This is a genomic window from Dysgonomonas gadei ATCC BAA-286, from assembly GCF_000213555.1.
GTDB classification, from domain to species: domain Bacteria; phylum Bacteroidota; class Bacteroidia; order Bacteroidales; family Dysgonomonadaceae; genus Dysgonomonas; species Dysgonomonas gadei.
The window spans coordinates 216,970-274,640 of record NZ_GL891987.1; the positions used below are offsets into that span (position 1 = coordinate 216,970).

The following is a 57,671-nucleotide window of genomic DNA, read 5'->3' on the forward strand; positions in this document are numbered from 1 at the left end:
GAGAGAGAGAGAGAGAATAAGTAATCAAGTCTTACCTAAAAATATACAACTCGAATTATTATTATTCGGGTTTTTCAGCATGTATATATATGATAAAAAATATCTTATTTTCTGTACTCCATTCAGAAGGTAGAAGGTCTTGTTGCGTGTCATTATATTTAGGGCAGATACTGATTTTACATTTTACAAATTTAGAAACGATTCATCCGGTAATTTCTTCTTTATTATTAATGAGTAACCTCAAATTTTTTTATTATGAATGTTTACTTAAAAGAAAACAGAATTAGCAAGAGTATATTTAAAGTACTGCTATTGTGCGGTATTTTATTATGCTCTCATGTCTTTGCTCAGGCTCAAACAGTAAGAGGTGTCGTTAAAGACACAAATAATGAGCCTATTATTGGAGCAAGTGTCACCCTGAAAGGAACGACTAATGGTACCTTGACGGACGTAGATGGGAAGTATACTATATCGGCAGGTACAAATTCGGTATTGATCTTTTCCTTTGTTGGTTATAAGTCACAGGAAGTAACTGTAACTTCATCAGTAATTGATGTGGCCCTTCAGGAGGATGCCCTTCAATTGGATGAAGTTGTAGTGACAGCTTTGGGTATTAGAAAAGAATCGAAAGCGCTGGGTTATTCGGTTAGTACAATAAGTGCAGGTGATTTAACGAAAGCGGCAGCGCCGACTTTAGGCTCCGCTCTTTACGGAAAAGCATCAGGTGTGCGTATTCAGACAGCTCCGGGTGGCATCGCAGGTGCCATTTCTATCAATATACGCGGTCTGAATTCTCTAAACCTGACCAATATGCCTTTGGTCGTAGTGGATGGTGTACCTATCCATAATGGCGACGCTAACTTGAGCGGTTACTGGGATAATCAGCGTATATCGTCTAACGGCTTGGCGGATATTAATCCGGAGGATATTGAAAGCCTGTCTATTCTGAAAGGCGCTGCGGCTTCTGCCTTGTATGGTTCGGAGGCGACTAACGGCGTTGTGATGATTACGACCAAAACAGGTAAAGGTTCTACCGGTTTGGGTGTAGACTTCAATGCCAGCCTGACATGGGATCCGGTAGCTTATATGCCTAAATACCAGACTAAATACGGTCCGGGAGCTAATGGATATCAACGTACTGCGGCAAACGGGCTCGACGAAGAAGGATGGAGGATCAATGGATGGGATGACAGAAATGGAGTAAACCACAGAAGAGCGTCTTCAACGACAAGGTATTGGGGGCCGAAATACGATGGTAAAGATGTAATCTATTATGACGGAACAGTACGCAAGTACTCTCCGATAAACGATAATCCATGGTCGGAAATATTCCGAACAGGCGTCACTCAACAATATAACCTTGCTGTTACAAACGCTGGTGAAAAAGGCAATCTTCGCTTTTCTTATACCTATATAGATAATAAACCTACGCAGTATAACTCTACGTTTCAAAAGCATAACTTTAACCTGACAGGCAATTATAACGTAACAAAAAATATTTCGGTCGGTTACGGTGTTAATTATATACTGCAGGACCAAAAAAATCCACCTTATCGCCTCAGCCGTACATTGACTAACTTTAGCGGTATGGCAGGGCCTTTCGATGACGTTAAATACTTGCGCGAACATACAAGAACAAGTCTGGGATATTTGAACCGGATTTATACTGATGCTAATCAACTTACTCCGGATGAAGGATTCGAATGGACTCCGGCTCCTTATGCATTGGTGGAAGAATATTTTTGGAATATCCTGAGTAAAGAATATCTGAATAATACGAACCGCTTGTTGGCAAATGTTACTCCAAGCTGGCAAATCATAAAGGGTCTTACCCTGAAAGGGCGTATAGCAACGGATTATACTGCCGAAAAGATCGAGCAAAAAGAACAGGCAAACAACTCTCCCATGATCAACAAAAACGTAGGATACTATATGGCGCGTAACAATCGCTACGAGATTTTCTATGGCGACGTTATGTTGAATTATGATACCAACCTGACTGATAAGTTGGGTATGAACGCTATGGTCGGCTGGCAGGGACGTACGGAAAAGGAATTCAATACCTGGGCGAATACTAACGGCGGCCTCTCGGTAGAAAACTGGTTTCACCTGAATGCCAGCAACGAACCGAAGTCCTCTGAAATGCGTAAATTGAGTCTGTTGAAGACCGCGTATTTCGGAACATTGAACCTGTCGTACGATAGCTGGGCTTATCTGGAAGGAACACTCCGTCAGGAAAAAGTCTCCACGTTGGCACCCAACAAGAATGTATTCTATTTTCCATCTGTGAGTGGAAGTATCATTTATACCGAATTATTTAAAGATAAAATGCCTTCGTGGTACGATTATGGAAAGATCCGTGCGTCTTACGGCGTTGTAGGTAATCCTCCGCCGGCATATTACGCTACTCAGGCTTATACGCAGAAGTCAGTAGCCGGATGGATATATAATAGTGTCGACCCTAAAGTGGGCAATTACAACCTCCGCAACGAAAAGAAATTTGAATGGGAATTCGGACTGGAAAGTAAATTCTTCAACAACCGCTTAGGTTTCGAGCTTTCTTATTATACCAATAAAATACAGGATATGATTTTGGAGGCTACTATGCCTGCATCTTCCGGTGGTACAAGTATCACGATGAATATCGGCGACATGAAGAACAGAGGCGTTGAGCTTTCCCTGTACGGTACACCGGTTCTGACACGTGACCTGAGATGGGATGTGCGCGCCAATTTTGCATGGAACAAAAATACCGTGGTCAAGTTGGCGGAAGGTATCGATCAGATAACACATACAAACTGGGATAACGGGTCCGCATATCTTTATTCAAAATTAGGAGAACCGGCCGGAGATATATATGCTTTGGCACCTAAACAAGATGATAAAGGCAATTATATTATCCGCGAAGACGGTTTCTATCAACTGACCGATAAACCGGTTAAAGTGGGAAATGCCATGCCGAAGATGGTCGGAGGTTTCGCTACTACTTTCTCGTATAAGAATTTCGTACTCGATGCTTCGTTCGATTATCGCATAGGCGGCGCGGTAATGAATATGCCTTATCAGTATATGATGGGACAGGGAGCGATTAAAGAAAGCCTGGATTATCATGATGGAGAAGGTAAAGGACTGACCTATTACTTTGATGCTAATCGCAACGTAGTTCCTTTCACAGGTTCTGCAGGCCCTAACGGAGAGCGGATTTATGATAACGGCGTGATATTGCAAGGTGTTAAAGCGGATGGAAGCGCTAATACGACAATGATTCCGGGTGACCAGTTGGCATATTGGACTTACAACTGGGGCGGTTATGATCCTACGGATGTAACTTATTATTCTCATGGCATATTTGATAATACATATGTTAAATGTCGCGAACTGTCAATAGGATACAATCTTCCGAAATCTATACTTTCCAAAGTCAAGTGTAAGAGTTTGATGGTTTCCGTATTCGGACGTAACCTGTTCTATGTTTACAAGAACATGCCAATGCTGGATGCTGAAGCAGCAGACGGTACATCTTGGATAACGCAGGCCAGCCTGGGCGGTTCTACTACGACAACACGCTCGGTAGGTATTTCGTTACGTGCCAGCTTCTAATTCTTTAATCAATCAAAAAAGAACAATATGAAAAAGATATATTTATTTCTCATTATATTGGTTGTGGCGCTTACATTCTATTCCTGCGCCGACAGCGAGTATTCGGATAAATACCTTGATCCGTCAAAAACTACCAAGGCATACTGCGACAAACTGATGACGGGGGTGTTTTATACAGGACGCGTATATACGTTCAATTCTTATTGGCGGATGTACACATGGGATAATACCGTTACGGGAAAATATGCCCAGACACTCGGATTTATGAACTCGCAAGGTTCCCTTTATTCGGCTAACGACAGCTATGCTAACGACCGTTGGGTACATTTCTATAATACACTGACCCAGTTTCGTGTACTTCAGAATGTCTATGAAGGGTTAAGCGACAGCGAAAAAAATACATATAGAATATTTAAGAATTTGTCCGAAGTATTTGTTTACGATCATTTATCGCAGATAGTGGATACTTTCGGCGACGCGCCGTTCAAAGAGGCCGGCTTTCTTGCCATTACCGGTGATGTGGCCGGCAGTTATCCGGCATATGATAAGGCTACGGACATATATACTATGATGCTCGACCGTCTGGGTGAACTTTATGCAGATATACATAGTATAAAAGGCAGCCTGGACAAACAGGCGTCTGCATCTTTGCCTAAGCAGGATTTCGTCAATTACGGCGATCTGGATAAATGGGAAAGGTATTGTAATTCGCTTCGCCTGCGCCTTGCTGTACGAGTAGCTTCACAAGGAGATTTATCTGCCAAAGGAAAGCAAGTGATAGCTGAAATTCTGGGGGGTGGATATCCTCTCGTATCCAGTCTGGACGAAACTATTAAACTGGATTCCAATGATAAAGATACCGGAGCCTTTTTCAATCCGGATGATCTTCGTACAGGTTACATTAGCCAGAGCCGTGCATCGCAAGCCATGTTAGATGCATTGACTCGGACCGTTTCGGGAGAAAATGATCCGCGCCTGCCTATTATGTATTCTAAAAATGCGGCAGGAGAATATAAAGGGCTATCTACTCACGAAACGTATGCCGAACAAGAGGTAAACATCGCGAAGCCGGAATCAGAGCGCATATATTCGCGTATCGACTCTACTACAGTGATGTACAATACACAGTTTATAAGTCCGATTTTTACAGCGGCCGAAGTCGACTTCCTGAAAGCGGAAGCATATCAGAAAGGATGGGCTAGCGGCGATGCAAAAGCGGCTTTTGTTGACGGGATTCTACACTCTTCACAGTTCTATTTCGAAGAGAATGCGATTAGTCCGAGCAAAGATGGGACAAAGATGGACATGCCGGCAGAGTCGGTTATTAGGGCTTATGCAGAAAAGGCATGGAATGCCGCCTCTAACAAAGAAGAGGCTATCATTACTCAGAAATGGCTGAATTTCGGTTATATGCAGCCGTTCCAGGCTTGGAATGAAGTGCGTCGTACAGGATACCCTCAATTATATTATCCGGAGGATCAGTCGGCTCAATTATTGAAAACATTACCTTCCCGGGTTCGTTATCCGGATTCCGAGAGAAGTAATAACGCAAAAAATTATGATGCACAGATACAGGCTATGGGTGGAACAGATAATGCCTACATAAAATTGTTTTGGGCCAAATAATACGATAGATTACAAATGCTTTGAAATTTAGAAATAATCTTAAGTTATATAGTGGGTTCACACAAATATTAAATTTAAGACACTGAAAAATCCCAGACCTAATAAAGGTCTGGGATTTTTATTCTTTTCACACAGTCAATAATCATATAAATATCAGGTATTTAAGGGAAATTTGGAGTTGGCGGGTAACAGTAGTCAGTTAATAACTGATATCGTATCAGATTTTATATAAAAAGAATAAGATAGGGAACTTTTCTTTTTTCTTAAAAAAAAATCTGTTCTTTTGTAACACTTCTTTTTTTCTTGCGTACATATAAATAAAGAAAGGTGTTTATGTCATATTTCGCACGATTGACTGTCTCGGTTATTCTCTCAGGAAGTCAATAAACAAGTAATATGAGTCCTAAATAGAAAAGGTAACAGGATTAGTAGATGATAAGTTTCGACTCAGGTATAATCGAACAGTGCAGGAAAGGCGAACGCAGGGCGCAGATGCAGATGTATACGACCTTTTACAAAAGGGTTTACAACACATGCTTTCGTGTACTACGCGACTCTGCCGAAGCTGAAGATACGATGCAGGATGCTTTTCTCAAAGCCTTTTCAGGGTTGGATAGTTACAGCGATTCTGTCCCTTTCGAGGCATGGCTGGTGCGGATAGCTATTAACGCATCCATTGACAAACTGAGAAGAAGAAACATGGAGATGACAGAACTGCATGAAAATATGAATTATGATATTGCCGATACGGATGACAATGCCGATTGGGAGCAAATAATGGAAAAGGTAGGTCAGGTGAGATCAGCAATAGATAAATTGCCGGAATCGAGCCGTCTGATTATAAATTTATATCTGATAGAAGGTTATGACCATGAAGAGATAGCTGAAATACTAAGCATAGCGCCGGGTACAGCCCGCATACAATATATGAGAGCAAAACAAAGATTAATCGAACTTATCTGAAAGGAGGGCGAGAGATGAAAGATAGAAAAGAATACATAGAAAAGAACAGAGAACTGTTTGACGATAAAGAACCATCGGCAGGTCATATGGAGCGATTCGAAGCATTGCTTAACAAGCAGGCGGATATTCAGGAGCCTGAAAAGAGACCGGCTAAAAGGGTAAAACTGATAAGCTTTATCTCTGTTGCCGCGTCTATTGCGATACTGATAGGAGTAGCCGTCAAATTCTATGCTCCGCAAAGCATAGAAGTGACACCACCGACTGAGAGCTCCATAGCAACTGATGAATTTAAGGCGACAAACGATTATTACAACCAGCAAATGGAGGATCAGATCGCAGATATCATGTGCAAACTGGCCTATACTGACACTGAAAACCAGGCACAGCTGACTCGCGATATAGAGAAGATAATGAGCAGCAATACTGCTTTTGTGGATGAGATGTCAAAAAACGAAAATCAGGAAATGGCTATACGCTATCTGGTGAAACACTATAAAACAAACATTCAGAAACTGGAAAGTATAAATGAAAAATTAGGTAAATACACAAAATGCTAAAAATGTACACACGATGAAGAAGAATATATTATTAATGACTTTATGCTGCCTGACACTCTTTCAAGCATTTGCTGTTGAAAGTGCGGGCAATCAGCCACAGGATTCCGCCAGAGTATTCAAAAAGAAATTGAATCTCAATCTGGATAAAGTATTGGATGGAATAGACATAGATTCGAGCCAGTTTATGGAATTGAATGGGCTCAACCTTAATTTTAATATGGATTCTATCACGGCATTGAGTGACTTCAACATCAATATTAACACTGATTCTATCACTGCACTGGCAATGAATGCAGCAAAAGAAGGTATTAAGACAGCAAAGTCGAGCCTTAGAAATCTCAACATTGACGGAAAAGATTATACTGCATACGCTTTTAGCTATGATAGCAAAGGTACTAAGCAGCGTGCAGAGGGGACTCCTGACCGGATAGAAAAAAAGAGTTTTTCGAATATATCAGAAATAGAATTCTTTCATAAATACGGAAATATAATTGTGAAGGAATCAAATTCCAGCCAGATAGATCTTGAGATACAATATTTCGATAAGAGAAATCAATTCGGTTCATGTAACATAACAACAAGCAACAGGCTTCTTTCCATCACCACTAATAATACAGGTAGAAGCAGTTCGAAACCTCAGATCAATTATATAATAACTGTTCCTAAAAATATATCCCTGAATATTAACCTTGATTATGGAGATGTGAAAGTGGACAGGCTTAATAACAGCTTAAATGCGAATCTTTCTTATAGTGATTTTTCGGCACAATCACTGACTAAGGCTGCATCAGTAAAAGCAAGATATAGTGATGTGAAAATAGGGGATGCGCAGGATATTATTTTGTCAGGATCCTACTCTGATTTCAAAATAGAGAAAGCCGGGAAGATTGAGTCATCAGGTAACTATAACGATTGCCGGTTCAGTAACGTACAAACCCTTGTGATACCAAAATCCTCGTCATATGGCGATATGAGGATAGGGACTATCGGTAGCATGACAGGGCAGCTGATGTATGCAGATATAATCATAGATAATCTGCTGTCTGATATCGACATTCGCAGTTCTTATGGCGATGTCACGATAAGGGGAATGTCGCCTAAAGTGAAAACGATAAATATAAAAGGCAGTTATTGTGATGTTGCGATAGGACTCCCGCTGAACATGTCCGCAACATTTGATGCAAGCCTTATATATGGAGATCTCAATGTTTCGAAAAAATATACTGTGAAATATACCGAATCTATTGAAAAAGGTAATAAGGTAACTAAGAAAGGCCAGATAGGAAATGGCAAACCTACTGCAACTATAATAGTATCTAATAACTATGCCGATATTGATATAAGGTAATTGAAATAGAGTTTTTAACGCAATGTCATTAAACCATGACTAACTGTCGCGGTTTTAGATACGAAAGCAATAATTAATTAATGACGCGAAGAAGAGTCAAATAGGTCTGCGACCTTAAAAATAGAAAGAACTATGAAAGTAAAAAGTATTATCCTGTTAGTAGTATGTTGTGTGATATCTTTAGGCATATCGGCACAAGTGGTAAAAGAGAAGAAACCGGTAAGCTCATTTAACAAGATTGCCGTAAGTGGAGGTATAGATATTTATTTTACCCAAAGCAACTCGCACTCATTGGAGATAGAGACTGATGCGGAGAACATGCCGAAAATTGAAATAACAGTAAGTAATGGCAATCTCGAACTGAGACGGAAAGACGGCGAGCGCTTTAAAAGAAACTCCAGGATATACGCCTATGTTTCTGCCCCTGCATTAGATGCGATAGCCATATCGGGAGGTTCGGATTTCAATGCAAAAGAATTGAATAATAAAGGAGCATTGTCCATAGCAGCCTCAGGAGGTGCCGATATAGAAATAGACCGGTTGAATGTAAATGAGGCAAATTTTGCTTTCTCCGGAGGTTCCGATTGCGATATCAAGGACTTAAGGGCTAAGAAACTCAAGATAGCAGCATCAGGCGGGAGCGATTCAAATATAAACATCGGCAGTGCAGATGAAGTAAGCCTTTCTGTTAGTGGCGGAGCCGACGCAGAGTTATCTGGAAAGGTGAAGGTTATCTCTGTCAGTTGCAGTGGCGGAGCCGATGTTGATATCAAGAAACTGACATACGAAACTATCAATGCCCACAAGTCGGGTGGAGGTAGTATAAGTAAGTAATAGATTTGTGATAAGAGTAGAGGTGTACCCGAAAGTACACCTCTACTTTCTTTTACTTCAAACGAAACCGCTTCTTAATTCGTCTTGAACTTATACTGAACTTTGGCTAAATCTTCATTAGCCTTTTCAATTTTGCTCTTCAAGGTTTCTTTATAAGCGATCAGTTTCTTATGCAAGTTTTCATCTCCCGTAGCTATCATCTGCAGGGCAAGGATAGCCGCATTTTGGGAACCGTTGATGCCCACTGTGGCAACAGGTATTCCTGGAGGCATTTGTACGATAGCAAGCAATGCGTCCATTCCGTCGAGCGAAGCGTCGATAGGCACTCCGATAACCGGAATAGATGTCATGGAAGCTATAACACCCGGAAGATGGGCCGCCATACCGGCTGCCGCTATAATTACTTTGATTCCGCGGTCGTGTGCTCCTTTAGTAAAAGCCTCTACACGTTCGGGCGTACGGTGTGCCGACAAAGCGTTTATTTCGAATGGAATCTCCATTTCATCGAAGAACTTTGCAGCTTTTTCCATTACGGGAAGATCGGATGTACTTCCCATAATTATACTTACGATAGGTTTCATTTAATTATTTACCAATTAGTTTTTTGTAATCTGCTGCCGAAAGCAAGCTGTCCAACTGGGCGGCATCGCTTACAGCAATTTTAATAATCCAGCCTTTTCCGTATGGATCTTCGTTAATCAATTCAGGCTTGTCTTCCAGATCGGCATTTACTTCAAGCACTTCTCCGGATACAGGCATCAACAAGTCGGAAACTGTCTTTACAGCTTCTACGCTGCCGAATACTCCGTCTTTGTCGATTGTTTCCCCTTCGGTAGTAACATCTACATAAACGATTTCACCCAGTTCGCTTTGAGCAAATTCTGTAATACCAACTACTGCTTTATCGCCTTCAACTTTGATCCACTCGTGATCTTTTGAATACTTCAGATTTTCAGGAAAATTCATAATCTATTTATTTTATATTATTAATTATAAGTTATTTATAAACATGATAACACCCCAGTATGCCCCGATCAGTACACACAGGTATGAAACAATAAGGCCGACTAAAAAGCCCGTATATACCTGTCCCGGAGTATGCCGTTGAAGCATCAATCGGGATACGCCCAAACACCCTGCTAAGATAAACAAAATGATGAACAAAATGAATGGATTCAGTCCTTTAACGTTGTAACAAACCGACAAAGTGCAACCAATCAGTCCTCCAATCCCCATCATATGTGCGCTGATCTTCCAGAATTTGGTTGTGATGGCGGCTATTACGATCAGAACAATCGGAGCAACCAGTATCCCGATAAACCATGCATATAATCCGGCCGATACGAAGTAATAGATAAGTAAGCAGTAAGAACAGAACGCTGCGACAAAGGGGATAAACCTGTCATTTCTGTTTCTCAGGTCATAATCTTTTATCAGCCCTGCTTTTCTCAAAAAGAATATACTGCTCGCCGGAATCACGCATGTAAGGAAAAACACGGGAGTGATAAACCGCGTGAACTGTCCGGCAAAGATCAACCTGAAATCCGTATACAAAAACAAAAGCGAGACACCATATATTCCCATGAAAAAAGGGTGCAAGATAATAGATATTATCCGTGCAGGAAGCGGCTCTTTTTCTTTTGGTGGTTCATATGAGAACGGCGATTTACCGGAGCCGTACTCATCCCTGGTATCAGCGGGATTGTTTCTTATCTCCGGCACATTGTCTATTTCTTCTATCATATTTCCTTTCTTAATCGGGCAACAGGCAAGTTCATCTGTTCCCGGTATTTAGCTACAGTACGGCGGGCAATTATATACCCCTTCTCTTTCAGTATCTCTGAAAGCCTGTCGTCTGTAAGCGGTTTCTTCTTGTCTTCGTGTTCGATACATTCTTTTAATATGGCTTTCACTTCGCGGGAAGAGATTTCCTCGCCCGTGTCAGTCTGCATCGACTCTGAGAAGAAGTATTTAAGCGGGTAAATCCCGAAATTAGTCTGCACATATTTACTGTTGCTCACCCGTGATATGGTGGATATATCGTATCCTGTACGTTGAGCCACATCTTTCAGTATCATTGGTTTCAGCTGGGCTTCGTCTCCTGTAAGAAAGAAGTCGTATTGCATATCCATTATAGCCTGCATGGTACGCTGAAGCGTATCCTGCCTTTGCTTGATGGCATCGATAAACCAACGTGCGGAATCCAGCTTCTGCTTCACGAAGAGAACAGCATTCTTACTATCGGCCGACATGCTATCCCTATTGTCGGCGTATCCTCTGAGCAGGTCGGAATATTCGCGGCTTACCTTCAGGTCGGGAATGTTACGGTTATTCATGCTTAACAGGAGTTCACCGTTATATGTTTCTATAATAAAATCGGGAACAATGGTACTCAATGTGATGGACATGGAATCTCCCCAGTTATTTCCCGGTTTAGGATTCAGTGTGGTGATTTCTTGTATTGCACCTTTTAGCCCGGTCTCATCGATATCCAGTTGTCTTATGATTTTGTCATAATGCCTTTTAGAGAATTCCTCGAAGTAATTGGTGATTATCTTTATGGCTAATTCCGTATTGTCTGATTTTTCTTTTCGCGTCAATTGCAAAAGGAGGCATTCCTGTAGATTCCGAGCGCCTATACCTGCCGGCTCGAAATCCTGGATCGTCTTCAGTATTTCTTCAAGTTTAGAAACCGGAATATCCAGATTCTGCTGAAAAATAAGATCGTCCGAAATAGCAGAAAGAGACCTGTCCAGATAGCCGTTCTCGTCAATGTTACCAATGATGTATTCGGCTACTTTTTCGTCATTCTCTTCCAATTCACATTCACCCAATTGCTCTATCAGATATTCGTGAAGGGAGGCTGCTACCGAGAAGGGTATTTCGTCCTGTTTGCCGGAGGCTTGTCTATTACCGTCCCGTAATTGATAGTCAGGTATCTCTTCTTCATTCATATAGTCGCCTAAAGTCAAGTCTTCCTGTGATATATTTCCATCTTCTTCCGAATTGTAATCATCATCGAAATCCGATGTATCATCAACTGGTTCAAGACCTTCTTCTAATGCCGGATTGTCTTCCAGTTCCTGCTTTATACGTTCTTCTAACTCAATAACAGGTAACTCGGTTAATTTAATAACCTGCATCTGAAGAGGTGAAAGCTTCTGCTGCTGTTTGAGTTGTAAGGACTGTTTTAGAGCCATAAAGTACCTGATAAAATTCTATTAAGACAAAGATAATAATAAAAACAATATTTTAACGTAAAGGTTCAGCTATTGAATAACATAAGAATTGTAAAGTTTTTCCTTCAGTCTCCCGTCGGTCATGTCCACTGAGCTCTATAAGTTTTTGATTGTATAAAGGAATCCGGAGTGACTCGGATATTTTGTTAAAATCTGACATATCTGACATATATTTAGCTTTTAGTTGATAGCTGTTAGCCAATAGCTTATGCACAAAACCTGACAAACCTGACGACTTTTCACACAATTTTTATTGTCACTTTTTCTTCTAAAAACTCCGTGCTACTCCTTTTACTCCGTGTTTAAAAATAAAAGGTAACAAAGGTAACAGGTTCCGCTTTGCTCTGTAGGGGCGAAACATTTTTCGCCCGTTGGATTATTGTGAGGGTGTGTCAATAGTAATTTTTACTTTCATTTTGTCATGTTGAACGGAGTGAAACATCTCGTATCTGGAGGGTCGGGATTCTTCATTGCATTCAGAAACAACGTTCGGCAGAGCGAAGCGGAGCCAATGACAAAGAGGGTAATAATTTGATAGTGCAATTTGGCTTTTGACACACCCTCCTACGAATTCCCCAAAAGGTAACAAAAGTAACACCGAAAGCAATTAAGAATTAAGAATGAAAAATGAAAAATTAAGAACCACTGGTCAGTGGAGCTAATTCTTTCCCTCGTAACTCGTAACTGCCCAAAGGGCGAAGTAACTTGTAACTATAAAAAAGGTAACAAAGGTAACAGATATATCAGTTAACAGCCATCAACTCATAAGCAGGGGTAGCGAAGCATCCCGTAAATAAAAAGACTCCGTGCTACTCCGTTTACTCTGTGGTTAAAAATAAAAGGTAACAAAGGTTACACCTTTTTCAGTAAACAGTAAACAGTTAGCAGCACCTAAATCCGGCAATCCGGATTAAGATAATGAAAGAAACACGTTTGATTTTGATATATTTTGGAGCAAATGCAAAGCATTAAATATCAGCAAAATAAAAAAGTGTTTCTTAAGAGTAAACAATTTGTGTTTGTCTACTCGTATCTCATATAACTTTCAACTTAGTACTTAAAACTTATTACTTATACCAATACTTCAAAGATCTATAAGCCAACAGCTAAAGGCTATCGGCTATAATTATATAGATAAAGTTTTTTGAAATGCTTGCGGATTTGGATTATCAAAATTCTCTCAATCCCGAAACCTTATATCTGCTGAGGGTTTCCAGTTTTACATCCCTGTTTACAACAACGCCATTGGTGGCCAATGCCTGTTCTACGGTTTTGAATGCAATCTCGGGATGATTATTATCCTGGCTGAGATGACAGAGCCAGATATTCCGGAGATTTTCATTATAGATACTTGCAATAAATTCGGCCGAAAGACGGTTGCTTAAATGGCCCATACCGTTTTTTATGCGCTCTTTGAGGTAATACGGATATCTGCCGGTCTGAAGCATATATTCATCGTAGTTGGCTTCAATTACAAGGTGATTGGCTCTGCAGGCATAATCCCTTATCTTGTCGGTGATGCGGCCTATATCTGTAACAACGACAAGTGCCTGCCCTTCAAACTCAATATGATAGCCTACATTTTCGATACTATCGTGAGGGACGTCAAAGGCGGTTATATTAAAATCGGTGATCGTGAACGGTACTTCTTTTTCAATAACTCTTTTCGATTGATACAGATTGGCTTGTACCACTCTGTTACGTTGGATTCCTTCGTGTACGGTTTCGGTCGCGTAAACGGGAATATTGTACTTGTCGCCGAAGCATCCGACTGTCTTTATGTGATCGGCATGGTCGTGCGTGATAAGAATTGCTTTAATCTTTTCGAAAGCAACCCCATATTCACGTAATGATTTCGTTACATTGCGGATACCTATTCCGGCATCTATAAGGATACCGTTTTCTTTGGTTCCCAGATAGTAACAGTTTCCGCTACTGCCGCTGCCCAAGCTGAAGAACTTATATTTGTATTGTGAAAATAAATCATATTGCATAGCGTGCAAAGTTAAGGAGTATCCGGATAAAAAAAGGTGTTCGTAACGTTAAAGTTATGAACACCTCCGGATATAATTTCGAACGGGTTCTTATCCTTTTTTCAGGAAGCATGTTTTTAAAACAATGCTCGATCCGTCTATCTTGCAGTCTACTTCTGTCGGTTCTTCGGTCAGGCGGATACTTTTTACTTTTGTTCCGCGCTTGATAACCATCGACGAACCTTTTACTTTCAGGTCTTTAATAACTGTTACAGCGTCACCGTCAAATAATTCTGCACCATTGCTGTCTTTAGGGGTTGTGTCTTCTGTTTCTGTGTTTGCTTCGCCTGTCCATTCGTGAAAGCAATCGGGGCAAACATATGCCGTACCGTCAAAATAAGTATTTTCCATGCTGCACACCGGACAATTCGGAGTTCCTTCCATTTCTTTGCTAATTTTTAGTGTTAAAAATGCAAAGATAACGCTTTTAGGCTGTGAAGCCAAAACCACTGATTTATGTGTGGGGCAAACGCATCAAATTGTTCAACTTCTATCGAAAGCCTGTAGGGGCGTATTGCATACGCCCGCATAACAAAATATCACAATTAGGCGTATGCAATACGCCCCTACATGAGACTGAAAACAACTTTAGGAATTTTGATGCGTTTGCACTGATTTATGTGTGGGAAAAATGACTAAGTTCTATAATACAAAAGACAGAGTAAAAAGAATCGGAGAAACTCTATTTTCTTTACTCTGCCTTTCGCTATTTTATTTTTTCCGTTCGTCACTTATCACCGGCTGTTTATTTACAGTCGTTTGTGTCGAATCTGCCGGTAGGACAGGAGGGGTTTGTTGTTGTTCTGCCGGAGTTGTTGTATCTTGTTGAGGCTGATTTTGTGTCTGAGCCTGGTCTTGCCCCTGTTGGACTTCATTTCGTCTGAATCTCCTTGGCTTAAATGACTGGAACAGACGCTTCAATGTGGCGGCTTCTTTGTTGTAAATAATACCTACACCCTGAGTTGTGGGCGCCTGGCGATAATATTTATCATTGGTATGGCTATATGCTCTCAACGTCCACATTGTGTTCAATTTATATTCCAGGTCGAAATTTCCGATAAAGTTATTATCTACGCTCGTTTGATCTGTGCGGTATCCTAAGTCTGTTTTCAATATCAGCCTGTCATCCCAGAATGTACGGGAAACGTTTACCTGCATGTTCATGTCGGACAATGTGCCGTCGTTCGATTCCACAGTAGCGCCTACCTGCCATTTATCTCCCAGCATATTACCTACCAGAGACGACATGGCACCGGATAGGGCACTGCCGGCGATGCTGGTCCATATACCGTCGCCGAAGTTCGCTCCGCTGCTTCCCGAACTTGGATAGAATGTACCCATAGCGATCAGGGATGCAAATTGTTTTATCTTTTGTTCATCGGTGCTGATATAGGTGTTTACTTTTCTCTGCACATCATCGTTCGCATCAGGCAGGCTAATGTTATAGGTGAGATCCATATTATCCATATTTCCTACGATACCCAGTACACAGTCAACAGACACCTTGGACGATGAATTATCTATCGCAAAACTAGGGTCTAATGTTTCCAGTGCCGCCCTCACTCTTCTGTAAGCCGTGATTTCAAATCGGGTTTTCATAGGGTCTCCGATAAAATGCAATTTACTGCCGTTCTGTATTCTAAAGTCCAGTTTCTTTATATTCTGCAGGTTCAGTTTCACAGTCCCGTCCGTCAATGAGTAGTCGCCAAAGGCCGACATATTCTCATTAAGCATATTATAATTGAACGTGATAGATCCGTTTCCTTTTGCCTGCAATTCATCACCCGTGGATGGATCTATGATAATGCCGATTGCCAGATCGGGAGTTACATCGAGTTTTACCGTCAGTTGTATGGGTAATGGTTGATCCTGAGCTTTGGCAAGCATATCTTTAAGGGAATTTTTCAGTTTTTCTTCCGGTACATTTATAAATACTACACTTTTATAATCGGTAGCTTCGGAGTGTTGAGGCAAGAGAATATTCAAATTCGAGTTTTTGTCATTCTTTATCTGCAGGTTTATATTGATGCCGTCGTTGGTGCCGTCTACCCTGACATTGCCTGAGGCATAAACCCGCCCGTAGAAAAGGCTATCGGTTCTGTGCTCGGTATTCAGCACCATGAGTTTGTTCATCCGCATATTGAGCGAATATTTCATGTTGTCGAAATTTTTGTGAGTCACAGTAGCGCTTACGTTGGCCGTATTACCCTGGCTGTCTTTCAGGGTGAGGTTGTCGAACCCTATACGGTCGGGGCTTACCCTGATGGTATCCGATATGGTATAGGTTACATTGGTGTAGTCTACGCCTATCTGTGTATCGTTGAACCCGAGGAATCCCCTCACAAGCGGCGCTTTTGTGTTTCCTTCTATCATCAGGTTGGAGCTAATGGTTCCGTCTACCTTGTTGAGCATATCGGAGACGAATGGCTGTACCCAGCGCAGAGGCATCTTTTCCATTCTCAACTGGAGGTCGAGTGAGTCCTGATTCGTATATATTGTACCATCTATCTCGGCGAAGGTTTCCCCTGCTTTAACCAATGCTGCCTGCATAGCCACTCCTCCGTATTCGTTACTCCAGTGACTGTCGAGGTCCATTGTACCCAATGTGTCGCTGAAGAGGACGATGTCGGCGATCTGAAATCCTTCTGTGTACAGTTCGGGTTGGTCGAGTATATTGGTGAGCAGGACATCTCCGTGGATACATCCGCGAATGTTCTTCACATCGAATGCTTCCAGCAAATCTCCTATCTCGGCATGGGTGAAGTAAACCCTGAGGCTATCACTTTTTTCACTTGAGATCACCCCGTCTATATTGAAATACGGTTTTTTATTCACTCCCAATCCTACATTATGTATCTCGGTACGTGTTCCTTCGTTCAGTATTTCGGCGGGTAGCAGATTTAACGCCAGTTTGTCCACCATGATGTCTGACGGGGTTATCTTGAGGGAAGAAACAAGCTCTTTTTTCTCATTGCGGCTAAAACTGGCCAGAGCTTCTATATCTCCTTTTATATTTATATTGGTACTATCACTGGTTACGCTTACGAATGTATAGATTGTGTTTTTTTCTCCGTTGGTATTGAGGGCGATATTATACTTCCCTTTATCCATCATTACGCTGCTCGCTCCTGAAATGTTGAAGGCCGAGTCGAGGTTCATAACATCCAGAGTCGTATTTTTAATTTCAATTTCGCCATAACGGAGACGTGGAATATTCCCTTTCACCGACAATTGTTTGTCTATGGTATTGATGCGCCCGCTTATCGAAGCCGGATCTATGATATCGACAGGTAAGACGAATATTTCTCCCAGTTTCTCAGTATTGTTGGCTGTGATATTGAAAGTGAAATTGTTTTGCTCTTTCTTTGTCCGTTTTCTCATTTGGAATACATCGGGCAGATATCCGTTCATCAGGTTTGTAAATTCGTCTCCGATAGTAGTGAATGAATATTGTCCTGCTATATTGGCTGTCAATAGGGAAGAGGTGAGCGTGATAAATTTACTGCCATCCTCTTTTTTTCCCGATTCCAACGTAAATTTCCCCGGTTGGAATGCGAAATTGTCATCATGGAAGTCGAGGCTGTCCAAATCTGCCTTTCCTACAATATTGTCAATGTCCAATCCTTTGAACTGCCCTTTCAGAGCCATAGTCAGACGTGGATTTACCCAGTCGGGGTTCTTATAGAAAGGGTCTATTTGTAACGAATCCAGTCTGAGGCGTACATTAATATCCGGCACTTTGGCTTGAGACATATCTGCGTCAACGAATATTTTTCCTATCTTCCAGTCGGCACGGGCAGTCAATCCCATTTTTTGAGCATTGTAGAATCCGCTGAAAGGAACGTTTTTCATCGTTTCTTTTTCTATTTGCAAAGCATCTATATTTCCCTGCATTTGGGCAGAGAGAGGTTCTCTTTCAGTTTGCCTTGCTCTCAGGTCTATATGCGCAGATAGCGCGCCAAGCCCTGCTGTACCTCCGAGCAATCTGCCCAGATTAAAGTTGCGTGTTCTCAGCCCGGCGTTTACATTAAAGTTGGTAAATGTTGTATCCACACCACCGGTAGCCAGGAGTGAAACAAGCCCCTGCCTGCACCATGCTTCGGAATTGAGTTTGAACTTATTCAGTTGTCCTGTCAATGTCCCTTTCAGGAATATGTCTCCCATGTCCCTTAATATATCGGGAGTCACAAAGGTAGAATCGCCGAGTTTTGCAAAATCGGAAATTGCTCTGGTCGATGCTTTCAGTTTATTAATAGAAAGATTTATATCCGAGTTTCCGTATCGCTCATAATTCCCCAGGCTGGCCAGCCCCTCAAGTACAAAATCATCGCCATAGGTGAGGTTTATATTTTCGATATTCACAGCGGGTAATGTTCCCGAGATATCGGTTTTCAGCGAAAGTTTGTTTCGCAGGAATTTGAGATTCGGCAGAAATGCGATTAAGTCCCCGGCGGATAATTCCGTGTCGTTGGTGGCTATTTCAAAAGCGCTGTTCGATAAGTTATATCTTACTTTGGTGGTGGTCAGGTGAGAGTTCGGCAAGTTTAAGGAGAGATTTTCTACCCAGAGTTGCGACTTGTCGGAGTATAAATGCCCTTGTAAATTTTTGATTTCAACTCCCGACTTTTCTTTTGCCGACAGACTGTTGAGCGCGATGTCGAATTTGTCGGCATCTATCGAATTCAGGTCTACATTCGCGTTGACATCGTATAAGGATATATGCGATGCATTGAACATTTGCGGGGTTTGTGGCACAGACAACACATCATAATTCAATCGTCCGCGTTTCAGGCTGACGTCTTCGATAACCACTACCAGCGAACTTTTGGTTGTATCCACTTGGGTGGTGTCGGCACTCGAAAATGCATCTATTACAAACTGGAAGTTAAAGTCGCTTACGCTATCTTTCTGATTTACATTTATAAGGAAATTATCTACTGTGATTCCTGTGATAGCGAGCTTGTTGCTTTTGATAAATTCCCAAGGGCTGAGGCTTACACTCAGGTCCTGCGCATAAAGCAATGTGTCTTTGGCCTGATCTTCTATATAGATGCCTTTCAGGCTTACATTATTGAACAGGCTTAGGCGGACTTCGTCTATCGAAACCTCCGTATTCATCGTCTCTTTCAGTTTGCCTACGGCAAAATCCGCTACTTTTTGCTGCACATAGGGTATGGAAAGCAGTACATATAAAAGCACATTAAGCCCGATAAGTCCGAGGACTATATACAGGAATATCTTGAAAAGCTTCTTAATCAGGCTTTTCTTTTTCGGGGTTTCTTCCGGCGCTAATTTTACGTCTTCTTTTTCCTCCATGCAGAACTATTTATTATTTTAGTCTTTCAGACCATTCTTCTTCATTGAATCCTACCAGTACAAAGTCATTTCCTATCATCAGCGGCCGTTTTACAACCATTCCATTGGATGCGAGTATATCTATCAATTCGCTTTCGGATGCAGACTTGACCTTTTCTTTCAGATTTTCTTCCTTATAAATCCTGCCTGAAGTATTAAAGAACTTTGCGATAGGCAATCCGCTCTTCTTTATCCATGCAGCCAGTTCTGTCTTTGTAGGGTTATCGGTTGTTATATCACGGCTTTCTACGGAGACATTGTTTTGTTTTAGCCATTTGGTTGCCTTCTGGCAAGTGCTGCATTTTGGATATTGCAGGAATAGTTTTGTGCCCATTCTGATTTCTTTATTTTATATTTTAACTATTTACAAAAATAAGTAATTACTAATGATTAACGCAGATTGTGCATTTAAAGTTCTTATTTTTTAATCGGAACGTATAATATTTGTGTATTTTTGTGCCTAAATCTAAAATTAGCAGCATGATACAATCAATGACAGGTTTTGGAAAAGCCACAACCGAACTTGAAAAAAGAAAGGTTACAGTAGAAATAAAATCCCTTAACAGCAAACAATTGGACTTGTCGGTCCGTATGCCAAATCTATACAAAGAACATGAAATGGAAGTCCGCAATATGCTTTCCCGTGAATTGGAACGTGGAAAAGTAGACTTTCTTATATATGTGGAAAATATAGGTAATGAAACAGCTAACCAGATCAACCACAATCTGCTCGAAGGATATTATAATCAGATTAAAGAGTCGGCCCGTAAACTGGGAATAGATACTCCTGCCGATTGGTTTTCAACATTGCTTCGTTTGCCGGATGTATTGAAATACGAATCGCAGGAAGTGGATGAAGCCGAATGGGCTGCTGTTTCGAAAACAATAAGTGAAGCAAAGAAGCAATTGCTTGCCTTCCGCAAACAGGAAGGGGCTATGCTGGAAAAGCTTTTTGAAGAAAAAATAGGGAATATCTCACGGCTATTGACAGATATAGAGCCTCATGAAGCTGAACGGGTGGATAAGATAAAAGTACGGATAAGCGAAGCTCTACAGAAGATAGAAGACTTTGACTACGATAAGAACCGTTTCGAGCAGGAGATGATCTATTATATCGAAAAACTGGATATAAACGAAGAAAAGGCCCGTCTTACAAATCATCTCAGCTATTTTCTGGAAACAATGAAATCCGGTTCGGGACAAGGAAAGAAGCTGGGTTTCATTTCTCAGGAAATGGGACGTGAGATAAATACAATGGGTTCGAAGTCGAATCATGCCGAAATGCAGCAGATAGTTGTACGCATGAAGGATGAACTGGAGCAGATCAAAGAACAGGTGTTGAACGTATTATAAAGGTCACTTATAAAGTTAATGGGTAAATTAGTCATATTTTCGGCTCCTTCAGGTGCGGGTAAATCTACAATCGTCAATTACCTGCTTTCGCAGGATTTGAACCTTCAGTTTTCAATATCGGCTACCAGCCGTCCGCCAAGGGGAACAGAAAAGCATGGTGTGGAATACTATTTTCATAGCCCCGAAGAATTCAGGGAAAAAATCGCCCGTGGTGAGTTTCTCGAATATGAAGAGGTATACGCGGATAAATTTTACGGTACGCTGAAAGCAGAGGTGGAACGTATTATGAGCGGCGGAGGCAATGTGATTTTCGATGTGGATGTAGTAGGCGGCTGTAATATAAAGAAATATTACGGAGATAAAGCTTTATCTGTTTTCATAGAGCCACCTTCCATAAATGAACTGCGTTGCCGTCTGGAAAGAAGAGGAACGGATTCGCCCGAAGTGATCGAATCCCGTATTGCAAAAGCTGAATATGAAATGACATTCGCTCCTCAGTTTGATGTGGTTATACACAATGATAATCTGGAAGAGGCAAAAGCAAAAGCATTGAACGTAGTAACTGATTTTCTGAGGAAATGAATATCGGCATCTTTTCGGGGTCTTTCAACCCGATACATATCGGGCATCTGATTCTCGCGAACTACATAGTGGAGTTCACGGAAATAGAAGAGGTGTGGTTTCTGGTAAGCCCGCAAAATCCGTTGAAATCGGAGGATGAGCTTTCGGACGAACATATACGCCTGGAAATGACAGAACTTGCACTGGCTAAATACGCAAAGTTAAAAGCCAGTGATTTTGAATTCTCAATGCCCATCCCGTCTTATACGGTGAATACGCTGGACGCTTTACGAAATGAATATCCCGGACATAATTTCACGCTGATTATCGGCGCCGATAACTGGAATGTATTTGAGAGTTGGCGGGAATATGACAAGATACTCGAAAATTATAAAATCAGGGTATATCCGCGATTGGGTCACCGTATCACCATTCCTACGAAATTGAGGGATAAGGTGGAGGCACTGGATTCCCCTATTATCGAGATTTCATCGACATTTATCAGAGACAGCATTGCCGAAGGAAAAGATATAAGGGCTTTTTTGCCGGATGACATATATGATTATATTCTGAATAAAGGATTGTATAAATAAAGATTATGAACAACAGGGAAGCATTGACAAAAGATTTGGAGATTCGCTGTTCCCGCCTGCAGAAAGCAATGCAGGCGATGGAAGTAGAAGCTTGTATATTGAGTACATCAGTAAATGTATTTTATATGACAGGCATGGTTTACAATGGTTATTATTATCTGCCGGCCGGGGGTACCCCTATACATTTTATTAAGCGGCCTGAAGGTATCGCTTTTGAAAATACGATCTATATCCGGAAGCCGGAACAAATTACGGAAGAACTTCAAAGCAGAGGCATATCATTGCCCAGGACATTATTATTAGAGATAGATGTCCTTTCCTTCGGTGAATGCACCCGTTTGATGGGAACATTTAATATAACGAAAGCTGCTAATGCTTCAACTCTTATGCGTAAGATACGCAGTGTGAAAACGGATTTCGAACTGGAGCAGGTGAGGGCCTGCGCCCGGAAACATGAAGTTGTTTATAAGTTGATTCCGTCCGTTTACAAGCCGGGTATGACTGATATAGAATTACAGATAGAGATAGAGAAGTTGATGCGTCTGCACGGGTCTATGGGTATCTTTCGTAGTTATGGTGACAATATGGATATCTATATGGGTAGCCTGCTTGCAGGAGAGAATGCAGAAGCTCCCTCTCCTTACGATTATGCTTTAGGCGGGGCAGGCTCCAGTCCTACTTTACCGTTGGGTGCATCGGGGAAAAGGATAGAAAAAGGGCAAACTATTATGGTGGATATGGCAGGAAATTATTCGCCTTGGATGACCGATATGACACGTGTTTTTTCGGTAGGAAAGACATTAGATATCGCTTATCGTGCCCATCAGGTATCGATAGATATTCATAACCATATAATGGATATCGCTAAACCCGGAACCGGTTGTGCCGAACTGTATAATATCTCGATGGAAATGGTAGTAAAGAATAACCTTGAATCATACTTCATGGGAACGAAGCAGCAGGCTAAGTTTGTCGGACACGGACTCGGTCTTGAAATAAACGAGCCTCCGGTGTTGACTCCCCGTTCGAAAGAATTACTGGAAAAGAACATCGTTTTTGCGTTGGAACCGAAGTTTGTGATTCCGGAAGTAGGGGCCGTCGGAATAGAAAATACATATGTGGTGACTGAAACCGGCATAGAGAAACTGACTATATTGGAAGAGGAGATAATAGAGTTGTGATGGGTAGAGAAATAATCTAAAACAGCCGATGAAAACAATCAATATTAAAGGAGAACTGCTGGATCTGTTTTATCCTGTTGTAATGGGGATACTGAATATTACTCCCGATTCATTTTACTCCGGTAGTCGCAAAGAGACCGAGAGCCAGATTATAGACAGGGTTTCGGAGATACTTTCCCAGGGAGGAACAATTATAGATATAGGCGCCCAGTCAACCCGTCCTTCCTCAACCTTTCTGTCTTCGCTGGAAGAAATAGAGCGGCTGAAGTTTGCTTTGCCTGTTATCAACAGGGAATTTCCCGATGCTATCCTTTCCGTAGATACTTTCTATGGGGATGTAGCCCGTTTTTGCGTTGAGGAACATGGAGTAGCCATTATAAATGACATATCGGGCGGTGAGATAGACAAGACTATGTTCGATACGGTTGCCCGGCTTAATGTACCCTATATATTGATGCATATGCGCGGTACACCCCAAACGATGAAGGATTTGACCGACTATGAAGATCTGATCCAGAATATCTTCTATTATTTCTCTAAGAAGGTAGCAGAATTGCACTTACTCGGGGTGAATGATATTATTATCGATCCCGGATTCGGGTTTAGTAAAACGATGGATCAGAACTATGAATTAATGGCAGCGTTGCGGGGCTTCTCTGTGTTTGAATTACCTCTTTTAGCGGGGATTTCGAGAAAAAAGATGATCGCCGGTTTGTTAGACACAACTCCCGCCGGAAGCCTCAATGGAACTACTGTACTGAATACTTTCGCCTTGCAGAACGGAGCGGATATTTTACGTGTCCATGATGTAAAAGAAGCGGTGGAAACGGTGAAAATAGTGAAAAAACTGGAGGAATATAAGTTCTGATAATCAGCTCAGTACATGTAATGTATGGCAAGCGACCAACGCAGCCGTTTCGGTGCGCAAGCGGCTGTCTCCCAAAGAAATGGATTTGAATCCATGATCTATTGCCATCTTGACTTCCTCTTCCGAGAAATCGCCTTCCGGCCCGATAAGAATAAGGGCATTACCACCTTTTTTATAAATATCTTTCAACAGTACTTTCTCCTGCGGATAGCAATGGGCGATGAACTTTTGCCCGTCAAATTCCTGTTTGATGAATGCAGGGAAAGATTGCATCTCATCCAGTTGAGGCAATAATGCTTTTTGGGATTGTTTCATTGCCGAAACAAGTATTTTCTCTATCCGCTGAGCCTTTATCTCCTTTCGTTCGGAGTGCCGGCAAAGAATAGGGCTGAGACGGTCGATTCCTATTTCGGTGGCCTTTTCTGCAAACCATTCTATGCGGTCGATATTTTTTGTCGGGGCAAAAGCTATTTGCAGGTTGAAGTTCCAGCCTTTGGGCTGTTCTATTGTTTTGAGGATGTTTACCATACAATGTTTCGGGTTGGCCTGCATTATTTCAGCATCATAAAAAAAACCCTTTCCATCGGTAAGTAGTATTTCATCGCCTTCTTTTTTACGCAATACTTTTATGCAATGCAGGGCTTCCTCGGCAGGCAGTTCTACATTGGAGAGAATATCAGGGGTAAAAAAGATTGTTTTATCCATTGCTTAATCTTCGAAGATGATCTTGTTATCGCCTAGTTCCTTGATTTTAGCCAGCGACTCTATGTGGATACCGAGTTCGCGTAGACGTTGCCCTCCGTCCTGGAAGCTTTTCTCGATAATAAAGCCCATGCCGTAAAGTTCGGCCCCGGCTTCTTTGATAAGGTTGTATATGCCAATGGCCGCATTACCGTTAGCCAAAAAATCATCGATGAAAACCACTTTGTCGTTCGGGTTTAGAAAATCTTTGCTTACACAGATTGTATAGTCCTTATCTTTGGTAAAGGAATGAGCAATGGTAGACACCATATTTACCATTGTTTTGGGTACCGCTTTCTTTACAAATACGACAGGTAATTCGAGCAGGTAGCCAAGCATGATAGCAGGGGCAATGCCACTGGCTTCTATTGTTATAATTTTATTTATCGGCAGATTTCCGAACTTGCGGACAAATTCCACTCCTATCGACTTCATGAGAATAGGGTCCATCTGATGATTGATAAAGCTGTCTACTTTAAGGATTCCTCCGTCAAAGCTTTTTCCATCCTTAAGGATACGGTCTTTTAGTAATTTCATAACAATAAATATTTAGTCTTTGATACGGATAATCACATTAGCAAGGATGGCAACGACTCCTCCGGTAGTAATTCCCGAAGCAAAGATTCCTTTTATGGCTGTCGGCATTTGGGAAAGGATATCAGGAACCAGTTCCACGCCGAGCCCACAGGCAAAGCTGACCGCAAGTACCAGTATGGCTTTTCGGTCTATGTTTTGCGACGCAATGATGCGTACTCCCGATGCGGCAACAGTACCGAACATCAGCAATGTGGCACCTCCAAGTACAGGCTCTGGCATGATAGAGAATATACCCCCGATGAAAGGAAAAGCACTCAATATAATAAGGAATGCTGCGATATAGTAACCTACACGGCGGCTGGCTACTCCTGTCAACTGGATCAATCCGTTGTTCTGTGCAAATATAGAATTAGGGAAAGAGTTGAATACTCCGGCGATAGCTGAATTGATACCGTCGGCCAATACTCCGCCTTGTACACGTTTCATAAATTTAGGACCTTCAATCGGTTCTCCGCCAATCATCGAGTTTGCAGTGATGTCACCGTATGCTTCGATGGAAGTGATAAAGTAGATAAGAGCTACGGCAATGAAAGCAGAGAGATCAAAACTCAATCCGTATTTGAATGGTTGGGGAATGGTAAATGCGCCTATTTCACCCATGTTTGAAAAATCTATCCATCCCATGAAGTATGATACGACATAGCCGATCACAATACCGATGATAATGGAACTCATACGGATATACTTATTCTTTATGCTGTTCAATATAAGGATGGATACTAGGACAAGGGCTGCGATACCCAGATTCTGCGGGCTGCCGAATCCTCTTTCCCCTTCAAGGCCCATCGCTCCGAATCCGCCACCGCAGGATATAATCGCCACTTTGATAAGGGAGAGTCCTATCATTGTTACCACAATGCCCGAAACAAGCGGGGTGATGATCTTCTTTGTATATTTCAGCAAGCGGCTCACAATCATTTCCACAGGAGAGGCAGCGATACAAACGCCGAATATGGCGGCAAGAATGGCAGCTTCGGTCATATCGCCTTTAGCTGCGAAACTGGCAGTCAGCGCACCGATGAAAGAAAAGCTAGTTCCCTGTATACAGAGTAAGCCACAACCCACAGGGCCGAAACGGCGGCACTGTATAAATGTAGATATACCCGAAGCGAGTAACGCCATGGAAACAAGGAAGCCGGTTGTTTCGGCACTGAAATTTAATGCCCGGGATATAATTAACGGAGGGGTTATAATAGCCACAAAGATAGCCAGCAGGTGTTGAAATCCTGCGAACATGGCCTCGCTGAAAGGCGGTTTATCCTCAATCTGATAAATCAGGTCTGTTTTTCGTATCGGTTGGATAATTTCATCCGCTTCTTTTTCTGTGACTTGCATAAGTATTATTTGTTTTATTATATTATCCTAGTGTATTTTTCATTTCCATATTGAAGTTATAAACCTCTTCTACAGGTATAACTTTCTTCGTTATTTTATTTATATCTTTCCCCTCTTTAGTCCAGAGGAACGGGAAAAAGTTATAAGAATAATCGGGATTCAGTACTGCAATATCTTTCTCCCAGCCTTTCCAGCGCAGCCCTTCATAAAAGTCGTTCATATCCGTTTCGAAGCAAAACAGAAGGAATTGGCTATACCCGATTTCCATTGGCAGCCAGCGCAACAAGTCGGGTGCAAAATAATACATATTACCCGCGTCTTTTCCCAGAAATCCTGCGTTAATTGCATAAAACCCACCGATAGCATCATCTGCCACCAACAGATATGGTGCAGGTTCTCCGAATTCTTCAAATGTTTTGCCTTGGTTCCAGTCCGGCAGGGTTCTCTTCATTCGGTCGCTACCTGAGCCCAGGATTCGTATCCAACCGTTGTCGATGAGCAGGCCGCCTGTTTCGTAGATGATCGCTCCCATCAGGGAACGTGTGGTGACTTGAGTGTTTACCAGAGCATTTTCGGCTCGCTGGCGTTCGCAAGGCAGAATTTCCACCTTGTTTTTGGCCACGCTTATCCATTCCTTGATGACAGGCCAACCCGGATCTTCCGTATTTACAAGCTCTTGTAGTGTACGCATAGGTACAGGTTTTAGAATAAGCTGCAAAATTAGTATAATTATAGATATATGCTAAATAATGCAGTGAGAATAATGTAATAGCCAGCGTTAAATATGACATTTTGGAAAAGAAAGAGAGCTTCATCACGAATCAAGCTGCCAACAGTGATTGAAGTAAAAGTGGATAATTCAGTTTCACTTTCAACTTGCTACTTGTTAAAATCTGACACATCTGACACTATTTACAGTAAACAGTTAGCAGTAAACAGTAAACAACCCGTAACTGTTAAAAGGTAACAAAGGTAACAGATATGTCAGCTTTTAGCTATTAGCTTTTAGAAGACCTTTATACACTGTCATGCTGAGCGGAGCGAAGCATCTCTTTCATTAAAAAGGTAACAAAAGTAACAGGTTTTGCATTCACTTTGTAGGGGCGAATAAACATTCGCCCGAATCGACGCCCGCTGGCGCGGACTTCCAGTCCGTGTCTTGTTGACTGGGCAAAATGTTTGCTACGCAACACAGACACGGGACGTTTGCGCGAGCGTATGTAAAAGCTACCCCTTTTTAATTTTTAAATCTAAATCTTTCTGATATTTCAAAGATCGCTCTCATTGCCAAATTCGTTAACCGGCATATTAAAATAATATAGATAATTGTTTTCTGTTTTGTTGATGAATTTACCCACTTCAGATGTCATAGAGCTAGAAAGATTATCTCCTCAGTCAGACATTCATATTTTTAATTAATTGTTATATTTGACATCAATTTCTAATCGCATAATATAAGACTTATATGCTGATACAATTCCTCTTTGTTCTCACAGCCATTATTATCGGAGCCCGTATACAGGGCATCGGATTAGGAGTAATGGGAGGATTGGGACTTGCTGTCCTTGTCTTCGGTTTCGGACTGGAGCCGACCTCCCCGCCCATAGATGTCATGCTGATGATAGTCGCCGTTATCGCGGCGGCAGGTTGTATGCAGGCAGCAGGAGGACTCGACCTGATGGTATCGGTGGCAGAGAAATTTTTACGGAAGCATCCGCAACGTATTACATTATTGAGCCCGATAGTTACTTATCTGTTTACTTTTGTTGCCGGAACAGGGCATGTCGCTTATTCCGTATTACCTGTAATAGCGGAGGTTGCCCGTGAGACAAAGATACGTCCCGAGCGGCCCCTCGGCATTGCAGTAATTGCATCCCAGCAGGCTATAACTGCCAGTCCTATCTCGGCGGCTACAGTAGCTTTGCTAAGTATGTTGGCAGGATACGATATCTCCCTGCTTGACATCTTAATGATAAGTCTACCATCGACTCTGATCGGAGTATTATTGGGAGCCTTGTTCAGTATGCGAGTGGGAAAGGAATTGCACGAAGACCCTGAATACCTCCGGCGGGTAGAGAATGGCATGTTTGCTAAAAGTACCTCGATAGAAAAAATAGATTATAAGTTGAAGAGTAAAGCGGGATTGTCTGTCCTTATATTTATTCTGGCAACCGTCTTTATCATACTGTTCGGATCGGTAGAAAGTTTGCGTAAAATAGGAGGCAATACTTTGAATATGCCCATTATTATAGAAATATTGATGTTATCGGCCGCCGCTCTTATCCTGCTTACGACAAATACAAACGGGATAAAAGCCGCGCAGGGTTCTGTCTTTATTGCCGGGATGCAGGCCGTAGTTGCCATATTCGGAATAGCGTGGATGGGGGACACCTTTATCAATGGGAATATAGAGCAGTTACGCGCTTCCATCGAAGGGGTCGTAACTTCAATGCCCTGGATATTCGGAATCGCTCTGTTTGTAATGTCTATTCTCCTATATAGCCAGGCCGCTACTGTACGGGCGCTGATGCCTCTGGGGATTGCATTGGGAATATCTCCGTGGATGCTGATAGCTCTTTTCCCTACTGTAAACGGATATTTTTTCCTGCCGAACTATCCTACTGTTGTAGCGGCTATTAATTTCGACCGTACGGGAACTACCCGCATTGGTAAATGGGTTTTGAACCATTCCTTTATGTTGCCCGGACTGGTTGCGACTGTCGGAGCCGTGTGTACGGGCATACTGATGATTATGCTATTGGGAAAATAATACGGTTATCCTGTTATTTAATAGTAAAAGTGCTGAGTACAGCCCTGTGATCGGATGGATAATTATTGAACTTTATATTACTAAAAGGACTTTCTTCCCCTACAATCTGAGAATTCTCCAGTTTGATATTCTCCCCTGAGAAAAATACAAAATCGATACGGTCCGGCACTTCTGTATATGCCTTTGTCTCAGGCAGGGTTGTCCATGTATGTCCGGGATTTTTGGCTTCATCCGGATATTTCTCCCGATAAGAATCTTTTAGTCCGGAATCTATAAAGGCTTTCGTCGATGGCCATGCGACAGCTGTCTTGCACAGCTTTGCTTCTGCAGCCTTGTCTGTCCAGTCCAGACAGGATGGCTCGTTAAAGTCTCCCGTTAAGAATACCGGATACCCTTCTTTCTGAACGGTCAGGATATCTGCTATATTGGATTTAACCTCTTTTTCGCGGGAGTTTTTCGCAGATTCAATCGCTTCAGCTTCTGTGGAAAGAAACGGAGCTCCACAATATTCGATTCCGTTCAGCTGGTATGGTTCGTATGGGCAATGTATCAGATGCACATTGAACATCCACACAAAATGGCTGTCATCTATCTTTATTTTTACTCCTTGCTTATTCTCCGATGTGTCTACAATAGGGTATTTACTAATGATGGCTGTACTTCTTCCATATACATAAGAATGCCAGTTCAGACTGTCTGCTATCTGCTTTGCCGTGTTCTGGTCTTTACGCGTGGCTTCCTGTATGCCTACGATATCGGCACCGCTGTTTACGAGCACTTCGGCTGTGGCTTCGATGGATTTACCGCCACCCATCCATATATTAAAGCTCATTACGTTCAGAGATACAGGTTCGGAATTTTGCTTATTGCGACAGGATGCTGTTGTGGTAAGCAGGATAAACGATAATAAAATCAATCCGGATATGTTTTTCATATTATATTGGGACTACATGTTTTTTTGAGGATACAAGATACATCTTTACTTGAATACTGCAAAATAAGAAATGATTGAAAACTATTTCGTATTTTTGTTCCCTCTAAAAGTTTTAAGGTCACAGACCTGTTTATTATTTTGGTAAATGAAGCAACAATAGTAAATTATGATTCAAAAATGTATCATTAACTCTATCTGTTACTAAATGATTAATTATGGAAATTGCAAGTAAATACAATCCTGCAGAAGTAGAAGACAAGTGGTATAAATACTGGTTGGAAAACAGGTTCTTTCATTCGGAACCCGATAGTCGTGAACCTTATACGATTGTTATCCCTCCACCTAACGTCACAGGTGTGCTGCATATGGGGCACATGCTGAACAATACTATTCAGGATATACTTGTACGCCGAGCCCGCATGATGGGAAAGAACGCCTGCTGGGTGCCGGGAACCGACCATGCTTCCATTGCAACCGAAGCAAAAGTGGTGGCAAAACTTGCGTCTGAAGGTGTAAGTAAATATGATCTTACACGTGACGAATTTCTGAAACATGCATGGGACTGGACTCATAAGCACGGAGGAATCATCCTGGAACAGCTGAAAAAGTTGGGAGCATCGTGCGACTGGGATCGTACATGTTTTACTATGGATGAAAAACGGTCGGAAAGTGTAATAAAAGTATTCGTAGATTTATATAATAAAGGACTTATTTACCGCGGCATCCGTATGGTAAACTGGGACCCTGCCGCCAAAACCGCAATTTCGGATGAAGAAGTTATCCATAAGGAAGAGCATGGAAAGCTGTATTATATAAGGTATAAACTAGCCCCCCTGCCCCCCGAGGGGGGTGTGGCTGACGCACCAAAATACCAGACTGCAAAATGGGATAATTATAATTTGCTAAAGGAGCATGCGAAGGATATGCGGAAGTTTTCGACTGAGGCTGAAAGCGCTTTGTGGGAGATGTTAAAGAAAAAGCAATTAGGAGACAAATTCAGAAGACAACATGTTATAGAGAATTTTATAGTTGATTTTGTTTGTCTGGATAAGAAAATTATTATCGAAGTTGATGGGAAATACCATAATGAGCCGGAAATTGCGGCAGCTGATAAATTAAAAGATGAGATTCTAAACGATTTGGGATACAGTGTCCTCCGCTTTACAAACGAAGAAGTGATAGCAAATACTGAATCTGTCTTATCAAAAATACAAGCCTCTCTTAGTAGCTCCCCCTTTGGGGGAGTTGAGGGGGCCGATTTTGTGGTAATTGCTACCACCCGTCCCGAAACTATCTTTGGAGATATCGCTGTATGTATCAATCCGAATGACCCTAAAACAGCTTTTGCGAAGGGGAAGAAAGTTATTGTACCTATCGCCAATCGTGTTGTACCTGTTATAGAGGATGAATATGTGGATATGGAGTTCGGAACTGGATTTCTGAAAGTTACTCCTGCACATGATGTGAACGACTATATACTCGGTGAGAAATACAATCTTGAAGGACTCGATATTTTCAACGATGATGGTACATTGAATTCATACGGGCTTCAATATGAAGGCATGGATCGTTTCGATGTGCGCAAAAAGATAGAGAAGGATTTGCAGGAGTTGGGTCTGCTCGAAAAAGCGGAGGCATATACCAATAGTGTCGGATACTCGGAGCGTACGCATGTACCTATCGAACCGAAATTGTCGATGCAATGGTTCCTGAAAATGGAAAATCTGGCAAAGCCTGCACTCGATGCAGTTGAAAACGATACAATCAAATTCTATCCGGCCAAGTTTAAAAATACATACCGCCATTGGATGGAAAATATTAAGGACTGGAATATAAGCCGTCAATTATGGTGGGGACATCAGATTCCGGCTTATTATTTACCTGAGGGAGGTTTTGTTGTAGGAGAGACTCCTGAAAAAGCATTGGCTGAGGCTCAGAAGATAAATCCAAGTTTGCAAATGGAAGACCTGCGTCAGGATGAAGATTGCCTCGATACATGGTTCTCTTCATGGCTGTGGCCGATATCGGTATTCGATGGAATAAACCAACCGGACAATGAAGATATAAAATATTATTATCCGACGAATGACCTGGTAACAGGCCCGGATATCATATTCTTCTGGGTAGCCCGCATGATTATGTCCGGATATGAATATCGTAACAAGGCTTGTTTCGAGAATGTTTATTTCACAGGGATTGTACGCGATAAAGAGGGGCGTAAGATGTCGAAACAATTAGGGAACTCTCCTGATCCGCTCGATCTCATTTCGAAATACGGTGCTGACGGTGTGCGTATGGGATTGCTGCTCACTGCTCCCGCAGGGAATGATATTCCGTTCGATGAGGCTCTTTGCGAACAGGGGCGTAACTTCAATAATAAGATATGGAATGCTTTCCGTCTGGTAAAAGGATGGGAAGTGGACAAGAATATAGAACAACCTGAATCAGCTAAAATAGCGATAGACTGGTTTAAGAATATATTGGCTAAAACAACCGCGGAACTCGACGATTCTTTCGGTAAGTATCGTTTGTCAGAAGCTCTGATGGCAGTCTACAAACTATTCTGGGATGAATTCTCATCATGGTATCTGGAAATGGTGAAGCCTGCTTACCAGCAACCGATAGATGCTAAGACGTACGAAGCTACACTTGGCTTTTTCGATTCGTTGCTTCGTCTACTTCATCCGTTTATGCCGTTCATAACAGAAGAATTATGGCAGGCATTAACCGAAAGGAAAGAAGGAGAAAGTATTATGGTTTCCGATATGCCAAAAGAATCTTCATCTGATAACGAACTGCTCGAAGCCTTCGAAAAGGTAAAAGAAACTATTGCCGGAGTGCGTACCATCCGCCTGCAAAAGAATATACCGAATAAAGAAGAATTATCGCTTGAGGTTATCGGCGGATACAATACTGCTTTCGATAGTGTTATTTCCAAGATGGGAAATCTTACTTCAATAAAGACTGTCAGTGAAAAAAATGTTACGGCGGTATCTTTCTTAGTCGGTACAACTGAATTTTCCGTACCTCTGGGTAACAACATCGATATAGAAGCCGAATTGAAGAAACTCAACGAAGAACTTGTTTATCTCCAAGGTTTTCTCAAATCGGTAGCCAATAAACTCGGCAACGAAAAGTTTGTAGCTAATGCCAAGCCTGAAATTGTAGAAAATGAGCGCAAGAAACAGGCAGATGCGGAAAGTAAAATAAAAACGATAAAGGAAAGTATTGCTAATCTGAGCAAGTAATTTCCCCGATCGTATGAAAATAAAAGAAAGGAGCTGCACCGGTAGCAGTTCCTTTCTATTTAACCCTCCAAAAGATAAATAATATGGCTCGTATTTTATACTTTCCTTACCAGTGGTTAATATTTGTTCCATTACTGATTCTGTCCACCATTTGGTGTACACTGACTATTATAATAGGCTCTGTCATTGGCAACAATAAATTCTGGGGATATTATCCCGGAGTGATCTGGGGCAGGTTTGTATGCATGGCCGCATTATTAAGAATCAAAATCAACAGGAATAAGAATCTCGATAAAAATCAGTCGTACGTTTTTGTGGCTAATCACCAGAGCGCTTTTGATATTTTCCTAATATACGGGTATCTGGGACACAATTTCAAATGGCTGATGAAGCAAAGCCTGAAAAAGATGCCTTTAGTGGGTTTCGCATCCGACAAAGCCGGGCACGTATTTGTAGACTCCACTACCCGAAAGGGAATAGTGGATACAATGCGAAAAACAAAAGAGACGCTCAAAGATGGCATGTCTACCGTTGTTTTTCCTGAAGGTCACCGATCTCCGGACGGGAAGATGGCTGAATTCAAAAAAGGAGCATTCCAGACGGCGCTGAGTCTTAAACTGCCGATAGTTCCGCTTACCATCGATGGAGCGTATAAGGTATTGCCTATTCATTCGTGGATAATGAATCCTGTAAAGATAACCCTTACTTTCCACGACCCGATAGAAACTGCTAATCTTAAATCGGACGACCTGCCCGAACTGATAGACAAAGTATATGCCGTAGTAGAATCTGCGCTGCCTAAAGAGAGCAGGTGAACTATGGCTATTAAAGACTGATTATATCAAGACTTGTAATAATGGATGAAATACTAATCCGTCCCATAGAGGAAAAAGATAATAAGGAACTTGCCGCTTTAATCAGGGCTGTATTTGAAGAGTTTGGCTCTGAAAAGGTAGGTACGGTATATAGTGATCCTGAAACAGACGCTCTCTTCCAATATTTTTCCGAAGCAAGAGCCGAATACTGGGTTGCAGAAGAAAATGGGTTACTTATAGGGGGATGCGGTATATATCCGACAAAAGGATTGCCCGAAGGATGTGCCGAATTAGTAAAACTCTACTTATCACCTTCAGCAAGAGGAAAGAAACTCGGATTTCGCTTATTCGAAAAGTCTATTGATCGTGCTCTGGCATTAGGATATAAACAACTATACTTGGAATCGTTTCCCGAATTTTCTAAAGCCGTGTCCATGTATGAGTCTTTTGGCTTTAAACAGTTGGATCATCCTCTTGGCGACTCCGGACATTATGCATGTACCATTTATATGCTCAAAAACCTTTAGTTTCCACGATTATGCTTAATAAGATAAAATCGTATATGATGCCTATAGCCATGATTACAGGGATTATACTGCATCGGTATATGGGGGCGCTTTCTTTTCTTACGCCGTATCTTATTGTAGTGATGCTGCTGATCACTTATTGCAGTATTTCTTTCAGGGATATTCTGTTTACACGCCTTCATCTTTGGCTGATACTGATACAGATTGCCGGAAGTATTGCCGTTTATTTACTCCTATTACCCGTACATCCCATAATTGCGCAGGGAGCTATGATTTGCGTTCTTGCACCTACAGCTACATCGGCACCTGTCATTACAGGTATGTTGGGCGGCAATGTAGCCAGCCTGACGGCCTACAGCCTGCTTAGTAATATGACAATAGTTGTTGTCGCTCCTGTCATATTTGCTTTTACCGGAGAAGTAGATGCTACGTCTTTCACCGATTCGTTATGGGTTGTCTTTCAGAAAGTATTTATATTATTGTTCCTGCCGTTTTTTGGTGCTCTTCTCTTACAAAAGTTTCTGCCGAGAGTGCATTACGAGATACAGAAGGCCAAAAGCCTGTCTTTCTATATCTGGTCTGTCGCATTGGTAATTATTACGGGAAAAACTGTTCAGTTTATTTCAGATCAGGAGAGTCCGAATTACATTATGGAGGTAGGTGTCGCATTAGCGGCTTTGGTGGTTTGCGTTTCTCAATTTTTGGTTGGCCGCCGGTTAGGACGTATTTATGATGATACTGTTGCCGGAGGGCAGGGGCTTGGACAAAAAAATACCATCCTGGCTATTTGGATGGCACAAACATATCTGAATCCTATTTCGTCGATTGGGCCTGGAGCATATGTGCTCTGGCAAAATGTTGTAAATTCTTTTCAGGTATGGAAAAACCGGAAGAACTTATAGCGGATTTAATTTACACTAGCCTTGGGTTGTACGAAAATATCTGATGGAACCAGTACCATATTTTTCAGATATTCAAATTCCAGTTCGAAACATTCACTGAATATTTCATCAGCAAAGCCATCCTCGAGTTGTTTTATTGTCCAGAATTTTCCATTCATTTTTCCATTCCTCTTTATTAAGTCCTCGTCGTCAATATTTGCTGTGAATAAAAATATCAGGCGTCTTGTGTCTTCATTCTCGAAGACGTATTTCAGCAGGAACTTAATGGAAAAATCTATTTCATCACCTACCATCTTACGGATACTGTTGCGTGCAGCCAGATTGATCTCGTGGTTGAAGAGCATGTATTTTTCGAAAGGATAGTCAAGTTTTCCCGGATTCAATATATCATTCAGAGACCTTTCCTGTAAATACACTTTAGAGTTTGAAATCAATGCTACTCTAACCACAGGATGTAAAAATTTGTTTTTCATGTTTATGGATACGTTCTTTGCAATCTTACCTGTAACTTCACCTTTCTCTGTTACGATCGGGATCCATTCTTCTTTCCTTAGTTTGGCTACCAGATTGCTGATTTTGAGAACCTGATAGACCCCTATCAATAGGATGATAAGAATTGGTACGATAGAGAAGATTATAATTTCGGAGATATGAACATTCTGGCTACTTACGGTGAACTGGCGATACAGCATTATGCCGAATATATGGAGAGTGAGTCCGTACTGTATAAATGTAGCCGAATCGTAAAACTCATTTAACAGGGCTTTTTGTATCAGGTTTTTCTGACGGAAAAAGTGGGCGGCCATATATGTCTTACTAGCCCTGAGGAGCATGAAAAGACAGATTATGATGACTTCACAAATAACGATGTATGTATTTGGCTTTTCTACATACGGATGAATAATAAGCCATACAATAAGGCTGATCATAATGGAAATAGCTGAAATGTAGAACGTCGCACTAAAAGCCCGGCTTTTATAGTACATCCGGAAGAATAATTCTCCGAAAACAGCCAGAGCGAAGCCTGCGCATAATGCGAATTGCTCCTTTACGTTCATAGTATGTAATATTATGAACAGGATGAAGGGGAAAAGTCCTATTACAGGATTTGAAGCGTGCTTTCTTAAACCTTTACTTAGCATTTTTATTAATTCTATTATCAGAGAATGGTTATGTGAGTTTGTTTTTAAAGTAATAGTGCTTTATTCTTAATAAAGCTGGTTCATTAGGCGTAGTCTGGTCACAATTTATTATTCTCTTTAGTATTTAAACAAATTATGTGAAATTTTGTTTGATAAAAACCTTGAATTGTTACCAAAGAATATGATACTAAATTATTTTTTATGTTCTTTGAATGTGAAGAACTTATTTATGGCAAATTGTATAGCAGCAACAATGAAAATGGCGAATACTTTGGCCAGCATATCATCTATTTTCATTATACCTATGAATAATGTCAGTAACATAGAGCTTATGATCATACCTACTATGGCAATAGAGGCAAATGACATAAATCGTTTCAGTTTCTGATCGGTAACTTTAAATGTAAAATAACTATTCAGAATGAAGTTGTTTACGACGGCCAAAGTCTGGCTTATTATATTGGATATAAGTATATCCAGCATGCCTATAGACATGTTTCCCTTCAGCAATGAACTTATCGTTGCCGAAAACGGGTAATGTACTGAGAATTTATTTACCAACAGGTAAAATATTCCCATATCTATAACTAATCCTACAATACCGACCAGACCATATTTGATTAGTTGTCTGATGGCTTTTCGCTTAGCCAGTCCGGTTAACTGCTCTTTCATGTGTGCTTTTTAAGTTTGTCTAAAATATGCTAATTCTTCTTTTTTATCTTGAAGAAGAGTATTTCGTTTTTGTTTTCGTTCATCTTATCGCTCGATTCGAGCAGAGTAAATTGATACTCTTTATATTGCTCTTTTATTCTGTCTATATCCAGTTCTAAGGCGATAAAGTAGCCATAGTCAGGCTTTTCTTTCTCTATATTCTTAAAACTGTTGTGCATCGAGAAATTGAGAGAATACAGGTTCCTATAGCTCTTCAGATAGTTGGTCACATATACATTGTCTTTGAGCTCATACTTCCTTGCTAGGTGCTCGGCAAACGGACGGGTCGAATATGCGTTTTTATAACCGGGCAATAAATAAGAGTCCATAAATAAATTAATTGCCAGCATCAATCCGAATCCGGCCATTAATATTTTCAGATTCATCTTTTTTCTCAACAGATAGAAGCTGTTCACTATGGCCGCAAGCAGTACCATTATGCCCAATAGTCCAAGCCATCCCGGATGTAGGAACAGATTAAAGAATACATGAATATCCCGCAAGGTTCTTTCCCGTTTCGACAGGGATTGTGCCATATCTTCGGTTATTATACCTGTATATGCCAGTATAACAAGCAACAATGCCAGTATGCTTACAGTTAACAATATCGAGGTTGATATGCGTACAGCCAAAGGTTTAACATCTGTAAGATAAATAAAGAAGCGGGCGATAAAAATAGCAATAAACGGATAAGTGAGCATAATATATGTGCTCCGCTTCGAAGAGGGAACCGTAAAAAATATAATGGCTACAACTGCTACAAGCAGGCTGAACAGAAGTACCTTATCCATGGATATAATCTTAGAGATGAAAGATTTTATTGTACCCGATGGTTTTTTGTATTTGATGAAGAATAAAGATATAGCCAGTAATATGGTCCAGGGAAGAAATCCGGCAATAAGAGAAATAGAATAGTAATACCATGGATTTTTCACTCCCAGTTCATAGTCTATGTTGAGCATTGAAGAGTCTATACTCAGAAATCGTCCGAAATTCTCGGCAAAAACCTTATTTAGAAAAGCATCTCCCTGAATCTGATATGCTGCATAATACCAAATAAGCGGAACGATGAGAGCCGAAACTAATATGACTAGGCATTTTAGTATTGCTTTAAAGAAATTTTCGCGCTGGAAGAGGAGGTATATTCCAAAAATAAGACAAGGCAGGAGAACTCCTACAGGCCCTTTAGCTAAAGTCGCCAGGCTAAGGAAGGCCCACGCTGATATAAGCAACCCGAGTCGCCGTTTTTCATGCCACGTATATAATTGAATGAGTGCGGCAACCATCAGGAATGTGAGCAGCATATCTATTCGTGTAGTCATGCCCGCCCGATGTATTTCGAAACAGGTGATTATTATGAGGCAGGATACAAAGGCTTCAAGAACCGGACGGCGGCGGGCAAAAAACATGAAGCAAATGCCTATCATGGCAATGAATGCCAGAGCTGAGGGTAGACGGGAGGTGAATGGAGTCACTTCTCCTTTGTTTATAGCAAGGGAAAAACCGGAAATCAACCAATGGTTTAACGGAGGTTTGTATGCGAACTCATCGGCATAGCTGGAAGGAATAATCCATTCTCCCTTTTCGATCATAGATATAGCCAATGCTGCCTCGCGAGGCTCTCCCTTAGTATAGAATTCCCCGAGTCCAATCCACGGCAAAGTAGACAATGTAGCTATGAGGAGAATAAGTAGAAGAGGTTTTTGCAAGTATAGCGTTTGCAGAAAGTGGGATTTCTTCATATACCTATTGTTCGTTTTTTCTTTGCAAAGATAAGTTTTTATTCTATTGGTAATCATAATTCACAATTAAATATAGGCAGATGTCCGGGCACATTCCGAAATAGCAGAAAATGGTGTTTCCTAACCGGGATAGGCTATGTCCTGATCGGGGTAATAGTTTAAAATGTTTTAAAACAAGAATGATTCTCGCAGCGATACAAAATAAATCAGTATTTTTGACCTCATATTATATCGACAACATGGATGACAGAATAAAATTATCAGTTTTAGGTTTCTCTTTCAACCAGACACAATCAGGGGCATACGGTCTGGTTCTGGCTGAAGAAGATGGTGTACGCCGGCTGATGATTGTAGTGGGCACTCCCGAGGCTCAGTCTATAGCTTTCAAATTGCAAGGCTCTTATCCTCCGAGACCTCTTACCCATGATTTGTTTCGTTCGCTGTTACATCAATTTGGTATCATTCTGCGCGAAGTGGAAATTTATAAATATGAGAATGGAGTTTTCTTCTCCCGCATGATATTAAGTCAGGGAGATAAAAACATTCAGATAGAATCCAGAACATCCGATGCAGTGGGAATTGCATTGAGGACGAAATCTCCTATATTTACAACGGAAGCCATTATGCAGGAGCAAGCGATCGTATTTGATGAGAACTCTATTCAGGATGCAACTAGTCCGGAAGATGAAAGGGACCATCTGGCTCTGGATTATTCTCTCCTTAATCAGGATGAACTGGAAACTCTGCTGAAAGATGCAATTGACGGAGAGGATTACGAATTGGCATCTTTGCTTAGAGATGAATTGAAACGAAAAGGCAAGAAATAATATCACTTCTATTTACTATATCGAAAAACTACACTGCGAGAACATCTTTTAAGTTTTATAAACAGTACTTTACGCAACGAATCCGCATTTGTCCAGTCTTCTTATTAAGAGACAATCAGATTGGGTACATTTCTTTTTACTTTAATAAGTATTGCTTCTTCACAAATGAACTATCATATAGAATAGCATTTATCTAATTCTGGAACAGGATGGCTTCTGACCAAGCCTCTGTACATACTTGGAACTGCTAAAAGAAAAGATTATTGGAGACAAACATTCAATCAGCAAGGATAATAAATTATGAATAATACGAGAGCTGCGTAATGTCAGCTTTTGGAACAGACTGTATCCTGGTAAATTATACAATGTTTTTTATAGTTAAATGCTTGGGAATCGATGAGGCCGGGATTGCCAAAGCTATATGTACTAATATTTCCGGTCGTGCAAAACGGTAAGTCAATCTTCAGACCACCATGTTTAAACACTATGAAAAGGGCATCAAATTATTGATGCCCCTTTTTTATTGATCTCCGGGTCAATCAGCGCAAGATATCAGAAGTAAACAGCTCATTTGAAATACTTGCAGTATTGGGAAGGTATCTCAGTGATTTTCCGTATTTTGATATCTTTGAAAAATACTTCACCAGCTTCGCTTTGTAACTGTATTTTGCCTTCGTCCAAAGGATGAGTTATATTGTTTTCGTCTGTATATCTTAAATTAGACAAGGCCATTACAACCTCCCCATTCACAATATGAAGGCTTTTGCCCTCGAAGCAGATCAGATCAATGTCGTTCCATTCCCCCCTTGGCTTGCCATTAGGTTTGTTTACAGCACAATAATAACCATCAGGAATACCAGCTCCCATTGTGGTTAGCGGTGCTTGGGGATCGAAAACCATCTTTCCCGAATCGTTTCGCACATGTACATCCATTTGAGTTTTGCCGATGCACCAGTAATCGCCATTATTGCCTTCCGGACTGCTTTCTATCAGCTGGAATTCGTGGCTTAGCATCCAGCTCCTCCAGTAATCTATACCAGGTTCACCTTGCGAATGATAAAGTATACCCGAATCGTAGGCTTTATTCAGGCGGGGTTCCCATTTCATTTCTCCCCATCTCATTTTCAGTCTGAGATGATAATTCCGGTAGCTCTCTTTTGTGAAAACGCAGCCGTAAACTTCTCCGCTGATCCTCAGAACAGGATCATTGTTTTCGTCAGATACAACAGTAAAGACATCTTTATAGCTTGTATTATAGCCAATCGGTTGAATTGTATCACCATTGGCATTTTTGGGTATGCTACCATTATAGCTATTTTTCATTTCATAGCTCAGATATGATTCCCATTCAGACATGTTTTTGTCAAGAAGCGTTTCCCAGCCGTCTTCATTATTCGAAGGCTTATTGCCACAGGCCCAAAACAGAAGTGCTGTAAGCCCTAAAATTAGGATTTTAGAAGATGTAAGATTATTCATAGCTTTTAAATGAATTAAAGAAAGCCAAATATACACATTAATAAGAAATACTTCACTGATCAAAATTCAAACAGCTTCTAAGTATTTCGCAAAAAATAATTAGCTTTGTGAGATTAATATTTTTAAATGAAAGACTTATGAGATATTATATAAGTTTATTATTGTTCCTCCTTATCGGGGCCAACTACGGGACAGCCCAGAACACAGTGAAGATGAGTGCTGTGAAAGCAAATGATTACGGCGTTGCCTATTCGCTGCCCAAAACATCGCTGGTAATCACTGTAGATTATACAAAAAAAACACGTAAAGCCGGAGAGTTTTTTCAGTATGCCGAGCGCTATCTGAGTATTTCTAATCCTATAACAGAAGATGCGGTATCTTATACATTGGATAAAATAGATGCAACTGCAAAAGGTGTAGTTGATAAAGATAAATCATACCTTGTGGAGTTCAGGTCGAATACTACTGCTCCGTTTGTAACGCTTACAAAAGATGGCCTGATATGTGCTATCAACGATGATTATACATTTCCAAAAGAAGAAACTAAAGGAGACGCTTCTGTAACCTCGGCAAGCCTTCCAAATCCGCGCAGTTTCATGTCGGAAGAGATATTGAGAGCCGGTTCTACTGCGAAGCAGGCCGAACTGATAGCCAAACAGATTTACCGGTTGCGCGAAAGCCGTAACAATATACTTACCGGAGATGCCGATAATATGCCGCCTGATGGTAACGCATATAAACTGGTAATGACTCAATTGGAAGAACAGGAGAAAGCACTCACAGCCATGTTTGCAGGCACAGAAACAGTGGAAGCGGGAACAAAGGAGTTTGTTGTAATCCCTGATGAAAAGAATATAGACAACCGTATTATCTTCCGTTTCTCCTCTAAGTTGGGTGTTGTAGGTGCTGATGATCTTTCAGGTTCTCCTGTAGCCCTTACTCTAAAAAATAAAGAGCCAAGACAAGTACAGGTACTTACCCCTAAGGAAGAGAAAGATATGGAAAAGAAATTCTCGGCAGGAATAATTTATAATATTCTGGGGAAAGCTAGCCTGCAGATATCATATAACGGGCGAAACTATGTAGAGAAAGATTGCGACATTGTACAATACGGTGTACAGGATGTACTCGTACCAAAGATGTTTGATAACAATAAATTACCTATAAAGGTTATCTTCTATCCTGATATGGGAGCTATAAAGCAGATCATTCAATAATACAGTGAGTATATAACCAATATGCCAATGAGGTAAAGTATAAATACTCTATCCATTGGCATATTGTTTTTCGCAGTGTGGTCAGGATAATCTGCTGAAAACATTTAATTTATTTATCTTCAAATTTGCTGATTAGATTATGGCTTTAGAAATAGAACGGAAGTTTTTAGTCAGAGGCGACTTTAAGCAATATGCTTATGCACACGAGGAGATCGTGCAGGGCTACTTGTCTTCTGTGCCTGAACGTACCGTCCGTATCCGTATAAAAGGAGATAAAGCGTATATTACGATTAAAGGTGCAGGGGATGAGTCGGGCATGTCCCGTTACGAGTGGGAGAAAGAAATACCCGGAGAGGAAGCCCGTGAGTTGATAAAGCTATGCGAACCGGGCATTATTGATAAAGTGCGCTATTATATCAAGAATGGAATCCGTAAATTTGAGGTGGACGAATTTCATGGCGAAAACGAAGGACTTATAATGGCCGAGATAGAACTGGCCGATAAAGAAGAAGGGTTTGACAGGCCCGACTGGTTGGGAGCGGAAGTGACAGGAGACAGCCGTTACTATAATTCATCTTTAGTAAAATATCCTTACAGCGAATGGAAAAATAATGATTGATACCGAAGTAAAAGTACATGATAACTTTTCATTAGAGTTTAAGATTGGTTTTATTACCAGTAAAAACACGAAGGATGTGAATGATTTCAAGATCAACACCTGGCTGTTTTTACCCAACAGCCTCGATATAAATCGTTCTACCTATAAGAAAAATGATTTCTACAGAGATGTAAAGAATAATATCCGTCTCATTACCCCGATATACTCACTGGCCGAAATACTTAAAGCGGGGCGGGGACCTTTACCCCGTTTACAGAAAGCGCTGGACGATTTGGCGGTGAATCCTGCCGATGAGGTAAAGTCGGAGAGCTTCGTCTATCAGGTGAAAATGTTTGTTTGTATTCTCAAAAGTGCCTTGCGTCGCCATGTACAGATAATAAAGAATACGACGACAGATGAAAAAGTAGCTTTACATGTCGAAAATTATATACGTGATATCAGGGATATAGCATTGCAATACCGTGAAATGTGGGATGAGTTGACTAAACCTGATATTACCCAACAACAGAGGGAATTCTTCCTCTATGGAGACGACTTCCTTGGGAATATCACCGAGCAATACACGTTTCAGATCATGAGATTTCTGGAAGGGCGGCCTGTATATGCACGTTTGAAACCTGAATTACACCGATTGGTGGAAGACGAAATCGCTCATCGTAAAAAGCGTGGGTTCAGGCTGTTGGATAAGGGTGACGAAAAGCATAACAGCCTGGTCATTTCTCAGCGAAATATTTTGAAGAAGCTTGTGGAAAGCGATCTGTTCCTACAAATAGTGCGGAAAAAGGACGGATTGCTGGCCGAGCAGTTTTATTATAGTATAGCGGCGGGCATAGCTATGGTGTTTGCTACTGTCGTGTCTTTTTTTGCCACATTGCGGTTTGGAAATTTTACCACCGACCTGTTTATTATACTGGTCTTCAGTTATATGTTCAAAGACCGGATAAAAGATATGATGCGCTACTATTTTTCGTCCAAACTGGGCAAAAAGTATTTCGATACCAAATTGAAACTGAGTATCCGCAAGCAGGAAATAGGATGGATAAAAGAAGCGTTTGACTATATCGAAGAAAGCAAGCTGCCCGAAGAAGTCCGTAATTTAAGGGCCCGTTCACCCCTTGTGGAAGCTGAAAATCAGTTTTATGACGAGAAAATTGTACTCTATCGTAAATGGGTAAGCCTGTCGAGGGAAGATATAGAAAAGTATAAGGAATACCGCTTATCGGGCATTAATGACATTACCCGTTTCAACCTGCTGAATTTTACACAGAAGATGGATAATCCTTCTATTCCGCTATATATGTCCGATGAGGAGAAAGGTATTGTGGAGATAGAAGGCAATAAAGTCTATTCATTGTACTTTATTGTGCAATGTATATCCGATAAAGACGAATACTACAGAAAATACCGTGTGTTGTTCAACCGCAATGGGATTGCAGATGTGAGCGAACTCAATTAGATAAAGGTTACAGGAAGATTTCTGCGTCTTTTCTTTTTTTGGTTCTGGATATAAGCATATACTGTAACACTGGCTATGGCAGCTACTAAAGTTACGGCTAATACTTTTTTTGTCATATCGTTAATTTTATATCAATATCTATTAGGATATAGTAAAGGTACTAACAAAAATCGGAATACAGATGTATTGAAAACAAGAATATTTAAGATAAAGACAGTCTCTTTATCCGGGTTTGAATTTCAACTTGAAGCCATTCTCTGCCACATAGACACCCAACAGGATAAATACGGAGCCAAACAGTGCGACAATCGTTATATGTTCATCGATAACAATTGCCGATGTGAGTAATGTGACAAGTGGAACGAAATAGATATAATTGGATGTTTGCACCACTCCCAATTCTTTCACGGCGCTGTTCCATGCGATAAAACACAGCAGCGACGCTATTAACCCGAGAAAGATGAGATTTGATGCTATTACGGGATTGATGAGCAAAGAGGGAGTGAATGTAGCCGAATCCATCAGGGAGAAAGGCAGCATGGTTATAATTCCGTAAAAGAAAACTTTCCGGGTAATAAACAAGGTGGAGTATTTTCCGTTCAGCTGTTTGAGTATAATGCCGTAGAAAGCCCAGGACAAGGCAGCCAATACTGTCAGCATGTCGCCAAGAGGATTGATCCGTAAAATAAAACTACCATTGAAAACAACCAAAGCCATACCTACAAGCGCGACCAGCGATCCGGTAATAAGACGGGGTCTTAATGGCTCTTTTTTGTAGAAAAGGAATGTCAGCAAGGCGGTGAAAATAGGTGAAGTACATACTATCAGTGAAACGTTGGAAGCCAGTGTTATACCCAAAGCTGTATTTTCAAATACAAAATATAATGCGCCTCCTGTCAGTCCGGCAGCAACGCACAACAGTTCATCTTTCTTACTGTTTGCAAAAAGAGTGCGTGGACAGAAAAACCATATTCCTATATAAGCCAGCACAAAGCGGTAAAGGAATATCTCGACAGGAGAAAGGCCATATCCGATCAGTATTTTTGTGGATACAAATGTCGTCCCCCATACTATCACCGTGAAGATGGCGATAATATGATACCAATATTTTTTGCGTGTAATCATAATGTGTTTGGAATATGACTACAAAAATAATGGATATGGCCCGTTTTTATAGTATAATAATCCAATAAATTTTAACAAAAATCTACAGTCCCGTCCATACCTTCAAGTGTAGCGTCAACCAGTTCGTATACCATCACATTCTCTTCAGTGAATTCCAGTATATGCCTGATCCCATATGCGGATGTAGGTTTAAATCCAAACCGGTGATAGTATGCAGGATCACCACAAAGGAAAACGGCCTTATAGCCCATCTCGCGCGCAATCCTGAAACCTTCTCGAATTAATGCAGAGCCGATACCTAAATTTCTGTATTCGGGAAGAACAGAAATGGGTGCAATGAGAAGGGCTTCTGTTTTGCTGTTGTCAGTTCTTGTTACATATGTTTTTGTGAACATGATTTGTCCGGCTATTTTATTATTCACTTCCGCAACCAAATCCATCTCCGGAATATAATTGTCACCATGTCGTAATTCTTGGGCGAAGTCCTGTTCATCTCCGTCCTTTACTTTTGCTGTTTCAAAGGCTGCCTTAATAAGATTGTATACTTCGGCTTGTTCTTCCTCTCTAATTTTTCTTATGTTCAGATTATTCATATTGCTGTTTTTTACTGAATCGAGTTTCCACCATAGGCTATTCTCTTTTTTTTGATAATTTACAAAGCCGCATTTCTGCAATACCCTTTGTGATACGATATTACCTTTTTCGGTCTCTGCTGTTACGGATTTTACTCCCGGCTGACTTAATGCCCATTCGCACATTGCCTGTACGGCTTCGGTCATGTAACCTTTATTGCGGTAACGGGTATTTGTACCATATCCTATTTCAACACATGTATTTTCCTGCGGTGAATTTTTAAAATTGGCACTGGCGATGGCTTTATTCTCCGATTTTAATATGATTTGCCTGTTGGTAAGCCAGATGAAGTTATCTGTGTCTGATAATGCTTTTTGGTACTGGTACTCCATTGCCTGTTGGACATGTTTATCGAGGCTCTCTCCGGACGGTATCAGTCCCATTTCTGCTTCCATTCTATCCACTCCGAGCAAGAGCAGACGGAATTGCTCCGCTGTTAGCGGAACAATTCTCAGTCGTGCTGTTTCTATAACCATCATTTATCCGATTTTTTGTCCGATATAGAATACATAGCTGTAGTAATGTTTGTATTTCTTATACAAATTGATTTCTGTCAGCTGGCTTTCTATAAACTGTTTGGCTTCTTCACTATTATTTTGCTGTTTCAGAAATGGATCTACTGCCACTTCTACTAAATCGTAGAAGTTTTCGAGCCAGCAATTTACAGGTAATACAAAATGAGCGATAGGTATATAGCCTGCATTCTGCATTGCAGCTACTTTATTAGGAATGGTGTCGATCCCGTCATAGTTCAACACCCAGAATTCTTCTATTTCCTGCGGGCGCTCTTTTGTAATCCAGGATACTTCCGACACTGCGATATATCCTCCCGGCTTAAGATACTGATGCCATTCGCGCAGTCCTTTTTCGAAACCTATATGGTAGATAGAGCCTTCGGCCCACATAAGATCGAGTTCATTGTCTGAAAAAGGAAGATCTTCCATAGAGCCGATAAGGTTAGTGAACCTGTCTTCAAATCCGGCCTGTTTGACATTCTTATCCAGTATTTCTATAAATTTTTCCGATAAGTCGATGGCCGTGATATGCCCTGAGGTATTTTCCGCTAGTGTGATAGTTTGTCCTCCTGTACCGCAACCAATGTCTGCGATCTTTGAGCTGACAGGGAGACCCGGTATAAAATTCAGAGCTAGCTTAGTTATCTCTATGCTTCCCGGCCCTTGCCTGTTTACTAACTTGTAAAAGTCGAATATCAGATCAAAATCTTCTACCAGTCTTATTTCTTTTTCTGTTGTTTTTATTTCTTTATCCATGATAATTGATGCTTTTAGTTTGTGCATATCGTGATATGAGGGTATAACAAACCTTCATAGATGATAGTCACAAAATGTTTTTAATAAAATATAAAAGAAAAATCACCCGAAAATGAAGTATTCGGGTAAAGAATGAAGGGATAGCCGGTAAAAGTAAGTTGTATTACAGATTACAGGCTATTTACAGCACCAATATATTCTTACGTGTAAGAGACATAAATTGTTTTAATGTTAACGCAAAGATATAATTAATATCAGACCGGACAAAACATATTGAAATTTAGCGGAATCGGTGTATCCGTATAAGGAAAGGTTTTATCTGAGAATGGCATATGCCTAAAAAACAATAGGCTCATTAGAGTTGTTTTTATTAAAATATATTCGGAACTTAGAGGTACAGATAATAACCCATTAAAAAATAACCTATTATGAAGTTTTTTATCGACACAGCCAATTTGGACCAGATCCGTGAAGCCAACGATCTCGGAGTATTAGACGGAGTAACAACAAATCCTTCCCTGATGGCAAAAGAAGGGATAAAAGGTGTGGAAAACCAGCGTAAGCATTATGTGGAAATCTGTAACATCGTGGATGGCGACGTCAGCGCCGAGGTAATAGCGACGGATTATGCGGGGATGATAAAAGAGGGGGAGGAGCTTGCTGCTCTTCACAAAAATATTGTGGTAAAAGTACCTTGCATAGAAGATGGAATTAAAGCTATAAAGTATTTCAGCAAAAAAGGTATCCGGACTAATTGTACACTGGTCTTCTCTGTGGGACAGGCGCTATTGGCCGCAAAAGCCGGAGCGACTTATGTGTCGCCGTTTGTTGGGCGTCTCGATGATATTTCCAGTGATGGTATAGACCTGGTAGGCAAGATAGTGGATATGTATTCCACATACGATATGGATACTCAGGTTCTCGCGGCTTCGATACGCAGCACGCAGCACATTATCCAATGTATCGAAGTGGGGTCGGATGTGGCCACATGCCCCTTGGCCGCCATCAAAGGGCTGCTGAAACACCCTCTCACCGATAGCGGATTGGCTACTTTCCTTGCCGACTATAAGAAAGTGAACGGATAACGGATAATCGGGGAAAATATATAATGAGTGCAGGTAGTGTTATATTGCCTGCACTTTTATTTTTATAACTTTATCCGGTTAAGGAATCCATTCCACAATGTATCCTACCGGATTTACTTTTCTCCATTTTATGAAATCCTCTACATTGTTTATTCCATCCCTGATAACAGCCTGATAATACTCTACCCCTATTATTCTCTCCATTCCACGGGTTTCATATTTCAACTTCAATATAGTTTGCCTCTGTGCAGGGGTCATAACTTCATTTATTCTTTTAGCCATTCGTTCAAAATATCCGTCGTATTTTGAGCCTTTCAATATATGAATGATATCGATTTTCCATGCCGATCCGTCTTCAGCCTGATATTGTACATGCCATTCGATACATTGTTCTTCCGTTTCAATACCGTTTATGTACTCCAGCCGGGTGATACCGGGTTTTGCTGCCAGTTTACTCATTGCGAGAAAACTGTCGGATACGAGCAATGGGGAAGAATATACATGAAAATCGATATCTTTGTTGGACATCAGTAATCCCGTTTTAAGAGAACCTACAAGGTTTACTTCTGCACCGACTGATTCCCAGATTCCGATAATTCCGGTTTTCTCTATTATTTCATGTGCTTTTTCCTGATTTTTTACTGCAATGTCGATGAAATTTTCCATAGTTGACGCTTATTTCCGGAGTCTAAGGTATTTAATTCTTTTGTATTTTCATACATTAAATGCCTGTTAATGTCATATATGAATTATTTTATCCAATCGATTTTCTCTGTAAAGAGTCTATCATCTCTATTTTTTTTGTAAGTTTGTTAGAGTCGTCATTTTATAAATTCTCAATAATTTACCCCAATGTCAATATTCGGTTATGCAATCCTTATCTTTATCATTATCCGGCTCGTAAATCATTTTATAAAGCAAAGCCGTGAGCAGAGCCAAACTCCATCGAGCGGATTTAATTGGGCCGATTCCTATTCTCAAAGGCTTCGCTCTATTCTTAAAACCTGCGAGGGGTTCGACGAGGATGAGATAATAGACAGTGCTGTCGGCTTCTATTTATTCAGCTATGATAGTGCGGCTAAAGAGTTCATTTTCATAGAAGAGGATGATGTAATTCATCGGTTGTCTTACCGTGATCTTATAGATTATAAAGTGAGGGAGAGTAAAGATTACAGGATAATAATTGATCTCAAAACCTCTTTTTCCGGCAAACCATATATTTCACTTGTATGCTTTGAGCGGGAAAAGCTTTTGCGAAAAATGCCTCAGCTGCAATATAAGATGCATGAAATAGATAATCTATATGAACTGGAACGGGATAAGATTGATGAAATTGAGGATGTCCTATCCGGGATTATTGAAGAAAACAAGGCGGTTGCTGATACTCCTCCTCCTTATAAGGAAGAACAAATCGTGAAAACTGAGGTGATAAAGGTTGAGATTCCTCCTGTTCCTGGTAATGTCGCAGATATAGTTGCAGCAATAAAAGAAGAGAAGGAAGAGGCTATTGCATTTTTATATGAAGGACTGGCAATAGAGACTGTAAGGGAAATCCCGGATGTATACGAGGTCGCTCCGGAAGCAGAAGAACAATCAGAGCCACTTATAGTGGAAGAAAAACCAATAGAAACTGATCCTGAGATGGAGGAAGAAACACCTGTAATTGAGGGGGAAATACAAATACCGCTTTCGGAAATAGAAGAATATTCGCGTGGAAAGTTTCTTGAATACGAAGTCCGGTCTGCGGTAAGTGATGCTAAGATGAGGGGACTGAAATACATCAGCCTTTCTAAAGAGCAGCTGGAGAGGTTAAAGTCATAACCCGATTCTAAAGTTGAACTTGTATTGAATTCTTCAGGAAAAACTTTATCTATGGAGAGAGAAGGTAAGTAGAGAACAGCAAAAAAGAAGAATATGATAGAAAAACTGACGAATGAAAATCGGGTAAAAGTGTCAGCTTTATATAGAAACTGTGTAAAAAACATTCTTAATTCTTCATTTTTAATTATTAATTGATTTCTGTTACCTTTGTAACCTTTTCCAATTTATGATTAATAAGTAAAAATCAAAATATAAACAATGACAAACAGAATAACATCTTTATTTGGAATAAAATATCCCATTATTTCGGGAGGAATGGTATGGTGCAGTGGCTGGAGGCTGGCTTCGGCTGTGAGTAATGCAGGCGGATTAGGACTTATCGGGGCCGGCTCGATGCATCCGGAAACACTTCGCGAACATATCCAAAAATGCAAAGCTGCAACAGATAAGCCTTTTGGGGTTAATGTGCCGCTGATGTACCCTGAGATAGACACGATAATGGATATAATTATTTCTGAAGGAGTGAAGATTGTATTCACATCGGCAGGTAATCCAAAGCTTTGGACTAAAAAGTTACAGGATAACGGCATTATAGTAACTCATGTTGTATCCAGTTCCAAGTTTGCGCTGAAATGTCAGGAAGCTGGTGTAGATGCAGTTGTTGCTGAAGGATTTGAAGCCGGAGGACACAACGGGCGAGAGGAAACATCCACTATAGTGCTTATACCCCAGGTGAGAAAGAGTATACATATTCCGCTCATTGCGGCCGGAGGAATCGGTACAGGTAATGGGATGCTGGCTGCTTTTGCATTAGGTGCGGAAGGGATACAGATGGGTACACGTTTTGCCCTTACACAAGAGAGTTCGGCTTCTCAGGAATTTAAGGAACTCTGTATTAACCTGAAAGAAGGAGATACTGTTCTCTCTCTGAAAAAGCTCAGCCCTACCCGCATGATAAAGAATGAGTTCTATAATGCAGTACAGTCTGCCGAAGACAGAGGGGCATCGGTAGAAGAGATGCGTGAGTTGCTCGGACGCGGCCGTTCTAAAAAGGGAATCTTTGAAGGTGATCTTGTTGAGGGTGAACTGGAAATAGGACAGGTAAGCTCCTTGATAGATAACCTGCCTACAGCCGCAGATGTGATAAATCATATCGTTGCGGAATATAATATCAAAGTGGAAGATATAATCACGGGCGATTTTAAATTATAAAATGCTGATAGGCTCCGATCTGTTAAAGGTCCAGGTTGCCAGAGGAAGAATCACAATGTATTAAAGACAGGAGCTGCACTATGAAATATAACCTTATCGTCTACCTGTTGTTACTTTCATCTTGCTTTTTTTTCTCATGTAAGAAGAAGCAGGAGCAGTCTGTTTACGACTTTGAACAAATAAAGGAGAAAGGTGAACTGACCATTATTACACTCAATAGTTCTACCTCATACTTTATTTACAGAGAAGAGCCGATGGGGTATGACTATGATCTTGCCCAGGACTTCTGCGATCATTACGGATTGAAGCTGAATGTAAAAGTGGCGGAGAATACCACCCGGCTGATAGAAATGCTAAAGAGGGGAGAGGGAGATCTTATCGCTTATGCAGTGCCTATACAAAATGAACTGAAAGATTCTATATCCTATTGCGGGCTGCAGCAGATAACTCATCAGGTTCTTGTTCAGAGGGCGAATAAAGGAGATACTATAATAAAGGATGTGACCGGCCTTATAGGTAAGGAAGTATATGTGGAGGCCGATACTAAATATCACCAACGCCTTCTCAATCTTGATTCGGAATTAGGCGGGGGCATCAGGATTCATACAGTCAGCGAAGATACTATTACCAGCGAGGACCTGATAGAGATGGTATCGTTGGGCAAGATAAGATATACAGCCTGTGATGAATATATTGCCAGGTTAAACCGCACTTATTTCAGGAATATTGACATCTCCTTGCCGATAAGTTTCGAACAACGGGCTTCATGGGCCGTGCGGAAAAATATGCCGAATCTGGCGAATGCTCTTAATGAGTGGTTTGCCGAGAATGACAATACACCTGTATACAAGAGTATCATAAAGAAGTATTTCGAGTTGAGCAAACAGCTTTTTGAGGGAGAGTATATAACTCCGAAAAATCTGCCTAGAGGTGCTGTTTCTGTCTATGACGACCTATTCAGGAAACATGCTAAGAATACAAAATACGAATGGCAGTTCCTTGCTGCTATTTGCTATCATGAGTCCCGCTTCCAGAACAATCTTACTTCATGGGCGGGCGCTGCCGGGATTATGGGACTGATGCCTCGTACGGCTGCTTCCTTGGGTCTGACCAGTGAAGACCGCATGAATCCTGACCTGAGTATCGGGGCAGCTGTCGAATTGCTGGACAGGCTGGACAAAATCTTCAGGAAAGTAGAGAATATCAGCGAGCGTGAAAAATTCATACTGGCTGCTTATAATGCAGGAAACGGGCACGTAAATGATGCGCAGGCTCTAGCTTCAAAATACGGAGCTAATCCTTATATATGGGAAGGAAATGTTCAAAAGTATCTCGAACTGAAAAGCAATCCGGAATACTATAACGACCCTGTATGTAAAAGCGGGTACTTCAGAGGTGGTGAAACGATGAAGTATGTGAATAATGTACTGGCTACAATGAACCGGTTTAAAAGGATAAGTGAGAATAAAAAGTGAGTTAATCTTTATTTCCCACTGCTACCTTTTTAAGGTATGGTATTTATCCCGTTATACTCTGCCATCTTGATGGCCCATGCCATTACATTTCCAAAAAAGATAGAGTTGGAAACGTTATATTTGATACCTCGTCCGTAGTTTGCCCTTTCTACAGGGATGTTATTATTGTCTAGTCCGAAAGGATATGCCGTTGGGACGGCTGAACCTTTTTGATATACGATAAACCCGCCATCTCCCACAAAAAGCAGATTCTTCGTTTTATGTCTGAATGAGTTTATATAGCCACTATTTGCAACACCCATAGAGTAGTCATAAGCGGTCGAATATTCGATAATCTGATCGGACGGCAATCCGGATACAAGACTTGTATATGAAGCATCTTCTCCCCAGTACTTTCCTCTGAGATCGCCAAACGGCCCATTTATTACTTCGTCATTTATTGTTGTTGAATACTGATAAACAGAACCGGAAAAGGCATCGGATGTAGTGTTCTTCTGGGTGATATTGGTGTTTCCAAAAACAGTTCTTAAAAATATCTGAGAAGATTTCTGAGTATCAGCAGATACGCCTCCCGGATCCTCCAGCAATAATATAAGAACCCCATTCTGATTCAAATAATTATTTAACTTATCAGCAGTGTTCTGATTTAATATCCTTGACGGATAACTGATAACGATTATATCCGGCTTTTCGGCTAATTTTGCATCGAGTGTACCTAAATAATCGATATCCACTAGAGACGGTATTCGGAGATAGTCCAGTGTATATCCCTTAAAACCCACTATACTATTTGAATCCTCACCAAAAGCAGCCTGATTCTGTAATAAAATGCTTCCGCCGGCATTTGGAGAAGTTGCTCCTACAGAATAATTATCCAGTCCTATTCCCAAAATCTTTTTTGTGTTGTAATATATCTTGGGGCAAGGTTCGGGCAGTCTTGTCCACTCTGTAGTCTGCCATACATAGAGGCCCGGACAAAGACCATATGGCGTATCATCGGTCAGATTATAGACCATCAGTCCGGTATGCTTCTTTTTGTCTTCTTCAGTTGCATTTTCTACACAGGGGTCGAGCTTCTCCAGTCTTTGTAATGATACACGGGGCATTCCCAGTCCTTTACCCGAATTTGCTAATTGGGCCGGATTATTATATTCTTTAAGATCCAACAAGCTACCCTTGTTAGGTGTTAAATCAGCTCCTACTGTTATCTGGGATTGCATATAATTACAAAAAATAATTGATACGCAAAGCAATACCGCCTTCAGCTTTGAAGTGCTAAATTTCATGTTGTTTACTCTTTTATATTTGTAGTTTTAATAAATGGAAAAATTGTCTTTAGTCTTTATCTCTGATGCAAATGTAAACATAAATTGTTATCATAATCTTATTTTAATAAAAATTACTGTTCTGAATATATTGAGTACCCAGGGTAATTTTATTCTCATACCATATAGATAAACTAATTATGGTTTTGTGCATAAAAGAGTCATTTATAACAAAAAAAAGAGGCTTTAATTAAAAGCCTCTTTTCTATCATAAACATGAAGATTAGTTATTCCCTTCGTTATTATTCTTCTGTACAGGTTTTTCCGGTCTTGGAGGACGTGGAAGAAGCACCTTGCGGGATAATTTGAATTTTCCGGTCTTAGGGTCGATGTCAATCAGTTTCACTTCTATTTCATCGCCTTCTTTCAGTCCGGCTTTTTCCATGTCTTCGATACGATCCCAAGAGATCTCAGAGATATGAAGCAAACCATCTTTGCCTGGAAGGAATTCGCAGAATGCACCATAAGGCATTACTGAACGAACTTTAGCAGTATATACTTCTCCTACTTCAGGAACGGCTACAATGCCTTTGATCTTCGCAACAGCGGCTTCGATAGAAGTTCTGCTTGTTGCTGATATCTCTACGCGGCCATAACCATCGATTTCCTCGATAGTAACAGTGGCACCGGTTTCTTCCTGAATACCTTGAATAATCTTACCTCCAGGGCCAATAACAGCACCGATAAATTCTTTGTTGATAATAATAACCTCGATACGCGGAGCATTCTCTTTGAAGTCTGCGCGCGGCTCAGGTAATGTTTCAAGGATTTTACCCATAATGTGTAAACGGCCTTCACGTGCCTGATTCAGGGCTTTTTCGAGTATCTCGTATGACAATCCGTCTACTTTAATATCCATCTGGGTAGCAGTGATACCGTCTTTTGTACCACATACCTTAAAGTCCATATCACCTAAGTGGTCTTCATCTCCGAGTATGTCGGAAAGCACAGCAAAGTTTGTACCTTTCTTCTCTGAGATAAGTCCCATTGCTATACCCGTTACCGGTTTCTTGATCTGCACACCGGCATCCATCAGAGCCAGCGTACCGGCACAAACGGTTGCCATAGAAGATGAACCATTCGATTCAAGAATATCCGATACTACACGGATAACATACGGATAGTTAGCCGGAATCATTGGTTTCAATGCTCTGTGAGCAAGATTTCCGTGTCCTATCTCGCGACGTCCTACTCCGCGTTGCGGACGGGCATCTCCGGTAGAGAACGGAGGGAAATTATAGTGTAAGAGGAATCTTTCTTTTCCGTTGTTAAGCACATCGTCGATGATTTTTTCATCCAGCTTGGTACCTAAAGTAACTGTAGTCAATGATTGAGTTTCACCACGGGTAAAGATAGCAGAGCCATGTGCTCCCGGCAGATAATCTACTTCGCTCCATATAGGGCGGATTTCTGTAGTGGAACGTCCATCGAGGCGTTTACCTTCGTCAAGGATAGAACGGCGCATTGCTTCTTTTTCCACATCGTGGTAATAGCGGGATATCAAAGAACCCTTTTCAGCCAGTTCTTCTTCTGTCAGGCCTGCTTTATATTCATCTACGATAGCTGCGAAGTTATCGCCACGCTCGTGCTTGTTTGTATTGGCTGATGCAGCTACAGCATAAGCTTTATCGTAGCATTTTGCCCATACATCTTTACGAAGCTCCTCATCGTTTACTTCGTGGCAGTATTCGCGTTTAACTGTTTTGCCCACAGCTTCCATCAGTTCTATCTGAGCCTGACATTGTATTTTGATAGCTTCGTGTGCTACTTTGATAGCTTCCAGCATTTCTGCTTCCGAAACTTCCTTGAACTCGCCTTCTACCATCATGATATTGTCTATAGTAGCGCCTACCATAATATCCATATCGGCTTGCTCCACTTGGGCAAAAGTCGGGTTAAGGATAAATTGTCCGTCTACACGTGCAACTCTCACTTCCGAGATTGGTCCATTGAAAGGTACATCGGATACTGCTAGGGCAGCCGAAGCTGCAAGCCCGGCCAGTGCATCCGGCATATCTATTCCATCTGAAGAGAAGAGTGTAACATTCACAAATACTTCTGCGTGATAATCGTCCGGGAATAACGGGCGAAGCGCACGGTCTACAAGGCGGCAAACCAATATTTCATAATCTGATGCACGCCCTTCCCTGCGAAGGAAACCTCCGGGAAAACGGCCGAATGCGGCAAATTTTTCTTTATACTCTACCTGTAAAGGCATAAAATCAACGTCCGGTTTAGCGTCTTTAGCAGCGCAAACTGTGGCCAGCATCATGGTATTTCCCATGCGTAGCATTACAGACCCATCTGCTTGTTTTGCTAATTTTCCGGTTTCAAGGGTGATAGTCCTTCCATCACCTAAATCGATACTCTTTGTAATCGGATTCATCATAAAATATTTTTTTCTAAACTTCTTAAAATCGGACAAAGGTACGCAAAGTTTTTGAGAATTAAGGGGATGGGGGCTGAAAAGACAATATACATGGGTCAAACCCCTTTCATTCTTAAATCTCAATTAGCTAATCAATCTAAAAAAGTAACTTATCCTGGCTATTAG

At 41.1% G+C, this 57,671-nt stretch carries 47 protein-coding genes; 24 read left to right on the forward strand and 23 right to left on the reverse strand.

Annotation, left to right across the window (positions count from 1 at the left end):
• Positions 1-255 precede the first annotated feature (255 nt).
• The 6 genes from HMPREF9455_RS16225 (at position 256) to HMPREF9455_RS16250 (ending at position 8,928) form a co-directional block, all read left to right on the forward strand.
• The gene (locus HMPREF9455_RS16225) at positions 256-3,600 is read left to right on the forward strand and encodes a SusC/RagA family TonB-linked outer membrane protein (RefSeq protein ID WP_006800823.1); all 3,345 of its coding nucleotides are present in this window, start codon (positions 256-258) and stop codon (positions 3,598-3,600) included.
• Between the two features lie 27 nt (positions 3,601-3,627).
• Positions 3,628-5,226: a SusD/RagB family nutrient-binding outer membrane lipoprotein gene (locus HMPREF9455_RS16230; RefSeq protein WP_006800824.1), complete on the forward strand. Its 1,599-nt coding sequence runs from the start codon at positions 3,628-3,630 to the stop codon at positions 5,224-5,226.
• Positions 5,227-5,658: 432 nt separating this feature from the next.
• Entirely contained in the window at positions 5,659-6,189 is a 531-nt protein-coding gene (locus HMPREF9455_RS16235; RefSeq protein WP_006800825.1) for an RNA polymerase sigma factor, read from the forward strand.
• A gap of 14 nt (positions 6,190-6,203) precedes the next feature.
• Positions 6,204-6,746 (forward strand): hypothetical protein, encoded by a 543-nt coding sequence (locus HMPREF9455_RS16240; protein ID WP_006800826.1) that lies wholly within the window; start codon positions 6,204-6,206, stop codon positions 6,744-6,746.
• Between the two features lie 13 nt (positions 6,747-6,759).
• Positions 6,760-8,094 (forward strand): DUF4097 family beta strand repeat-containing protein, encoded by a 1,335-nt coding sequence (locus HMPREF9455_RS16245; RefSeq protein WP_006800827.1) that lies wholly within the window; start codon positions 6,760-6,762, stop codon positions 8,092-8,094.
• A gap of 132 nt (positions 8,095-8,226) precedes the next feature.
• Positions 8,227-8,928, forward strand: a complete 702-nt coding sequence (locus tag HMPREF9455_RS16250; protein WP_006800828.1) for a head GIN domain-containing protein — start codon at positions 8,227-8,229, stop codon at positions 8,926-8,928.
• Positions 8,929-9,002: 74 nt separating this feature from the next.
• On the opposite strand, the gene purE is transcribed toward HMPREF9455_RS16250, so the two are convergent.
• The 8 genes from purE to HMPREF9455_RS16290 form a co-directional block, all read right to left on the reverse strand.
• Entirely contained in the window at positions 9,003-9,509 is a 507-nt protein-coding gene (gene purE / locus HMPREF9455_RS16255) for a 5-(carboxyamino)imidazole ribonucleotide mutase (RefSeq protein ID WP_006800829.1), read from the reverse strand.
• 4 nt (positions 9,510-9,513) lie between these two features.
• A complete protein-coding gene (gene gcvH / locus HMPREF9455_RS16260; RefSeq protein ID WP_006800830.1) occupies positions 9,514-9,894 on the reverse strand; it encodes a glycine cleavage system protein GcvH in 381 nt (126 codons plus the stop codon).
• A gap of 24 nt (positions 9,895-9,918) precedes the next feature.
• Positions 9,919-10,671, reverse strand: coding sequence for a phosphatase PAP2 family protein (locus HMPREF9455_RS16265; RefSeq protein ID WP_006800831.1), 753 nt, complete (start codon positions 10,669-10,671; stop codon positions 9,919-9,921).
• Positions 10,668-12,128, reverse strand: a complete 1,461-nt coding sequence (gene rpoN, locus HMPREF9455_RS16270) for an RNA polymerase factor sigma-54 (RefSeq protein WP_006800832.1) — start codon at positions 12,126-12,128, stop codon at positions 10,668-10,670. Before rpoN ends, HMPREF9455_RS16265 begins: the two co-directional genes overlap by 4 nt.
• A 1,208-nt stretch (positions 12,129-13,336) precedes the next feature.
• Positions 13,337-14,161: an MBL fold metallo-hydrolase gene (locus HMPREF9455_RS16275; protein ID WP_006800833.1), complete on the reverse strand. Its 825-nt coding sequence runs from the start codon at positions 14,159-14,161 to the stop codon at positions 13,337-13,339.
• Between the two features lie 90 nt (positions 14,162-14,251).
• Positions 14,252-14,584 (reverse strand): zinc ribbon domain-containing protein YjdM, encoded by a 333-nt coding sequence (locus HMPREF9455_RS16280; RefSeq protein WP_006800834.1) that lies wholly within the window; start codon positions 14,582-14,584, stop codon positions 14,252-14,254.
• A gap of 327 nt (positions 14,585-14,911) precedes the next feature.
• Positions 14,912-19,516 carry a translocation/assembly module TamB domain-containing protein gene (locus HMPREF9455_RS16285; protein ID WP_006800835.1) on the reverse strand — a complete coding sequence of 1,535 codons (4,605 nt, stop codon included), beginning with the start codon at positions 19,514-19,516 and terminating at the stop codon, positions 14,912-14,914.
• A 13-nt stretch (positions 19,517-19,529) separates the two neighbouring features.
• Positions 19,530-19,889, reverse strand: coding sequence for an arsenate reductase family protein (locus tag HMPREF9455_RS16290; protein WP_006800836.1), 360 nt, complete (start codon positions 19,887-19,889; stop codon positions 19,530-19,532).
• 146 nt (positions 19,890-20,035) lie between these two features.
• Between HMPREF9455_RS16290 and HMPREF9455_RS16295 the strand changes: the two genes are divergently transcribed.
• From HMPREF9455_RS16295 to folP, 5 genes are read left to right on the forward strand one after another with little or no spacing between them, the layout of a single operon-like run.
• Positions 20,036-20,908, forward strand: a complete 873-nt coding sequence (locus HMPREF9455_RS16295; RefSeq protein ID WP_006800837.1) for a YicC/YloC family endoribonuclease — start codon at positions 20,036-20,038, stop codon at positions 20,906-20,908.
• Between the two features lie 18 nt (positions 20,909-20,926).
• Positions 20,927-21,490, forward strand: coding sequence for a guanylate kinase (gene gmk, locus HMPREF9455_RS16300; protein ID WP_006800838.1), 564 nt, complete (start codon positions 20,927-20,929; stop codon positions 21,488-21,490).
• Complete coding sequence (gene nadD, locus HMPREF9455_RS16305) at positions 21,487-22,062, forward strand: nicotinate (nicotinamide) nucleotide adenylyltransferase (protein ID WP_006800839.1); 576 nt, start codon at positions 21,487-21,489, stop codon at positions 22,060-22,062. Before gmk ends, nadD begins: the two co-directional genes overlap by 4 nt.
• 5 nt (positions 22,063-22,067) lie before the next feature.
• Complete coding sequence (locus HMPREF9455_RS16310; RefSeq protein WP_006800840.1) at positions 22,068-23,243, forward strand: M24 family metallopeptidase; 1,176 nt, start codon at positions 22,068-22,070, stop codon at positions 23,241-23,243.
• 28 nt (positions 23,244-23,271) lie between these two features.
• Positions 23,272-24,111 carry a dihydropteroate synthase gene (gene folP / locus HMPREF9455_RS16315; RefSeq protein ID WP_006800841.1) on the forward strand — a complete coding sequence of 280 codons (840 nt, stop codon included), beginning with the start codon at positions 23,272-23,274 and terminating at the stop codon, positions 24,109-24,111.
• A 3-nt stretch (positions 24,112-24,114) separates the two neighbouring features.
• Here folP and HMPREF9455_RS16320 read toward each other — a convergent pair whose 3' ends face one another.
• From HMPREF9455_RS16320 to HMPREF9455_RS16335, 4 genes are read right to left on the reverse strand one after another with little or no spacing between them, the layout of a single operon-like run.
• On the reverse strand, positions 24,115-24,816 hold the full coding sequence (locus HMPREF9455_RS16320) for a 16S rRNA (uracil(1498)-N(3))-methyltransferase (protein WP_006800842.1): 702 nt from the start codon (positions 24,814-24,816) through the stop codon (positions 24,115-24,117).
• A 3-nt stretch (positions 24,817-24,819) separates the two neighbouring features.
• Positions 24,820-25,389: a xanthine phosphoribosyltransferase gene (xpt, locus tag HMPREF9455_RS16325; protein ID WP_006800843.1), complete on the reverse strand. Its 570-nt coding sequence runs from the start codon at positions 25,387-25,389 to the stop codon at positions 24,820-24,822.
• Between the two features lie 12 nt (positions 25,390-25,401).
• Positions 25,402-26,784 (reverse strand): nucleobase:cation symporter-2 family protein, encoded by a 1,383-nt coding sequence (locus HMPREF9455_RS16330; RefSeq protein WP_006800844.1) that lies wholly within the window; start codon positions 26,782-26,784, stop codon positions 25,402-25,404.
• A 22-nt stretch (positions 26,785-26,806) separates the two neighbouring features.
• On the reverse strand, positions 26,807-27,475 hold the full coding sequence (locus HMPREF9455_RS16335; protein WP_006800845.1) for a DUF2625 domain-containing protein: 669 nt from the start codon (positions 27,473-27,475) through the stop codon (positions 26,807-26,809).
• 774 nt (positions 27,476-28,249) lie between these two features.
• Here HMPREF9455_RS16335 and HMPREF9455_RS16340 point away from each other — a divergent pair.
• Positions 28,250-29,554: an anaerobic C4-dicarboxylate transporter family protein gene (locus HMPREF9455_RS16340; protein WP_006800847.1), complete on the forward strand. Its 1,305-nt coding sequence runs from the start codon at positions 28,250-28,252 to the stop codon at positions 29,552-29,554.
• A gap of 13 nt (positions 29,555-29,567) precedes the next feature.
• On the opposite strand, the gene HMPREF9455_RS16345 is transcribed toward HMPREF9455_RS16340, so the two are convergent.
• Positions 29,568-30,488 carry an endonuclease/exonuclease/phosphatase family protein gene (locus tag HMPREF9455_RS16345; protein WP_006800848.1) on the reverse strand — a complete coding sequence of 307 codons (921 nt, stop codon included), beginning with the start codon at positions 30,486-30,488 and terminating at the stop codon, positions 29,568-29,570.
• A 215-nt stretch (positions 30,489-30,703) separates the two neighbouring features.
• On the opposite strand from HMPREF9455_RS16345, the gene HMPREF9455_RS16350 reads away from it, so the two are divergent.
• From HMPREF9455_RS16350 to HMPREF9455_RS16365, 4 genes are all read left to right on the forward strand, one after another.
• A complete protein-coding gene (locus HMPREF9455_RS16350; RefSeq protein WP_006800849.1) occupies positions 30,704-33,736 on the forward strand; it encodes a valine--tRNA ligase in 3,033 nt (1,010 codons plus the stop codon).
• Positions 33,737-33,819: 83 nt separating this feature from the next.
• Positions 33,820-34,551 (forward strand): lysophospholipid acyltransferase family protein, encoded by a 732-nt coding sequence (locus HMPREF9455_RS16355; RefSeq protein ID WP_006800850.1) that lies wholly within the window; start codon positions 33,820-33,822, stop codon positions 34,549-34,551.
• Between the two features lie 41 nt (positions 34,552-34,592).
• Positions 34,593-35,078 carry a GNAT family N-acetyltransferase gene (locus HMPREF9455_RS16360; RefSeq protein ID WP_006800851.1) on the forward strand — a complete coding sequence of 162 codons (486 nt, stop codon included), beginning with the start codon at positions 34,593-34,595 and terminating at the stop codon, positions 35,076-35,078.
• 11 nt (positions 35,079-35,089) lie between these two features.
• Positions 35,090-35,980: a bile acid:sodium symporter family protein gene (locus HMPREF9455_RS16365; RefSeq protein WP_044216513.1), complete on the forward strand. Its 891-nt coding sequence runs from the start codon at positions 35,090-35,092 to the stop codon at positions 35,978-35,980.
• Between the two features lie 5 nt (positions 35,981-35,985).
• On the opposite strand, the gene HMPREF9455_RS16370 is transcribed toward HMPREF9455_RS16365, so the two are convergent.
• The 3 genes from HMPREF9455_RS16370 to HMPREF9455_RS16380 form a co-directional block, all read right to left on the reverse strand.
• Positions 35,986-37,038, reverse strand: a complete 1,053-nt coding sequence (locus HMPREF9455_RS16370) for an NUDIX hydrolase (RefSeq protein ID WP_245532198.1) — start codon at positions 37,036-37,038, stop codon at positions 35,986-35,988.
• A gap of 276 nt (positions 37,039-37,314) precedes the next feature.
• Positions 37,315-37,794: a GtrA family protein gene (locus tag HMPREF9455_RS16375; protein ID WP_006800854.1), complete on the reverse strand. Its 480-nt coding sequence runs from the start codon at positions 37,792-37,794 to the stop codon at positions 37,315-37,317.
• Between the two features lie 29 nt (positions 37,795-37,823).
• Positions 37,824-39,575 carry an ArnT family glycosyltransferase gene (locus tag HMPREF9455_RS16380; RefSeq protein ID WP_006800855.1) on the reverse strand — a complete coding sequence of 584 codons (1,752 nt, stop codon included), beginning with the start codon at positions 39,573-39,575 and terminating at the stop codon, positions 37,824-37,826.
• 239 nt (positions 39,576-39,814) lie between these two features.
• On the opposite strand from HMPREF9455_RS16380, the gene HMPREF9455_RS16385 reads away from it, so the two are divergent.
• Positions 39,815-40,402 carry a bifunctional nuclease family protein gene (locus tag HMPREF9455_RS16385; RefSeq protein WP_044216515.1) on the forward strand — a complete coding sequence of 196 codons (588 nt, stop codon included), beginning with the start codon at positions 39,815-39,817 and terminating at the stop codon, positions 40,400-40,402.
• Between the two features lie 567 nt (positions 40,403-40,969).
• On the opposite strand, the gene HMPREF9455_RS16390 is transcribed toward HMPREF9455_RS16385, so the two are convergent.
• Positions 40,970-41,878 carry a 3-keto-disaccharide hydrolase gene (locus HMPREF9455_RS16390; RefSeq protein WP_006800858.1) on the reverse strand — a complete coding sequence of 303 codons (909 nt, stop codon included), beginning with the start codon at positions 41,876-41,878 and terminating at the stop codon, positions 40,970-40,972.
• A gap of 137 nt (positions 41,879-42,015) precedes the next feature.
• Between HMPREF9455_RS16390 and HMPREF9455_RS16395 the strand changes: the two genes are divergently transcribed.
• The 3 genes from HMPREF9455_RS16395 (at position 42,016) to HMPREF9455_RS16405 (ending at position 45,170) form a co-directional block, all read left to right on the forward strand.
• Positions 42,016-43,095 carry a DUF4831 family protein gene (locus HMPREF9455_RS16395; protein WP_006800859.1) on the forward strand — a complete coding sequence of 360 codons (1,080 nt, stop codon included), beginning with the start codon at positions 42,016-42,018 and terminating at the stop codon, positions 43,093-43,095.
• 139 nt (positions 43,096-43,234) lie between these two features.
• Positions 43,235-43,714 (forward strand): CYTH domain-containing protein, encoded by a 480-nt coding sequence (locus HMPREF9455_RS16400; protein ID WP_006800860.1) that lies wholly within the window; start codon positions 43,235-43,237, stop codon positions 43,712-43,714.
• Complete coding sequence (locus HMPREF9455_RS16405) at positions 43,707-45,170, forward strand: hypothetical protein (RefSeq protein WP_006800861.1); 1,464 nt, start codon at positions 43,707-43,709, stop codon at positions 45,168-45,170. The genes HMPREF9455_RS16400 and HMPREF9455_RS16405 overlap by 8 nt, the downstream gene beginning before the upstream one ends.
• Before the next feature lie 222 nt (positions 45,171-45,392).
• On the opposite strand, the gene HMPREF9455_RS16410 is transcribed toward HMPREF9455_RS16405, so the two are convergent.
• The 3 genes from HMPREF9455_RS16410 to HMPREF9455_RS16425 form a co-directional block, all read right to left on the reverse strand.
• Entirely contained in the window at positions 45,393-46,295 is a 903-nt protein-coding gene (locus tag HMPREF9455_RS16410) for a DMT family transporter (RefSeq protein WP_006800863.1), read from the reverse strand.
• A gap of 71 nt (positions 46,296-46,366) precedes the next feature.
• On the reverse strand, positions 46,367-47,407 hold the full coding sequence (locus tag HMPREF9455_RS21145) for a GNAT family N-acetyltransferase (RefSeq protein ID WP_245532199.1): 1,041 nt from the start codon (positions 47,405-47,407) through the stop codon (positions 46,367-46,369).
• Complete coding sequence (locus tag HMPREF9455_RS16425) at positions 47,408-48,199, reverse strand: class I SAM-dependent methyltransferase (RefSeq protein WP_006800865.1); 792 nt, start codon at positions 48,197-48,199, stop codon at positions 47,408-47,410. It abuts the gene before it with no gap.
• Between the two features lie 428 nt (positions 48,200-48,627).
• Here HMPREF9455_RS16425 and fsa point away from each other — a divergent pair, with 428 nt between their 5' ends.
• Entirely contained in the window at positions 48,628-49,284 is a 657-nt protein-coding gene (gene fsa, locus HMPREF9455_RS16430; protein WP_006800866.1) for a fructose-6-phosphate aldolase, read from the forward strand.
• 78 nt (positions 49,285-49,362) lie between these two features.
• Here the strand turns inward: fsa and HMPREF9455_RS16435 are convergent, their stop codons facing one another.
• The gene (locus HMPREF9455_RS16435; protein WP_006800867.1) at positions 49,363-49,950 is read right to left on the reverse strand and encodes a hypothetical protein; all 588 of its coding nucleotides are present in this window, start codon (positions 49,948-49,950) and stop codon (positions 49,363-49,365) included.
• Positions 49,951-50,136: 186 nt separating this feature from the next.
• Here HMPREF9455_RS16435 and HMPREF9455_RS16440 point away from each other — a divergent pair, with 186 nt between their 5' ends.
• From HMPREF9455_RS16440 to HMPREF9455_RS16450, 3 genes are all read left to right on the forward strand, one after another.
• Positions 50,137-51,105, forward strand: a complete 969-nt coding sequence (locus tag HMPREF9455_RS16440) for a hypothetical protein (protein ID WP_006800868.1) — start codon at positions 50,137-50,139, stop codon at positions 51,103-51,105.
• 258 nt (positions 51,106-51,363) lie between these two features.
• A complete protein-coding gene (locus HMPREF9455_RS16445; RefSeq protein ID WP_006800869.1) occupies positions 51,364-52,317 on the forward strand; it encodes an NAD(P)H-dependent flavin oxidoreductase in 954 nt (317 codons plus the stop codon).
• 80 nt (positions 52,318-52,397) lie between these two features.
• On the forward strand, positions 52,398-53,792 hold the full coding sequence (locus HMPREF9455_RS16450; protein WP_006800870.1) for an MltF family protein: 1,395 nt from the start codon (positions 52,398-52,400) through the stop codon (positions 53,790-53,792).
• 29 nt (positions 53,793-53,821) lie between these two features.
• Here HMPREF9455_RS16450 and HMPREF9455_RS16455 read toward each other — a convergent pair whose 3' ends face one another.
• On the reverse strand, positions 53,822-55,078 hold the full coding sequence (locus HMPREF9455_RS16455) for a hypothetical protein (protein WP_006800871.1): 1,257 nt from the start codon (positions 55,076-55,078) through the stop codon (positions 53,822-53,824).
• Between the two features lie 262 nt (positions 55,079-55,340).
• Positions 55,341-57,506, reverse strand: coding sequence for a polyribonucleotide nucleotidyltransferase (gene pnp / locus HMPREF9455_RS16460; RefSeq protein ID WP_044216523.1), 2,166 nt, complete (start codon positions 57,504-57,506; stop codon positions 55,341-55,343).
• Positions 57,507-57,671: the final 165 nt, after the last annotated feature.

Excerpts from the sequence above, each read along its gene's own strand:
- HMPREF9455_RS16390 (WP_006800858.1), bottom strand. The coding sequence starts at position 41,878 with ATGAATAATCTTACATCTTCTAAAATCCTAATTTTAGGGCTTACAGCA.
- HMPREF9455_RS16395 (WP_006800859.1), top strand. The coding sequence starts at position 42,016 with ATGAGATATTATATAAGTTTATTATTGTTCCTCCTTATCGGGGCCAAC.
- HMPREF9455_RS16345 (WP_006800848.1), bottom strand. The coding sequence starts at position 30,488 with ATGAAAAACATATCCGGATTGATTTTATTATCGTTTATCCTGCTTACC.
- HMPREF9455_RS16295 (WP_006800837.1), top strand. The coding sequence starts at position 20,036 with ATGATACAATCAATGACAGGTTTTGGAAAAGCCACAACCGAACTTGAA.
- HMPREF9455_RS16355 (WP_006800850.1), top strand. The coding sequence starts at position 33,820 with ATGGCTCGTATTTTATACTTTCCTTACCAGTGGTTAATATTTGTTCCA.
- nadD (WP_006800839.1), top strand. The coding sequence starts at position 21,487 with ATGAATATCGGCATCTTTTCGGGGTCTTTCAACCCGATACATATCGGG.
- HMPREF9455_RS16330 (WP_006800844.1), bottom strand. The coding sequence starts at position 26,784 with ATGCAAGTCACAGAAAAAGAAGCGGATGAAATTATCCAACCGATACGA.
- HMPREF9455_RS16275 (WP_006800833.1), bottom strand. The coding sequence starts at position 14,161 with ATGCAATATGATTTATTTTCACAATACAAATATAAGTTCTTCAGCTTG.
- HMPREF9455_RS16235 (WP_006800825.1), top strand. The coding sequence starts at position 5,659 with ATGATAAGTTTCGACTCAGGTATAATCGAACAGTGCAGGAAAGGCGAA.
- HMPREF9455_RS16310 (WP_006800840.1), top strand. The coding sequence starts at position 22,068 with ATGAACAACAGGGAAGCATTGACAAAAGATTTGGAGATTCGCTGTTCC.
- HMPREF9455_RS16245 (WP_006800827.1), top strand. The coding sequence starts at position 6,760 with ATGAAGAAGAATATATTATTAATGACTTTATGCTGCCTGACACTCTTT.
- xpt (WP_006800843.1), bottom strand. The coding sequence starts at position 25,389 with ATGAAATTACTAAAAGACCGTATCCTTAAGGATGGAAAAAGCTTTGAC.
- HMPREF9455_RS16425 (WP_006800865.1), bottom strand. The coding sequence starts at position 48,199 with ATGGATAAAGAAATAAAAACAACAGAAAAAGAAATAAGACTGGTAGAA.
- HMPREF9455_RS16410 (WP_006800863.1), bottom strand. The coding sequence starts at position 46,295 with ATGATTACACGCAAAAAATATTGGTATCATATTATCGCCATCTTCACG.
- HMPREF9455_RS16225 (WP_006800823.1), top strand. The coding sequence starts at position 256 with ATGAATGTTTACTTAAAAGAAAACAGAATTAGCAAGAGTATATTTAAA.
- HMPREF9455_RS16450 (WP_006800870.1), top strand. The coding sequence starts at position 52,398 with ATGAAATATAACCTTATCGTCTACCTGTTGTTACTTTCATCTTGCTTT.
- HMPREF9455_RS16400 (WP_006800860.1), top strand. The coding sequence starts at position 43,235 with ATGGCTTTAGAAATAGAACGGAAGTTTTTAGTCAGAGGCGACTTTAAG.
- HMPREF9455_RS16435 (WP_006800867.1), bottom strand. The coding sequence starts at position 49,950 with ATGGAAAATTTCATCGACATTGCAGTAAAAAATCAGGAAAAAGCACAT.
- gmk (WP_006800838.1), top strand. The coding sequence starts at position 20,927 with ATGGGTAAATTAGTCATATTTTCGGCTCCTTCAGGTGCGGGTAAATCT.
- HMPREF9455_RS16385 (WP_044216515.1), top strand. The coding sequence starts at position 39,815 with ATGGATGACAGAATAAAATTATCAGTTTTAGGTTTCTCTTTCAACCAG.
- HMPREF9455_RS16365 (WP_044216513.1), top strand. The coding sequence starts at position 35,090 with ATGCTTAATAAGATAAAATCGTATATGATGCCTATAGCCATGATTACA.
- HMPREF9455_RS16280 (WP_006800834.1), bottom strand. The coding sequence starts at position 14,584 with ATGGAAGGAACTCCGAATTGTCCGGTGTGCAGCATGGAAAATACTTAT.
- HMPREF9455_RS16350 (WP_006800849.1), top strand. The coding sequence starts at position 30,704 with ATGGAAATTGCAAGTAAATACAATCCTGCAGAAGTAGAAGACAAGTGG.
- purE (WP_006800829.1), bottom strand. The coding sequence starts at position 9,509 with ATGAAACCTATCGTAAGTATAATTATGGGAAGTACATCCGATCTTCCC.
- pnp (WP_044216523.1), bottom strand. The coding sequence starts at position 57,506 with ATGATGAATCCGATTACAAAGAGTATCGATTTAGGTGATGGAAGGACT.
- HMPREF9455_RS16290 (WP_006800836.1), bottom strand. The coding sequence starts at position 19,889 with ATGGGCACAAAACTATTCCTGCAATATCCAAAATGCAGCACTTGCCAG.
- HMPREF9455_RS16380 (WP_006800855.1), bottom strand. The coding sequence starts at position 39,575 with ATGAAGAAATCCCACTTTCTGCAAACGCTATACTTGCAAAAACCTCTT.
- HMPREF9455_RS16445 (WP_006800869.1), top strand. The coding sequence starts at position 51,364 with ATGACAAACAGAATAACATCTTTATTTGGAATAAAATATCCCATTATT.
- HMPREF9455_RS16405 (WP_006800861.1), top strand. The coding sequence starts at position 43,707 with ATGATTGATACCGAAGTAAAAGTACATGATAACTTTTCATTAGAGTTT.
- HMPREF9455_RS16375 (WP_006800854.1), bottom strand. The coding sequence starts at position 37,794 with ATGAAAGAGCAGTTAACCGGACTGGCTAAGCGAAAAGCCATCAGACAA.
- HMPREF9455_RS16455 (WP_006800871.1), bottom strand. The coding sequence starts at position 55,078 with ATGAAATTTAGCACTTCAAAGCTGAAGGCGGTATTGCTTTGCGTATCA.
- HMPREF9455_RS21145 (WP_245532199.1), bottom strand. The coding sequence starts at position 47,407 with ATGATGGTTATAGAAACAGCACGACTGAGAATTGTTCCGCTAACAGCG.
- HMPREF9455_RS16320 (WP_006800842.1), bottom strand. The coding sequence starts at position 24,816 with ATGGATAAAACAATCTTTTTTACCCCTGATATTCTCTCCAATGTAGAA.
- gcvH (WP_006800830.1), bottom strand. The coding sequence starts at position 9,894 with ATGAATTTTCCTGAAAATCTGAAGTATTCAAAAGATCACGAGTGGATC.
- HMPREF9455_RS16440 (WP_006800868.1), top strand. The coding sequence starts at position 50,137 with ATGTCAATATTCGGTTATGCAATCCTTATCTTTATCATTATCCGGCTC.
- rpoN (WP_006800832.1), bottom strand. The coding sequence starts at position 12,128 with ATGGCTCTAAAACAGTCCTTACAACTCAAACAGCAGCAGAAGCTTTCA.
- HMPREF9455_RS16230 (WP_006800824.1), top strand. The coding sequence starts at position 3,628 with ATGAAAAAGATATATTTATTTCTCATTATATTGGTTGTGGCGCTTACA.
- folP (WP_006800841.1), top strand. The coding sequence starts at position 23,272 with ATGAAAACAATCAATATTAAAGGAGAACTGCTGGATCTGTTTTATCCT.
- HMPREF9455_RS16360 (WP_006800851.1), top strand. The coding sequence starts at position 34,593 with ATGGATGAAATACTAATCCGTCCCATAGAGGAAAAAGATAATAAGGAA.
- HMPREF9455_RS16250 (WP_006800828.1), top strand. The coding sequence starts at position 8,227 with ATGAAAGTAAAAAGTATTATCCTGTTAGTAGTATGTTGTGTGATATCT.
- HMPREF9455_RS16285 (WP_006800835.1), bottom strand. The coding sequence starts at position 19,516 with ATGGAGGAAAAAGAAGACGTAAAATTAGCGCCGGAAGAAACCCCGAAA.
- HMPREF9455_RS16335 (WP_006800845.1), bottom strand. The coding sequence starts at position 27,475 with ATGCGTACACTACAAGAGCTTGTAAATACGGAAGATCCGGGTTGGCCT.
- HMPREF9455_RS16370 (WP_245532198.1), bottom strand. The coding sequence starts at position 37,038 with ATGAACGTAAAGGAGCAATTCGCATTATGCGCAGGCTTCGCTCTGGCT.
- HMPREF9455_RS16265 (WP_006800831.1), bottom strand. The coding sequence starts at position 10,671 with ATGATAGAAGAAATAGACAATGTGCCGGAGATAAGAAACAATCCCGCT.
- HMPREF9455_RS16340 (WP_006800847.1), top strand. The coding sequence starts at position 28,250 with ATGCTGATACAATTCCTCTTTGTTCTCACAGCCATTATTATCGGAGCC.
- HMPREF9455_RS16240 (WP_006800826.1), top strand. The coding sequence starts at position 6,204 with ATGAAAGATAGAAAAGAATACATAGAAAAGAACAGAGAACTGTTTGAC.
- fsa (WP_006800866.1), top strand. The coding sequence starts at position 48,628 with ATGAAGTTTTTTATCGACACAGCCAATTTGGACCAGATCCGTGAAGCC.